Genomic DNA, 54908 nt, shown 5'->3' on the forward strand with positions numbered 1-54908 from the left:
TCCCGGAGCGCAGCGTCGCCAGCGTCGACGGCGTCGCGTTGACCCGGTAGCCGACGCCGGCGGCCTCGATCACCGCGTGGTCGAGCGCCACCTCGAGCACCTCACCGCGCACCGAGGCGATCATCGCGCGGCCTTCAGCTTGGCCAGGTACGCGTGCCGCTGTTGCGCGGCCAGCGCTTCGGCCGCGGCCATCCGGGCCAGCATCGGCGCCCGCCAGCAGTGGCAGATGGCCAACGCCAGCGCGTCCGCGGCGTCCGCGGGAGTCGGCTTCGCTTGCAGCGCAAGGATTTTCGTGACCATCGCGGTCACCTGGGCCTTGTCCGCGGCACCGTTGCCCGTGACCGCGGCCTTGACCTCGCTCGGCGTGTGGAAGTGCACGTCGATGCCGCGCTTGGCCGCCGCCAGCGCGATCACCCCGCCGGCCTGCGCGGTGCCCATCACCGTCGACACGTTCAGCTGGGAGAACACCCGCTCGATGGCGACGACGTCCGGTTGGTGGGTGGCCAGCCAGTGCTCGACGGCATCGCTGATGGCCAGCAGCCTCTCGGCCAGCGGCGCGTCCGACGGGGTCCGCACCACGTCCACGTCCAGCGCGACCACGTTTCGTCCGCGCCCGCTTTCGACCACCGACAGCCCGCATCGGGTCAGCCCGGGGTCGACGCCCATCACGCGCATTGCCCGCTCCCACCTGTAGAACAGCTGTTCGATACCCTAGCGGCCGGGACCGACGGCTCCGCGGAGGACACGCGGCGGTACCGCCGATTCCGGCGCGCGACGTTACAGCGCCGAACTCGCGGAAAAGCTGTTAGCTTTACCCCACGTTCGCTCAAGACAGGTGGCAACGGAAGGGCTCGCGTGGGATCACTGCTGGTCGTTATCGCGATCGTGCTGTTCATCGCGTCCATCGTCGTACTCGTCATCGCTTTGCGACGCCCCAAGCAACCGAGTCCCCCACGCGGCCGCCAGGATCCGCTCTCGTTCAACGCGATGCCGGAATTCGGTCCGCGGCAACTCGGCCCCGGCGCGATCGTCAGCTACGGCGGCGTCGACTACGTCGTGCGCGGATCGGTGACCTACCGCGAGGGCCCCTTCGTGTGGTGGGAGCACCTGCTGGAGGGCGGCGACCAGCCGATCTGGTTCAGCGTCGAGGAGGACGACGGACGCCTCGAGCTGGCGATGTGGGTCAGCCGCAAGGACCTCACGCTGCAGCCGGGCGGCCAGTACGTCGTCGACGGGGTGACGTTTCATGAATCCGAACGCGGGCGCGCCTCGTTCACCACCGAGGGCACCACCGGGCTGCCTGCGGGCGGCGAGATGGAGTTCATCGACTGCGCCAACTCCGATGAGTCCCTACTGCTCTCGTTCGAGCGCTGGGCGCCGGGCATGCCGTGGGAGGTCTCGACCGGCAAACCGGTGCTGACCGGCGAGCTGACCGTGTATCCGGCGCCCCCGCCCCCGTCCTCCTAGGAACGCGCCGGTGCCGCTTCATCAGCTCGCCGTAACTCCTTCGGACGTGTCCGGACAGAAGCTCGGACTCGCGCTCAACGCGCCCGCGCCGCCACCGCTGGCGACCAGCCTGCTGCACCACCCCGACGGCGGTGCGCTGCTGCTCGGGGTCCTCGGCGCGTCGCACGTCGTCACGGTCGAGCACGCCACGGGCCGCTTCTCCGAAGAGGTTTCGTGCACGGCGCGCGGCCTGGGCGTCGACCTGCCGGAACGCACGGCCGCGCCCGGCTACTCCCTGGAGTCGCGCACCGACACCTATGACGAGGGCGCCTTCCGCCGCCTGGCGCGCGACCTTCGTGACCGATGCGCGCGCGAAAAGGGTTGGCTCGGCGGCTCTTTCCCCGGAGACGACGCCGCGCTCACCGCGCTGGCCGCCGAACCCGACGCCGCGGGCTGGCGTTGGCGGACCTGGCACCTGTACCCGCGCAGCCTGGTCGGGTCCGGCGGACAGGTGGTCCACACGACCAGCCGGTGGCACCCGTGAGCCGCAACCGTCTGTTCGTGATAGCCGGCGTGCTCGCCGTCGCCGCCATCGTCTGCCTGGTCTTCGGAATCATCTTGTCGCAGAAGAACATTGCCTCCTACATCGCCGGCCACTATCACGAGTACGCCCACGACGCTAACGGGACGCGCTACGAATGCAGCGGCTCCGCCGACGACGTGGCCGACACGCTCGCCGAGTATCAGGCCCCCGAGGCGCGCGCCGCCAACGGCGACAACGAATACCTGCGCTACAGCAACAACATCGTGACCGTCGGCCCCGACGGCAACCACCCGTGCAGCATCCGCCTGGAAAGCCTGAACGCCGGATACAGCCACGGCGCCTTCATCTTTTTGGGCCCCGGCTTCACGCCCGGCTCCCCCTCGGGCGGCGCCGGCGGCAGCCCGGGTGGCCCGGGCGGAACCAAGTGACCTCTAGCCGGAAACGCAAAGGAGACAAACCATGTACCTCGCGATCGATTTCGGATCCACCAACCTCGGCACGATCACCCAGGGCGTGGTCGCCGTCGTCCTGTACTTCGCGGTCGGCGTCGTCGTCCTGATCGCCGGCTTCCTGATGGTGGACGTCCTCACCCCCGGCAACCTGCGTCAACTGGTGTTCATCGACAAGCGCCCGAACGCCGTCGTCCTCGCCTCGGCCATGTACATCGCGCTGGCCATCGTCATCATCAGCGCCATCGCCAGCAGCTACAGCCAGCTGGGGCAGGGACTCGTCGGCGTGGCGGTGTACGGGTTGGTGGGAGTCGTGCTGCAGGGCGGGGCGCTGCTGATCCTGCAGATCGCGGTGCCCGGTAAGTTTCGCGAGCACGTCGACGAGCCCGAGCTGCATCCGGCCGCTTTCGCCACGGCCACCATGCTGGTGGCCGTGGGAGGAGTGATCGCCGCCGCCATCTCATGACCTCGACGGAGAGCCGGCCACAGCCGTCGGTCGCCTCGACGCCGCTGCCCGGGCGGTGGCGGGCCGTCCTGCTGGCCGCCGTCGCGGCGTGCGCGGCGTCCGGCATCATCTACGAACTCGCTCTGCTGACGCTGGCGGCGAGCCTGAACGGCGGCGGCATCGTTGCCACCTCGTTGATCGTCGCGGGCTACATCGCCGCGCTCGGCGTGGGCGCCCTAGTGGTCAAGCCGCTCCTGGCGCACGCGGCGATCGCGTTCGTCGCGGTCGAGGTGCTGCTGAGCATCGTCGGCGGCCTGTCCGCCGCGGCGCTCTACACGGTGTTCGCGTTCATCGACGACGAGTCGATGTGGATGCTGGCGCTGGGCACGGCCCTGATCGGTGGGCTGGTCGGAGCCGAGGTGCCGCTGTTGATGACCATGCTGCAACGCGGCCGCAGCGGCGAGGCGCCCGACACCGGCCGGACGCTGGCCAACCTCAACGCGGCCGACTATCTCGGTGCGCTGCTCGGCGGCCTGGTGTGGCCGTTCCTGCTGCTGCCGCAGCTGGGCATGATCCGCGGCGCGGCGGCCACCGGCATCGTCAACCTGCTGGCCGCGGCCGTCGTGGCGATTTTCGTTCTGCGCCGGGTGGTTTCGGCCCGGCAGCTGGCGATGGCGCTGTGCGCGCTCGCCGCGGCGCTCGCGCTGCTGGCCACGCTGCTGGCGCGTTCGGCCGACATCGAGACGACGAGCAGACAACGGCTCTACGCCGACCCGATCATCGCCTACCAGCACTCGGCCTACCAGGAGATCGTGGTCACCCAACGCGGCAACGACATGCGGCTCTACCTGGACGGCGGCCTGCAGTTCTCCACCCGGGACGAGTACCGCTACACCGAAAGCCTGGTCTACCCCGCCCTGGGGGGAGGCGCCCGATCAGTCCTCGTGCTCGGCGGCGGCGACGGGTTGGTGGCCCGCGAACTGCTGCGGCAGCCGGGCATCACCAAGATCGTGCAGGTCGAGCTCGACCCCGCGGTGATCCAACTGGCGCGCACCACCATGCGCAGGGCCAACGGCGGCTCGCTGGACAGCCCGCGCGTCAAGGTGGTGATCGACGACGCGATGCGCTGGCTGCGCTCGCCGCACCCGGACGTCGTACCGCCCGGGGGTTTCGACGCGATCATCGTCGACCTTCCCGACCCGGACACCCCGGTTTTGGGCCGGCTCTATTCGACGGAGTTCTACGCGCTGGTCGGCCACGCGCTCGCCGCCGACGGGCTCATGGTCGTGCAGGCCGGCAGCCCGTTCTCGACGCAGACGGCGTTCTGGCGCACCACCTCGTCGATCCGCACGGCCGGCTATGCCGTGACGCCGTACCACGTCTATGTTCCGACGTTCGGCGACTGGGGATTCACGCTGGCGCGCCGCGGGTCCACGCCGCCGGCACCCACCGTGCCGCCCAACGCTCCCCCGCTGCGCTACCTCAATCAGCACGTGCTGGACGCCGCCACGGTGTTCCCCGACGACACCCGCCCACGCGCTTTGGACCCGTCAACGCTGGACAATCCGCGCATCGTCGAGGACATGCGGCACGGATACGACTAGGCCCGAGGGCGACGACCTGTGCCGGCCGGTCAGTCCTCGTCGAGCGCGGCCAGAACCTCGTCGGACAAGTCGACGTTGGTCCAGACGTTCTGCACGTCGTCGCTGTCCTCCAGGGCGTCGACGAGCTTGAACACCTTCCGGGCGCCGTCGACGTCCACCGGCACGCTGACCGAAGGTTGGAAGCTGGCCTCCGCGGACTCGTAGTCGATGCCGGCATCCTGCAGGGCGGTCCGCACGGCGACCAAATCTGTTGGCTCCGAGATGATTTCGAAGCTCTCACCCAGGTCGTTGACGTCCTCGGCGCCCGCGTCCAGCACGGCGGCCAGCAGGTCGTCCTCGGTCAGGCCGTTCTTCTCCAGCGTGACGACGCCCTTGCGGGTGAAGAGATAGGACACCGAGCCGGGGTCGGCCATCGTGCCGCCGTTGCGGGTCACCGCCACCCGGACCTCGCCGGCCGCGCGGTTCCGGTTGTCGGTCAGGCATTCGATCAGCACCGCCACGCCATTGGGCCCATAGCCCTCGTACATGATCGTCTGGTAGTCGGCGCCGCCGGCTTCCTCGCCGGCGCCGCGCTTGCGGGCGCGCTCGATGTTGTCGTTGGGCACCGACGTCTTCTTCGCCTTCTGGATGGCGTCATACAGCGTCGGGTTGCCCGCCGGGTCCCCGCCGCCGGTACGGGCGGCGACCTCAATGTTCTTGATCAGCCGGGCAAACTCCTTGCCCCGGCGCGCGTCCTTGACGGCCTTTTGGTGCTTGGTGGTGGCCCACTTGGAATGGCCGCTCATCGGTGTCTCTTACCTCTTCTGTGTTCGAAAGTTCGCCAGACGAGTCTACGTGCACGCTTGCTCGCGCCCGACCGGCCGCTGCCCTTGCGGCTCAGCCGCCCCAGCAGTCACAGGAACCCGGGCATATCCGCCTCCGCGAATGTGATATCGCCCGCGCTATCGATTTTTGGGGACCACCTCATCCCCGGGGAACCGCATCGGGTGTGCGCTCACGGCGCCAATCCCGCCGATTTCCCACCCTGGACGCACGCTGAGAGCCCTCGGCGCACACCCGACCCGCAATAGCGGCGACGGCCCGGTGCGTCAGGCGTGCCCGTTGACGACGTCCACGAAGAGCTGGTGGACGCGGCGATCGCCGGTCATCTCGGGGTGAAACGCCGTCGCCAGGTTTCTGCCCTGCCGCACCGCGACCGGGTGCCCCGACGCTTCGGCCAGCACCTGCACGCCCTCCCCGGCCCGCTCGACCCATGGGGCGCGGATGAACACCGCGCGCACCGGGCCGTCCAGACCGGCGAACGGTATGTCGCCCTCGAACGAATCGACCTGGCGGCCAAAAGCGTTGCGCCGCACGGTCATATCGATCGCCCGCAGTGGCAGCGCCTCGCGCCCGCCCGCGCCGGCGTCCAGGATCTCGCTGGCCAGCAGGATCATGCCCGCGCACGCGCCGTAAGCGGGCAGCCCGTCGGCCAGCAGCCCGCGCAGCGGTTCGAGCAGGTCCAGGTCGAGCAGCAGGTGGCTCATCGTGGTGGACTCCCCGCCGGGAATGACCAGGCCGTCGACCTTCTCCAGCTCGGCGCGGCGCCGCACCGGCATCGAATCCGCCCCGGCCTCGCCCAGCGCGGCCAGGTGCTCGCGGGTGTCGCCCTGCAGCGCCAGTACGCCGATGCGCGGCGCGTTCACTGCGCGGTCGGCTGAAACCCGCGCTGGAAGCGAGTCAGCCCCTCCTGCATGACCGCCGCCACCATCTCACCGGATTGGGTGAAGATCTTGCCTTGGCACAGCGAGCGCCCCCCGCTGGCCGACGGAGACGACTGGTCGTAGAGCAGCCACTCGTCGGCCCGGAACGCCCGCATGAACCACATCGCGTGGTCCAGGGACGCGACCTGCAGATGCTCGCGGACGTCGAGGTGGTTGACCTGCGCCGATCCCAGCAAGGTGAGGTCGCTCATGTAGGCCAGCGCGCAGATGTGCAGCACCGGGTCGTCGGGCAGCGGGTCGCGGTGGCGGAACCACACCTGCTGCTGGGAGGCCTTGCCGGGCAACAGCTGCAATTGGTCGCGCGGCACGATGCAGACGTCCCACTCCTCGAACTGCTTGAAGCCGGCGTCGTCGAACACCTTGATCGAGTCCAGGCCGGGCAGCCCGTCGGGAGGCGGCGCGGCCGGCATGACGTCCTGGTGGTGGATGCCCTCCTGGTCGGTCTGGAAGGACGCCCCCATGCTGAAGATGATTTCGCCGTGCTGAATGGCGTTGACGCGCCGGGTGGCGAACGAACCGCCGTCGCGTGTGCGTTCCACGATGAAGACCGTGGGCTCGTTGGCGTCCCCGGGCCGCAGGAAATAGCCGTGCAGCGAGTGCACCTGGTAGCGCGGGTCTACGGTGCGCACCGCCGAGACGAGCGACTGCCCGGCGACGTGGCCGCCGAACGTGCGCTGGAAATATCCCGACTCGGGGCTGAACACCCGGCCGCGGTAGATGTTGACCTCGAGTTGCTCCAGATCAAGGATCTCTTCGATCGCCACCAACAGCCCCCGGCTTACCAGCCGCGTTCGGCCAGCCGATGGGGCTGCGCGATCTGCTCGACGTTGATGCCCACCATGGCCTCGCCCAGCCCGCGCGACACCTTGGCCAGCACGTCCGGGTCGTCGTAGAAGGTGGTCGCCTTGACGATGGCGGCCGCGCGCTGCGCGGGATCCCCGGACTTGAAGATCCCAGAGCCGACGAACACCCCCTCGGCCCCGAGTTGCATCATCATCGCCGCGTCGGCCGGCGTGGCGATGCCGCCGGCGGTGAACAGGGTGACCGGCAGCTTGCCGGCCCGGGCCACCTCGACCACCAGCTCGTAGGGCGCCCGCAATTCCTTTGCGGCGACGAACAATTCGTCTTCCGACATCGAGGTCAGCCGGCGGATCTCGCCGCCGATGGCCCGCATGTGTGTGGTGGCGTTGGAGACGTCCCCGGTGCCGGCCTCGCCCTTGGACCGGATCATCGCCGCGCCCTCGCTGATGCGCCGCAGCGCCTCGCCCAGGTTGGTCGCGCCGCACACGAACGGCACGGTGAACTTCCACTTGTCGATGTGGTGGGTGTAGTCCGCGGGGGTGAGCACCTCGGATTCGTCGACGTAATCCACGCCGAGGCTCTGCAGGATCTGCGCCTCGACGAAGTGGCCGATGCGCGCCTTGGCCATCACCGGGATGGTCACCGCGGCGATGATGCCCTCGATCATGTCGGGGTCGCTCATCCGCGACACCCCGCCCTGGGCGCGGATGTCGGCGGGCACCCGTTCGAGCGCCATCACGGCGACGGCGCCGGCGGCCTCCGCGATGCGGGCCTGCTCCGGGGTGACGACGTCCATGATGACGCCGCCCTTGAGCATCTCGGCCATGCCGCGTTTGACCCGCGCCGTTCCCGTCTGATTGGCCTGGCTGGACTGTCCGCCGCTCTCCACTAGTTCCCGCTCTCCTTGAACCATCGGGCTTCCACTCTAGTGGTGGGAACAAACCGGTTTTGCCGCCGCTTCCATCAGTCACGCCAAGCGCCTGCGACGCGCGTCACATTGTGTTAAAAATTGCGTCAGCTATTTGCACAACCGCTGCTGCTGGTGCGAATCCCTGGGCGGGCAACCAAGGTCCCACCGGCCGAGGCGGTTGGCCGAGAAGAGGTCTCGGGTGTTGCCGGATTACGTGCTGTTGCCGCCGGAAATCAATTCGGCGCGGATGTACGCGGGGCCCCGCTCGGGGACGATGTGGGCGGCGGCGGCCGCCTGGGACGCGTTGTCCGCCCAGCTGGCGTCGGCCGCGAGTTCCTTCGAATTGACGGTCTCGACCCTGACCGGCGGCCCATGGCAGGGCCCCGCGTCGATGACGATGGCCACGGCCGCCGCCCCGTACGTGCAGTGGCTGACCGCGACGTCGGGGCAGGCCGAGCTGGTGGCCAACCAGACCCGGTTGTCGGCCGCGGCGTTCGAGGTGGCGTTCACCGCGACGGTGCCGCCGGAGGTCATTGCGGCCAACCGGGCGCTGCTGATGTCGCTGATCGCGACCAACATCCTGGGCCAGAACACCGCGGCGATCGCGGCGACCGAAGCGCAGTACGCCGAGATGTGGGCCCAGGACGTGGCCGCGATGACCGCCTACGACGCCAGCATCAAGTCGGCCGAGGCGACGTGGACGCCGTTCAGCAGCCCGCCCCTCACCCTGACCAGCCTGCCCACCCCGACGTTCACCTCCTTCGGCCAGGAACTCCTCCAGACGCTCAGCCAGTCGCTGACCCAGCAACTGATGAACCCGATGACGCAGCTGCAGATGCTTTCCACACCCGCCCAGTTCGCGATGGAACCGATGAACACGGTGATGGGCCAGCTGATGTCCAGCACCAATCCGCTGCTGGGCGGCGCCGGCAGTCTCCCCGCGATGGATCCGGTCCTGGCGTCCACGGCAAGTCCGGGCGCCGGCGGCCCCAGCCCCATCGCCGCCCAGCTCGCCGGGCGCCTCGTCTCGGTGAACGCGGGCCGGGCCGGCTCGATCGGGGCGCTGTCCGTGCCGTCGAGCTGGGCCGGCGCCGCGGCGCCGGCGACCGTCCCGACTCCGGCCGCCGTGGCTCCCGGCACCCCGATCACCCCCATTTCGGCGAGCCCGGCCACCGCGCCGCACCTGCCCTCCCCCGGCATTCCCGGGCGGGCGACGGCCGCCGTCACCCAGTCGATCGCCGGACCGCGCGAAAGTATCGCCGCGCGCCCGGCGCTGAGTTAGCAAGGCGGAGCGACCATGTCGTTCGTGATCACCGACCCCGACGCGATGGCGACGGCCGCCGACGAGTTGCAAGGGCTCGGCTCGTCCCTGCAGGCGACGAACGCGGCCGTGGCCGGACCGACGACGTCGGTGCTGCCGCCGGCCACGGATTCGGTGTCGGTGCGCGTGGCGACGATGCTCGACGCGCACGCCCAGCAGTACCAGGCGTTCAGCGCCCAGGCGGAGTTGTTCCACAACCAGTTCGTACAGACGCTGATCACCGCGAAGGACGCCTACGCCGAAACGGAAGCCACCAACGCCGCCGCCATGCAGTCGACGACGGGGACGCAGAAAATCGCGCTGATCATGGGCGGCACCGGGAATCCGTCGCCGGACCTGAAGTACATGACGTCCATCCAGCAGGCGTATCTCGCCACCAATTACTCCGACTACACCCTGGTGAGTTTGCGCACCCCCGAACAGTTTTGGCCGATCACCGGGCTCGGCAGCGAGACCTTCGGCAAGTCGGTCTATCAGGGCGTGGCGACGCTGAACTCCGCGATCCTGACTCAAACCGCGGCCGGCAATCACGTTGTGGTCGTTGGGTATTCGCAGAGCGCGACGATCGCCAGCCTGGAGATGCGGTACCTGCAGGCCCTGCCTGCCGCCCTACGTCCGAGTCAGGATCTGCTGAACTTCGTCCTGCTCGCCGACCCGAACAATCCGATGGGTGGCATTCTGACGCACTTCATTCCGGGCTTCGGCGCGTTCCACTTCGCCACCCCGCTCACCACGTCGTATGCGACGTCCATCTTCACGCTGCAATACGACGCGATCGCCAACTTCCCGGCGAACTGGTTGTGGCTTCCGTCGGACCTCAACGCCCTGTTCGGCTTCTTCGACCTGCACCACACGATGCCCTTCGTGTCCGCAGCGCAGGTCGCCGGCGCCATCCAGCAACACGTCGGCAACATGAGCTTCTACTTCATGCAGACCGCGCAGTTGCCGCTGCTGGATCCCATCCGGTGGGTCCCCATCCTCGGCAATCCGCTGGCTGATCTGCTGCAGCCGTTCATCAAACCGATCGTCGATTTCGGCTACTACGCGCCCGGGATTCTGCCCGGCCCGGTGAGCATCGCCGGATCCGTCGGCCAGGGCGTCACCTCCGGAATCGCCAGCCCGCTGGTGCTGGGGTTCCCCCCGCTGGCCTCCAACGGCTTGGCGAGCGGCTTTTAGCCGGGTCAGCGAATCGACACCAGCGGGCCCGGCGCCCGGCCACCGGCCAGCGCGGCCGCGTCGACGAGCAGCTCGCCCAGCTGCCTCGGATACACCGTCTCCCCGGCGGCGGCCAGCCGGGCGATGTCAGCCGCGTCGCACCAGCGGTGGCCGTGAATGTAGCTGCGTTCCAAGTCGGTTCGGCCCGCACCGGACGGTTCGAACCGGTGGGTGCGGTAGACGAAGTAGAACTCTTCGCTGTCGATCAGCGAGCCGTTGAACTCGAAGACCTCGTCGCGCCGCCAGACCGGGCCCACCAGCTCTCCCGGTGCGGCCCTGAGTCCGGTCTCTTCGGCCAGCTCGCGGGCGGCCGCCTCGGCCAACCGCTCACCCCGCTGCACCTCCCCGCCGACGGTGATCCACCACTTCGGCGCGCTGCCGCGGCCGATCGCCGGATCGGAGCCGCGCAGCAGCAGCACCGCACCCGTCTCGTCGAGCAGCACCACGCGCGCCGACGTGCGGTGGCTGACCACCCCGTTGAAGGAGCCGACGTCGCCGTGGGCCAGCGCGTGGGGACGCTCGACGATCTCGAAATAGCTTGGCAGCGCGGCTGTCCCGCCGAGACGAAGGGTCCGCACCAAGAATCGCTCGCGCAGGGCAAGGGTGTCCCGGACCGCGTCGTTGTGGAAGCGGCGGGCCAGTAGCACCCGGGCCTCGGCATCGGCCGACTCGGCGATCAGCCCGGCCGGCAACGAGGCCGGGTCGACGATCGCCAGCGCGGCCGACAGCTCGTTCTCGCGCGACTCGCGCTCCTGCCGCGGCGCGGCCTCGGCGGCGTCGGCCAGCGCGGCCAACCGCCTGCCCTCCGAGGCACCGCCGTAGGCGTCGATGGCGACCGCACGGGCCACGACCGCGCGGCGCGCCAGAGCCCCGTCGAGCGCCTGCCATGACAGGTCGTAGCGGACGTGCAACCGGTCCAGGCGGTTGGCCGTCTGGTAGGCCCAGGCGCCCAGGACCGCCAGCAGCCCGACCAATACCGCGACGGCGACGGCGAGCCACGTCATCAGCTCGCCACCTGAACTTTGGCGCCGGTCGCCGCGACCGTCTCGTAGACGCGCATGATCTGGCTGGCCACCACCGACCAGTCGTAGCGCTTTACGGCGGCCGAACCGGCCGCCACATAGCGTTCGCGCAGCACATCGTTTTCTAGCACCGAGATGAGGGCGTCCGCCAGCGCAGCGCCGTCGCCGACCGGCACCAGGCACCCGACTTCGCCGTCGCGCAGCACCCGGCGGAAGGCGTCCAGGTCGCTGGCCACCACCGCGGTGCCCGCGGCCATGGCCTCGACCAGGACGATGCCGAAGCTCTCACCCCCCACGTGGGGCGCGCAGTACACATCGGCGCTGCGCATCGCCGACGCCTTCCCGGCGTCGTCGACCTGGCCGAGAAACCTTATGTGTTTCACCAATTCGCCCGCCTGCCCGCGCAATTCGGCCTCGTCGCCGCGGCCGACGATGAGCAGCTGGACGTCCGGAAAGTGCTGCACCACGCCGGGCAGCGCGTCGAGTAGGACCGACATGCCCTTGCGGGACTCGTCGTAGCGCCCCAGGAACAGCACCGTCTTGCCCGGCCGCGGGTAGCCGTCCAGCGGACGCGCCGAGGCGAAGGAGTCGACGTCGACGCCGTTGGGGATCTCGACCGCGTCGGTGCCCAGCGCCTCCATCTGCCAGCGACGGGCCAAGTCCGACACCGCGATCCGGCCGACGATCTTTTCGTGCATCGGTCGCAGGATGCCCTGAAAGACCGTCAGGGTCAGCGATTTGGTGGTCGAGGTGTGGAACGTCGCGACGATCGGCCCCTCGGCGATGTTCAGGGCCAGCATCGACAGGCTCGGCGCGTTGGGCTCGTGCAGGTGCAGCACGTCGAAATCGCCTTCGGCGAGCCATTTTTTGACCTTGCGATGGGTTGCCGGGCCGAACCGCAGCCGGGCCACCGACCCGTTGTAGGGAATCGGGACGGCCTTGCCGGCGGAGACGACGTAGTCGGGCAGGGCCGCGTGCGGCGAGGCCGGCGCGAGGACGCTCACCTGTTGCCCGCGCTGACGCATCACCTCCGCCAGCTGCAAGACGTGCGACTGGACCCCGCCCGGGACGTCGAACGAGTAGGGGCAGACCATCCCGATGCGCATCAGGTCTCCCTGAGCCGCGCCTGCTTGGCTTCGGACAGGTCGGCCAGCCACTGCGGTTGCAGCATGTGCCAGTCCTCGGGGTGCGCGGCGATGTTCGCTGCGAAACGGTCGGCCAGCGCCTGGGTGATGGCGCCGACGTCGCCGCTGCTGCAGTCCAGTGGCGGGAACACGTGAAACCCCCACCCGTCGCCGTCGAACCAGCAGTGCACCGGAAGCAAGGCCGCCCCGGTCGCGACCGCCAGCTTCGCCGGTCCGGCCGGCATCCGGGTGGCCTCGCCGAAGAAGTCGACCTGCACACCGGTGCGGGTGAGGTCGCGATCGGCCATCAGGCAGACCAGTTGGTTCTCTCGCAGCCGATCGCACAGTACATCGAACGGCGGCCGCTCGCCTCCGGACAGCGGCAGCACCTCGAAGCCGAGGCTCTCGCGATAGCGGAGGAAACGCCGGTACAACGACTCCGGTTCCAGTCTCTCCGCGACGGTGATGAAGGTGCCGCGGGTCTGGGTGAACCACACCCCGGCCATGTCCCAGTTCCCGCTGTGCGGCAACGCGCAGATCGCGCCGCGGCCCGCGGCCAGCGCCGCGTCCAGGTTGCCGGCCCCCCGGAACGCGGCATCGAGTTCGCCGGACAGGGCGCGCAGGTCCATCGACGGCAGGCGAAACGCCTCCCTCCAGTAGCGGGCGTAGGAGGCCAGCGACGCCCGCATCAGGTCGTCGGGCACCTCTGCCGGCGCGACGCCGGTGACGCGGGCCAGGTTCTTGCGCAGCTGCGCCGGGCCGCCACGGCGCGCCGCGTAACGCGCCCCGGTCTCGAACACGGAGCGCGCCGCGAATTCCGGCATCGCCCGCACGGCCATCCAGCCGGCCGCGTACGTCCAATCGCTCGCGGTGCCGGACACCAGCCGCCGCGGCGCGGTGATCAAACCCATCCCCGGGATCACGGCATGCGCTCCGTCGCTCCGGGCGAGGTCCACACCGTGCGCAGCCGCTGCACGCAGGTCACCACGCTGGCCACCGCCAGCAGCCACATGGCCACCGGCAGGGCGGGCGGCCAGGCCACGAACGGGAAGTCCGCCACGCCGGCGCCGACCAGGACGATGATCAACCGTTCCGGGCGTTCGATGATGCCGCCGTCTCCGCGCAACCCGCTGGCCTCGGCCCGCGCCTTGATGTACGAGATGACCTGCGAGGTGACCAGGCAGATCATGGTCGCCACCGCGAGCGGCTTGTCGTGCATGCCGAAGGCCACCCACCACAGCAGGCCGCAGAACACCGCGCCGTCGCTGACGCGGTCGCAGGTGGCGTCCAGCACGGCGCCGAACCGGGTGCCGCCACCGCGCTCGCGGGCCATGGCGCCGTCGAGCATGTCGAACAGCACGAAGAACCACACCACGCAGGCACCGGCGAACAACCTGCCCATCGGGAACAGCGCGAGCGCCCCGGCCACGGACCCCGCGGTGCCCAGCACCGTCACCACGTCCGGGGTCAATCCCATCCGCAGGCACGCTTTGGCGGTCGGCGTGGTGAGCCGCGCGAACGCCGCCCGCGAGAGGAACGGCACCTTGCTCATGACTGGTTAGCCCACTCCGCGGCCAGCAGCCGGCGGGTTTCGCGCAGCAGCTGAGGGATCACCTTCGAGCCGCCGATGATGGTGATGAAGTTCGCGTCGCCGCCCCAACGCGGCACGACGTGCACATGCAGGTGCTCGGCCAGCGACCCACCCGCCGACGTGCCGAGGTTGAGGCCGACGTTGAAGCCGTGCGGCCGCGACACGTTCTTGATCACGCGAATGGCCTTCTGCATGAAGGCCATCAACTCCGCGCTCTCCTCGTCGGTGAGGTCCTCGAGCTCGGACACCCGTCGATACGGCACCACCATCAGGTGCCCCGGGTTGTACGGATAGAGGTTGAGGACCGCGTAGACGAGTTCACCGCGCGCGACCACCAGGCCTTCCTCGTCGGAGAGTTGCGGGATGTCGGTGAACGGCTGCTCGGTCTTGCCCGAAGAGTCGGGGTCGCGCTTCATCGGCGCTTCGGCCAGATACGTCATCCGGTAGGGCGTCCACAGCCGCTGCAGGTGGTCACTCTCGCCGACGCCGGTGTCCAGGATGGTGTCCTCGGCGCGTTCCTTGGGCTCACTCACCGCCGGTCACCTTCACCAGTTCGGCTGTGGGGGCGGCATTCTCGCGTTCGGCGATCCAGGCCACGATGGCGTCGACGGCACTCTCGCGGGGCACACCGTTGATCTGCGTGCGGTCGCCGAAGCGGAAGCTCACCGCCTTCGCCTGGACGTCGCGGTCACCCGCCAGCAACATGAACGGCACCTTCTGGCCCGTGTGGTGCACGATCTTCTTGGCCATCCGGTCGTCGCTGCTGTCCACCTCCACCCGCACGCCGTGCGACTTCAGTTGCGCCGCAATACTTTCCAGGTAGGCAACGTGTTCGTCGGCGACGGGAATCCCGACCACCTGAACCGGCGCGAGCCACGCCGGGAACGCCCCCGCGTAGTGCTCGGTGAGGATGCCGAAGAACCGCTCGATCGACCCGAACAGGGCGCGGTGGATCATCACCGGCCGCTGACGGGTCCCGTCCGGGGCCGTGTACTCCAGCTCGAAGCGCTCCGGGAAGTTGAAATCCACCTGGATGGTCGACATCTGCCAGCTGCGGCCCAGCGCGTCGCGGGCCTGCACGGAAATCTTCGGGCCGTAGAACGCCGCGCCGCCCGGGTCGGGAACCAGTTCCAGGCCCGACTCGGCCGCCACCTCCGCCAGTGAGTTGGTGGCCTGCTCCCACATCTCGTCGGAACCGACGAACTTCTCCGGGTCCTTGGTGGACAGTTCCAGATAGAAGTCCTCCAGGCCGTAGTCGCCCAGCAGCTCGAGCACGAACCGCAGCAGCGACGCCAGTTCACCGTGCAACTGGTCGCGCGTGCAGAAGATGTGCGAGTCGTCCATGGTGAATCCGCGCGCCCGGGTCAGCCCGTGCACCACGCCGGACTTCTCATAGCGGTAGACGGTGCCGAACTCGAAGAGCCGCAACGGGAGTTCGCGATACGACCGGCCCCGGGACCGGAAGATCAGCGTGTGCATCGGGCAGTTCATCGGCTTGAGGTAGTAGTCCTGCCCGGGCTTGCGCACCGTTCCGTCGTCGTTCAATTCGGCGTCGAGGTGCATGGGCGGGAACATCCCGTCGGCGTACCAGTCCAGGTGGCCCGAGGTGTGGAACAGCTGCGCCTTGGTGATGTGCGGGGTGTTGACGAATTCGTACCCGGCCTCGATGTGCTTGCGTCGCGAGTACTCCTCCAGCTCCCTGCGCACCACCCCGCCTTTGGGGTGGAAAACCGCCAGCCCCGAACCGATTTCGTCGGGGAAGCTGAACAGATCCAGCTCGGTCCCCAGCTTGCGGTGGTCGCGCCGCTGGGCTTCGGCGAGCAGCTCGAGGTGGCGGTCCAGCGCCTCCTGCGACTCCCACGCGGTGCCGTAGATGCGCTGCAGGCTCGCGTTCTTCTGGTCCCCGCGCCAATACGCGGCGGAGCTGCGGGTCAGCTTGAACGCCGGGATGTGCTTGGTGGTCGGGATGTGCGGCCCCCGGCACAGGTCGCCCCAAACCCGTTCCCGGCTGCGGGGATTGAGGTTGTCATAGGCGGTGAGCTCGTCGCCGCCGACCTCCATGATGTCGGGATCGCCGGACTTGTCGTCGACCAGTTCCAGCTTGTAGGGCTCGTTGGCCAACTCGGAGCGTGCCTGGTCCTTGGACTCGTAGACGCGCCGCTCGAACAGCTGCCCCTCCTTGACGATCTGGCGCATCCGCTTTTCCAGCGCCGCCAGATCCTCCGGCGTGAACGGCTCGGCCACGTCGAAGTCGTAGTAGAAGCCGTCGGTGATGGGCGGCCCGATTCCGAGCTTCGCGTGCGGGAACATGCCCTGAACCGCCTGGGCGAGCACGTGCGCGGCCGAATGCCGGATGACGCTGCGCCCCTCGTCGGTGTCGGCCGCCACCGGCACCACCTCGGTATCGGAGTCGGGCACCCAGCTCAGGTCGCGCAGCTTTCCGTCCGCGTCGCGGACCACGACGATCGCGTCGGGCGCCCCGCGGCCCGGCAGCCCCGCCTCCCGCACCGCGGCCGCGGCGGTGGTCCCGGCGGGCACCCGGATCGGGGCTGCTGGGGACGGGTTTGCGGGGGCGCTCATCGCGTGGGTTCTCCTAGGTCGGTGGGTCGACGACCATGCTATCGGGGCGCCCCGCGGCCAAGCAGGGCCGTCGAGCAGTGCGGCAACGTCGCGCGGCGACGACGCCCGCAGCAAATTGTCGGCAGAATGGGACCGTGGGGGCGCAGACGGCTTTGGCATTGCTGCTCGCCGCCGTCGGCGCCATCGTGGTGATGAACTGGGTCAGCGACCGCACCGGACTCCCCAGCGCGGGCCTGCTCACCCTCGTCGGCATCGGTTACGGGTTGCTGCCCGGGCCGAATGTCGGCCTGCGGCCCGACATCGTGATGACCTGCATATTGCCGCCTTTGCTCTACAACGCGGCGCTGGAGTCGTCGCTGGTCGGGATACGCCGCAACTTGCGCACGGTCATCAGCCTGTCGGTCATCCTCGTTCTGCTGACCGCGGCATCGGTCGGCGCCGCCTTCGCCCTGCTGGTCACCGGTGCGACGCTCGCGGCGGGTGCGGTGCTGGGCGCGGCGGTGGCACCCACCGACCCCGTGGCCGCGCTCGCGGTCGCCCGCAAGGTCGGCCTGCCGCTCAACATCGTCACCCTCATCGAAGGTGAGGGGCTGCTCAACGACGCGACGGCCCTCACCACCTTGTCGGTGGCCATCACCGTGGCCAGGGGTGCGGACTTCTCGTTCCCGTTCGCGATCCGGGAGTTCGCCCTGGCCGCCGTGGGAGGCCTGGCGATCGGGCTGGTGTTCGCTTGGTGCCGCCGCCTGTTGCGGCGGTTGCCGCACGATGTGATGACGGCCAACGCGATCTCGCTGGCCACACCGTTCCTGGCCTATCTGGCGGCCGAGAAGGTGCACGCGTCGGGTGTGCTGGCGGTTGTGGTGTGCGGGTTGGTCGTCGGACACGACTCGCCCCGGTCGGAGTCCGGGGCGAGCCGGTTGCAGACCCGGGCCGTGTGGCGGTTGGCCAACTTCCTCCTCGAGGGCCTCGTTTTCCTGCTGATCGGTCAGCAGTTCCCGGCCATCCTCGACGGCCTGCGCGGCTACCCGGTGTCGACCATCGTCGTGGCGACCACGGTGACCACCGCGGCGGTGCTGCTGGTGCGGCCGCTGTGGCTGATGCTCACGCAGTCACTGCCCCGGTCACTGCACACCAGGCTCGGGAACGTCACGGGGACCGCCGACGATGACGACGACCATGACGAGCCGGCCCAAGCCCCTCCCCGGCGCGACCGCAACGCCGAGAGACTCAGTGGCCGTGAGATTTTCGTACTGAGCTGGGCCGGCACCCGAGGCGTCGTCAGCCTCGCCGCGATCTTCGCCGTGCCCTTCGCGACCGACAGCGGCGCACGGTTTCCCGTCCGGGATCTGTTGCTGTTCTGCACGTTGGTGGTCGTGCTGGTGACGCTGATCGGGCAGGGCAGCACTTTCGGGCCGGTCGTGCGTGCCCTCGGCGTTCACGCGAAGGCCGTGGACGAAGTGCGCCTGCGTAATCGGGCGCGCACGGCCGCCGTCCGCGCCGCCCTCGAGACCCTCGACGAGCTGGGTCACAAAAGCGAAGCGGACGCCAGGGCGATCGACGTTGTGCGAAGGCAGTTGCGTGCCCGGCTCGAGCGGTATCAACGTCGGCTCGATCTGCTGTCGGATTCCGACGACGTACCGAACTATCCCGAATACGAGGCGGCCGTCGCGATCCGGCGGGTGGCCATCGATGCCGAGCGCGACGAACTCGTGCGCTGGCGTGACGCGGGCATGCTGCCCGATCGGAGCCTTCGGGTGCTCGAACGCGAACTCGATCACGAAGAGGTGACGTTGCCGACCACCCGGCTCTGAGACCGGCGGGGCCGATGAAGATCCCAATGCGGTTGCCGCCCAACGGTTATGACGGCGCAAGCCAAACCAGCGCGGCGACCGTCAGCGCCTGGGTCCCGGTGTCGAGGGTGGGCTGGATAACCGGCGCGAACGCGGGCGAATGGTTGACCGGGATGTCCTCGCTGGCGCGACCCGCGCTCACCGCCTGGTGATAGGTGTCGGGATCGGCGCCGCCGATACCCCAATAGCAGTAGGGCGTCCCCAGCGCCGTCGGAATGTCACTGAAGTCCTCGCTCGCGGCCTGCAGCGGCAGCTCGCATGATCGCTCGCGGAAGAAATCGTCGAACGCGGCCCGCACCCGCTCGGTGACCGTGGAATCGTTGACCGTCGCCGGATAGTGATCGAAAAGCTCGAAGTCGGGATCCATCGGGGATCCGGACGCCTGGCATTCGGCGGTCACGATGCGCCGGATCGCATCCAGGACCCTGCCGCGGGTCTGCTCGCTGAAGGCGCGCAGGTTCAGCTCCAGCACGGCGTGGTCGCCGATGATGTTGCTCTTGGTTCCCGCCTCGATCCGGCCGATGGTCAGCACGGCCGAATCGGTCGGCGCGACCTCGCGGGAGACTACGGTCTGCAGCCGGATCACGATCATGGCGGCGAGCACCACCGGATCGACGGTGGCCTGGGGCATCGAGCCGTGGCCGCCGCGGCCATACACGGTGATCCGCATGCTGTCCGCGGTGGAGAGGACGGGCCCGGGTCGTGTGCCCACCCGACCGGCCGGAAAAGGCAGGACGTGCTGGGCGAGGGCGACGTCGACACGGCCGACCAGCGTTACGAGATCGTCGTCGAGCATGGCGCGGGCGCCGTCACCGACCTCCTCGGCGGGCTGGAACAAGGCGATCACGGTGCCCTTCCACTCACCGCGGGCACCGGCCAGCAGCGCGGCCGCCCCGAGCAGGCAGGTCACGTGCACGTCGTGGCCGCAGGCGTGCATCACCGATACCCGGTTGCCGTCCGCATCGGTGGCGGTGGCGTTGCTGGCATACGGGAGGCCGGTGTCTTCCTTGACGGGCAGCGCATCCATGTCGGCCCGCAACAACACGGCCGGGCCGTCGCCATTGCGCAGAATCCCGACGACGCCGGTGCCGCCGATGCCGTCGTGCACGTCGTAGCCGAAGCCACCCAGCCGCCGGGCCACGGCCGCAGCGGTCTCGCGTTCCTGGTGTGACAGCTCCGGGTGTTGGTGCAGATTGCGGTAGAACTCCTCCTGCCAGGCACGGGCGTCACGCAGCCCCGCGAGCACCCGCGTGAACACCGAGTTAGCGGCTGTCCCCATCGTTGAGGCCCTCCTCCGTCTGGTGGTCCCGGGGCGCCGGCGGGCGGGAGCGCCGCCGCGAGAAAAGCGTCGGCGGCGACCAGGCACCCACGGCGGGCAACATCCAGCCACGCCACTGAGCAAGCCAGCACAGCACCGTCCCGGTCAGTGTGCCCACCAACAGCCCGGGGGTTGGGTGGTCGCGGTAGTTGAAGAGCACGAGCACGCCGCTCGCCGCGAGGGCGCAGGTGGCGTACAGGGTGTTTCCGCCGAAGATCCCCGGGACGCGACGCATCACGATGTCCCGCGTCGCTCCGCCGCCGACCGCGGAGATCGTGCCCAGCAGCAGCGCCGCCAGCCAGCCGAGCCCCACGGCCAGCGTCTTGTGCGCACCGGTTGCCGCCCAACATCCCAATGCCAGCGCGTCCACGATCGGCCATACCCAGTTCCACACCCGGCCCTCGACCCGGAAGGCGAACGCGAACGCCGCCCCGGCGAGGGCGGTCAGCAGATAGGCGTAGTCGGTGAGCGCGACCGGGGTGCCACGCTGCAGCAGAGTGTCGCGGAGCATGCCACCCCCCAGACCCGACAACACGGCGAGGGCCGCGAACCCGACGGGGTCCAGCTTCTCCTTCCGCGCGATCACGCCGGCCAGCAGGGCGTTGCCGAACACCCCGGTCAGGTCGACCGCACGGAACAGGTCCGCCATTGTCAGGCCGGCGGGCGTCACACCGAAACCCCTTTCCCCGGCCGGGCCGGGTATCCGCGCAGACCGGGCCGACGCGCCTGGGCGCACGACCACCGGGTCTCACCGAAATTGCTGCGGTGCAACGGTGTTCGATGCAACATCGCGCTAGGGTTGGCCGGGTTTGAGCCGCACGAACAGGGCGTCGGCTTCGGTCAGCAGCGTGTCGCCGTCGGTCAGCCGGCCGGAGACGAAGATCTTGCGCCCGTCCACCCGGTCGACGCCGGCGTCAAACTGCAGCTCCTTTTCGATGGGCACGATGTTGCGGTAGTCGATCTTGAGGTAGGCCGTGCGCTGGCGCCGGCTCCCGGTGAGCAGAACCGCCGTCAGGCCGAGGACGGTGTCGAACAGCATGCCGAGCGAACCGCCGTGCACCGCGCCGTTGCGCCCCAGATGGAACCGGGCGAAACGCGCCCAGCCGTGCACGCGGCCGTCGTCACCCCTGCGGGCGGACATGGGAACCGTCAGGACGTTGCCGCGCATCGGCAGGTCCATGCGGCGGCCCGAGGGCGCCGCCCACTCGTCGGCGTCGTACGGGGCGAGCAACTCCGAGAGCTTCTCCAGCTGGTTCGCCGCCTCGGTGATCACCTGGTCGGGGGCGTCGACGGCGCGAGCGTGGTCCTGCAGCTTGCGCACGGCCTCGATGAACCGGCCGTAGTCGGGACCGCCCTTGGTCGTCGGTTCGGGCGGGTTGAACCCGCCGCCAGAGTGCCTGGCCTGTCCGCTACTCACCCGGACACCGTATCCGGTGGTCAGACGGTGTTCTGACCTCCGGCGGTCGACAGCGCCTCGAACTCGTCGTCGCTCAGCTCGATCTGGGCGGCGGCGACGTTCTCCTCCAGGTGCGCCACCTTGGACGTGCCCGGGATCGGCAGCATCACTGGCGACCGTTTCAGCAGCCAGGCCAGCGCCAGTTGGGACGCGCTCGCGTGGTGCTCGCCGGCGATGCGTTGCAGCGGGCCGTCGGGGGCGGCCAGCGGCCCGGCCGCCAGCGGGAACCACGGGATGAAGCCGATGCCCTGGCTGGTCGCGGCGTCCAGCAGCGGTTCGGCCCCGCGGGCGGACAGGTTGTACATGTTCTGCACCGAGACGATCTCGGTGATCCGCTGGGCCTCGGTGAGCTGATCGACGTTGACCTCGGACAGGCCGATGTGGCGGATCTTGCCCTCGTTCTTCAGCGCCAGCAGCTCGCCCACCTGGTCGGCCAGCGGGAAGTCACGGTCGATGCGGTGCAGCTGGAACAGGTCGATCGTGTCGACGCCCAGGCGGCGCAGGCTCATCTCGCATTCCTGGCGCAGATAGCTCGGGTTGCCCAGTGGGATCCAGACGTCGGGGCCGGTGCGCAGCAGACCCGCCTTGGTCGCGATGACCAAGCCGTCGTAGGGATGCAGCGCCTCGCGAATGATCTCCTCGGCGATGTACGGGCCATACGAGTCGGCGGTGTCGATGAAGTTCACGCCGAGTTCGACGGCGCGCCGCAGCACGCGGACCGCTTCGTCGCGGTCGGCGGGCGGGCCCCAGACGCCCTTGCCGGTCAGGCGCATGGCACCGAAGCCGAGCCGGTTGATGGTCAGGTCGCCGCCGAGTGTGAACGTTCCGGACGCTTGGCTTTTTGGTGCAACGGTTTCGGAGTTTTGTGCGGTCACTTTTACGACCGTACGCCGTAAATGTGGCCCCATCTCGGCGTGGCAAGCTGGACGGGTGGACTTGGGAGCGCTCGAGGAACTGCCGTTGACCTACCCCGAGGTGGGGGCGACCGCATCCGGCAATTTGCCCGCCGGATACGGCCACCTGCACACGGAGAAGCAGATCGGCACCGGGCAGCAGCGCTTCGAACGCGCCGCCGACGCCGTCATGCGCTGGGGCATGCAGCACGGCGCCGGCCTGCGGGTGCGGGCCAGCTCTGAGGTTGCCGAGGTCGGCACGGTCGTGGTGGTGCGCATGGGTTTTCTGCCCGCGCCATGCCGGGTGGTGTACGTCATCGACGAGCCCGACATCCGCGGATTCGCCTACGGCACACTGCCCGGACATCCGGAGTCAGGCGAGGAACGGTTCGTCGTCCGGCGGGACCCCGCGACCTCCGCGGTGTTCGCGGAGGTGACGGCGTTCTCGCGGCCGGCGACCTGGTGGAGCAAGGCCGCCAGGCCCGTGGTGTCGGTGGCTCAGCGCCTCATCGCCAAACGCTATCTGCGCGGGGTCTGAGCCGGCAGCGCCGGCGTCCGCCGCCGAGTGTCACGCGAGCGTGTCTCCCGCCGCCGAGCGTCAGGCCAGCGTGGCTCCCGCCGTCGAGCCGGGGCTCCGCCCGCTTGCGGGGGACACGCCAGCGTCGCGGGTGGACGCTAGGAACCCCAGCGAGCCAGCAAACACTCTGCGCCCGAACACATTTCGTCGATCACCTCGGCCACCGACGCGTCGTCGCGGATCATCCCGACGCCCTGACCGGCGTCCACCGGGGCGACCCGGCGGTCGTCGGCGGCGATCGAGGCCTCGAGTTCGTCGCAGGCCTGCGGGTTGAGCGCGTCCTCCTTGCCGGTCCAGCGCTCGACGAAGTCGTTGGTCAACACCCGCGACGGGAACCGCGCGGGCCACGGCCGCGCCTGGGCGACGTCGAAGGCCCGGGTGACCGCGGTGTCGGTGGCCCGGGCCGCGATCAGCGCACGGCGGCTGCCGTCACCGGAGAGCGCCTCCGGACACGCGGCCAGGCGGGTGCCCACCCACGCCCCGCTCGCCCCGGCGGCCAGCACGGCGGCCAGGCTGCGCGCCGACGCCACGCCGCCCCCCGCGAGGACAGGCACCGAGACGGCGTCCAACACGGTGTCCAGCAACGGCAGCGTCGCCAGCGTCGTCTCACCGTGCCCGCCGCCCTCCGATCCGCGGGCCACCAGGATGTCGACGCCCGCGTCGGCCGCCTGGAGAGCGCCGAGGCCGTCGTAAACCTGTGTGGCGGTGGGGATTCCGGCGTCGTGCGCCTTCGCGACCCACGACCAGTCGGTCCCGAAACTGACCGACAGCAGGGCCGGACGCGCCGCCAGGGCATCCTCGAACAGGCCCGCCTCGGTACGCATCACCCAATCGACCAGGCCGATGCCGAACGTCCCACGCACGTGCTGCAGCTGGGTTTTCAGCAGTTCCCTCGTCGCCACGCTGCCCATGCCGACCATGCCCAGGCCGCCGGCCGCCGTGACCGCCGCGGCCAGCCGGCCCCCGGCGACCCCGCCCATCGGCGCGTTGACGATCGGTACCCGCAGCCCGAATTCCCTTGACCAGGGCGTCGAAAGCATGCGGCTAGTGAGCCGACGGCAGGGTCTTGAGCACCGTCAGCATGACCACCGAATCCTCGACCGCGCGCAGGGCGTGCCGCTCCGCCGGGATCGCGACGTAGTCGCCGGTTTTGCCTTCCCAAGCGTCATCACCGGCGGTCAGGCGCACGTGGCCCTGCAGCACCTGCAGCGTCGCCTCGCCGGGGCTGTCGTGTTCGGAAAGTTCATGCCCGCCAAGCAAAGCCAGCACAGTCTGCCGGAGCTCGTGGGTGTGGCCCCCATGGATGGTGTGGGCGGCCCGGCCGCTGTGGGTTTCCTTGGCCTCGGCCAGCTTTTCGGACGCGAGGCTGGTCAACGAAATCGATTCCATAGCTGAGTCCTTTGTGGTTGAGCGGACGCGATCACCCCGTCAGTAGCAGTATCCCCGCCGCGACAAGCGCGGCCACCTTGACCACCTCGAAGCCGACGTAGCCGTAGTGGGCCCGCGAGCGCGGCCCTTCGGACCCGGCGAGCACGCTGTCGGAGCGGCGCGTCAAACGGGGGCGCACGGCGATCAGCTGCAGGGCAAGCGCTCCCACCGCGACGAAAGCCGCCGCGGCGACACCCGCCGGCGTCGGGCCCGCGACCACGATCGCCGACAGCACAAGCGCGAAACAGACCTCGACGGTATTGAGGGCACGAAACACCAGCCGCCCGATGCCGAGCCCGACCTGCAACGTCACATTCGGTGCGCGGAACTTCAGCGGGGCCTCCAGGAACGAGATCGCCAGCACCATGCCGAGCCACACGAAGGTCACCGCGACGGCCACCGCGTGGCCGGTGCTCACTTGGCGGCCTTCTGCGGCTTCAGGTGCGCCAGGCAGAGATCGGGCTCGACGAACGCCTCGAGCCGGTCGACCGAGACGGGCGCACCCCAGGTCTCCATGGCGCCCTGCATGAGGCCGAGGTGCACCGGACAGACGACGGTCGTCCGGTTCTCGGCCAGTTCCAGGAACGGGCAGTGCCGCAGCCCGACCTGTTGCTCCCCGTCGGCCGCCCGGCGCTCGGGCGCGAAGCCGAGTTCGTCGAGCATGTTGACCAGGTGGTCGATCGCGTCGTCGGCGCTGGGGGAATTCATCGGAACCGACTGCAGGCTGGCATCGAGCTTTCTCCCCCAGGCCCGCCCCGCGGCCACCGCCTTGGCGCCGGCGTCGGGCTCACCGGCGAACGCCGTGGCAAGCACCTCGGCGAGCAGGCGATAGTGCCGCGTCCCGCCGCGGTCCATCTGGCGGACCGCACGGAACATCAACGGTGGGCGGCCCGGCCCCTTGCGGTCCAGCTCGACGTGCTCGACCTGCCCGTCGCCGACAAGGCTGTCCAGGTGGAATCGGACGGTATTGGGGTGCACGCCCAGCACGTCGGCGATAGCGGCGATGCTCATCGGGTCGGGCGACGTCCGCAGCACCCGCAGCACCTCGCGGCGGCGGCTGGCGGACTCCCCGACCGACGTGCGCGGCACATTCACGGGTCCCTCACGCTCCTTCCGCTTGGTCGGCCCTCGGGTGAGCGGCCACCAAAGGCGTGTCTACACCGAGCGGACCCAACTTGGCCGCCCCACCCGGTGACCCGAGGGGGGCGTCTCGCCCCGGCAGCGTTTCGGTGAAGAACGCTTCATTGTCGGCCAGGTGCGGTTTGAGCTCGCCAGGCAGGTCGTCTTCGTAGTAAATGGCGTCCACGGGGCACACCGGCTCGCACGCTCCGCAATCCACGCATTCGTCGGGATGAATGTAGAGCGCCCGGCCACCTTCGTAGATACAGTCAACGGGGCACTCGTCCACACAGGCGCGGTCCAACACATCGATGCACGGGTTTCCGATCACGTACGTCATGCCCGACAGTTTACACAATAGTACTTGTAAAAACGAGGCAATCGGGAGCACCGGCCGGGGCTCATTTGGAAGACCCTGTGCGACAGGCTTTCTGATGGTCAGGCCGCCGACCGTCGCTCGGCTTCCCGCGGCGGACCGCGGCGGCGACCCGGTGGCGCGCATCTGGCCGCGGGCCCGGCCCGGCGAAGGCCACCGGCGCCCATAAACCCCGATGTCGAGCGCCTTCGTTTAAATGCTCTGAGCCGAAGCGGGTTTCGCGCCTTCCGGGTGGGCGAGCCGGTAGACCTCGATGAGCCGGGCCACATCGGTCGGTGTCACGATGCCGACGACCTGGCCGGCGTCGAAAACCAGGGCGCGGCTGCGCGGGCCGGCGGGGGCCATCCGCTCCAGCAGGGTGGTCAGCGGCTCCTGCGGTGCGCCGGAGGGCACCTCCTGCAGCGGCTGCGCGATCTCCGCCACGGTGGCGGTGGCGCGCCGCTCGGGTGCGACATCACGCAACTGCCGCAAGGTGATCAGACCCGAAATGGTCCCGCTCTGGTCGACGACGGGGTACGCGGAGTGCCGGTCGCCGAGCACATAGCGCTGGACGAAATCGTCGACGGTGATCCACCCGGGAGCGGTGTGCGGGCGGGCGGTCATCGCGTCGGCGACGCGCACTCCGGCAAACATCTGCTGGGTCGCAATCCGCGTCTCCTCTTCGCGGCTGGCTGCGAAGATGAACCAGCCGATGAACGCGAGCCAGACCCCACCCACCACACCGCCGAGCAGAAATTCGGCCAGCCCCAGCCCGATCAGGATGAAGGCGACCACCCGCCCGGCGTGGGCGGCGCCGATGCTGGCGCGGACGCTGTCGCCGTGGCGGCGCCAGAGGACGGCCCGCAAAACCCGGCCACCGTCCAACGGTGCGCCGGGCAACAGATTGAACAGGCCCAGCAGCAGGTTGATGCCGGCCAACCAGGAGGCGACGCCGACCGCGATCGGCGCGGCGCCCACCTCCGGCAGGACAGCGACCAGGCCGCCGAAGACGGCGGCCAGCGCGAGGCTGGTGGCCGGCCCGGCGATCGCGATCCGGAACGCCGCCGTCGGCGTCTTCGCCTCACCGCCAAGGGTGGTGACTCCGCCGAACAGCCAGAGCGTCACGCTGCCCACGGGGACCCCCGCGCGGCGGGCGACGACGGCATGCGCGAGCTCGTGCGCCACCAGCGACGCCAACAGCACCAGCGCGCCGCACGCCCCGGCAACCCAGTAGGCGACGGGCGAATACCCTTTGACGCTGCCGGGCAGCATGCTGGCCAGGCTCCAGGTGAACAACCACAGGATCACCAGCACGCTCCAGTGGACCTTCACCGGGAAGCCGGCGATCCGCCCGATTGGGATCGCGTCGCGCACCTCGAACCTCCAAAGTCGTTGAGGGAAGCGGCCCGACTGCCGCCTCGTGTCCGAAGGTAGTGCGACGCGACTGTTACCACTAGGGCCGTTGGACCCCGGCGAACGTCGATCAAGCCGCCGGACGGCGGGGGCGGTGATGACTTTGGGCCCGATCCGCAATCTCCGCGTGACGGACTACCGGCGCCGTGTCACGTAATTTGGCATGCGGTTCCGGCTGAACAAAGGAGCATCGCGGGTATGGGTGGTATCCCACCGTTGTTGTTGACGGACTCTGACGTGGACGCCCTGGCTTGCGAGTTCCTTCAGTCGCGGTATCTCGGCCCGATCTACGCCGACTGGTCCCCCGATCGACGCCTCGACACGTTCCTGCGCCGCCGCGGCCTGTCTCGCGTAGCCGACGACGGCGACCTGTCCAACGCCGTCTTGGAGCGCATCCTGGGCCAGGTCGGTCGGGCCCCCCGGCTGGCGCGCCATTAAACTTGCGGCGCAAGCAAATCGGGACGATTCGGACCACATCGACGCTCCGCCGATTCCCGCCACGACGGTCACACCGTTGCTCCCGCTCACGTCCCGCGGTCAGCCCACCGCGAGAGCGTCCTCCAGCTCGGCCAGGCACTCCTCGGTCAGCGGGATGAAGTTCTCGATGTCGGGTACGACGTCACGACCCGCGGCGTAGCCGAATCCGACCCGGTCGGCGTACAAGCACGTCGTGATGTTGAGTGCGTGACCGTCGTAGACCGTCGACACCGGATACATCTCCTCGATTCGCGCGCCGTTCCAATACATTTCGGCCGCCGGCCCGCGGACATGCGAGATCGGCAGATTGTATCCGGTGCGGATTTTCGGCGTGAACGGGAGCAGCGGACCGATCGCCGTCGCGGCGATGCTCCCCGCGTTGGTGAGAAGTGACGCCGCCGCGCCGCGCTTGCCCACCCAGCGCTTGCCCTCGGACATCGATCGATGGATCGCATCCAGCCGGGCCAGCGGGTCGTCCAGGTTGGTGCCCAACGGGCACATCCAAAGACCAAACTTGTTGCCATGCTGGTCATCTGCCGAATCGTGCTCGTGATCGCGCACCGTGATCGGGCAGGCGGCCACCAGTGGCCGATCGGGCAGTTCCCCGTGATCGCCCAACCACCGCCGCACCACCCCGGCCGCCATCGCGGTCAGCACGTCGTTGCCGGTCACGCCGGCCGCCTGACGCACGGCGTGGATGCGCTCCTTGGCCCAACTGCCGGCGGCGACCGCGCGTTCGGGGCCGGGGCGCCCGTTGAACCGCGTGTAGGGCGCCCCGAGCGGCAACGCGGTGGTGTGCCCCACCAGGGCGTCGAGCACGGTGGCGATCTCGCCGGTGGCCACCTTGCCGATCAGCCCCGCACCCGACGCCGCCGCGCCCGTCAGCGACCGCAGCGGCGCGACCAGGCGGGACACCAGCCCGCCGGACGACGGGGGCGCGGGCTCGGGACGGCAGTCGGCGTAAAACGGTGGCATCGAGCGGCGGCTGGGATCAGCGCTCAGCGCGTCGGTGATCATCTGGAAACCCGCCACCCCGTCGGTCACGGTGTGGTGCACCTTGATGTAGAAGGCGAAGCGGCCGTCGTCGAGGCCGTCGATCAGATAGGACATCCACATCGGCCGGGTCCAGTCCAGCCGCAGGGCGTCCAGTTCCCCGATCAGCCGCCAGAATCCGTCACCGGACACCGTGCGACGCTGGCAATGTTGGCTCACGTCAACGGGATCCATGTGTCGCCACACCCACATGCCGCCGGTGTCCACACCGCGGTGCGGGTACTTGCGCAGCCTGGGATCGATCGGATCGTTGCCCGCGAGCGTCCTCCGATGCAGGTCGTCGACGTAGTCGGGCCCGGCGTCGTCGGGCGGCGACAGGATCAGCACGGCACCGACGTGCATCGGGCTGGACACCCACTCCGCGGTCATCATCGCCGCGTCCAGCGGATCCAGCGGATTCATCTCGGCCTCCGCGACTTAAGCGGGGCGGTCGCGCTCGGTCATGGCCCCATTCAGCAGGCCCGACTGTTGCAGCGCCGCCTCGACGAACCGCTGTACCGGTCGCGCGCGGAAGAATCCGGTGTGACCGCCGCGGTACCAGACGATTTCGGGTTTGCCCCAGTGCTCCCAGAGGCGGACCACCTGCTCGCGCGGGTGCACCACCTGATCGGCGACACCGGCGTAGATGAAACGCCCCGGCTTTCCGACCAGCGGTGCGAGCGACAGCGGCGACGTCATCCGCCCGATGGGCTCCGCGAGTTCGAAGGTCTGACGCCGGGGATCGTCGGGGCCCAGCCCGGAGTGCCGGCTCAGCAAGCCGACCAGGTCGGCGACCGGGACACCGAGGATCGCGCAGGTCAGACCCGCCTCGAGGCTGGCTACCAACGCGGTGATGTAGCCGCCGAGCGACAGCCCGTTCAAGCCGATCTGGGATTCCGGCTCTTGCCGGCGTATCCAGGACAGCAACCGCCGGATGTCCCACACCGCCTGCGCCGTCGCGTGCACGTCGTCGAAGATGTCCTCCCCCGGAAACACCGCCCCCTTCGGCAGGCCCCGGGCCCGGGGCCCGTGCATCGGCAGGACCGGCATGACGACGTTCAGTCCGAGTTCGGCGTGTAACCGCCAGGCCCGGAACAGCGCGAGATCCAATGCGGCCCTGCCCATTTCCGTGCCGTGTATACAGACCAGCCACGGCCGCGGTTGCGGATGGCGGAGCAACAGGGCGTACTCGCGGTTGTTCGCGGTGTAGCTCATCCACCGATCCGCGCCGGGCTCCCCCGGCCGCGGGCGGTACCCGCTGTCGAAAGACATGCGGTAGAAGGATCGCCTGCCCTTCTTGACCTCGTGCACCGTGAGGTCCGAAAGCGGCGGGGGTGCACCGAAGAATCTCTTCGGATGGTCGAGCCATCCGCGCTCGCCGTAGAACGTCAGCCCGGCGACGACCTCGTCCGTGATGCGCGCGAACTCCTCGGGGCGGCTGACCGGGCGTCGCGCCTTGAGGCCCATCAGGACGACTTCGTCGCGAAACGCCTGCGCCGCCAGGGCCAGGGTGGGCCGCGCGATCGGAAGCTCGTCGGGCGCTTGGCCGAGGTAGTCGCGCCACGACTCGGCCAGGTAGCGACCGGTGCTCGTGAACGGCTTGACGGCGCTGCTCAAGCCGACACCGGCGGGTGGGCTCAACGGCAACGCGCCCCCCGAGCGTCGGGAAACGCCGTCGTCGTCGGTCGGTACGGCCATGGTGGCAAACTAGCAGGCGCTGAAATCGGCGGGTTAGGGACTTACGGCCCGGTCGCCCCCGCGAAAGTCCTTGCCCGACAAGCCGACGTTGCGGAACCGGCCCGGGCCCTATGACCAGGCGCGAAGGGTCTTTCGTCACTCGCGCCGCTCGCCGGGCGGTCGTAACGTCGGAGCCGCCACAAGCACCTCAGACGCTCCCTAGGAGTCCGATCATGACCGAGGCACCGCAAAAGACCGAACCGCGCTGGGCCGAACTGTCCGATGACGTGCTGGAATCCGTCGAAACCGGCCGCAAGCAAGCCATCGATGCGGTCCGCAAATTCGTCGACCAGATCAGCCCCGTGCTCCCCGAGCAGTCGCGCCGCAAGACCGTCGTCGACGCCGCCCTGGACCTGGCCGACGAGTTGGTCACCGCCCGCATGGAGTTCTTCCGCAGCGTGGTCCGCAGCGCCGGCCACGCCGTGAGCAAACACGGCGAGTAGACAACCCGCCCAGGCGGGCCGCCCTAGTCGAACGCGTGGATCACCTGGCGGGCCACTTGCCGGATCTGTTGATACACAACGCGATCGAGGGGTAGATCCCGATATCGCGGGATCTCCCCCGTCGTGGTGACCACGCCCGGCTCCTCGTGCGCCCAATGCGCGTTCACCTTGTCCCCCAACGCGCGCGCGGGCGGATTGTCGGACAGCACGCGGGCGTGGAAGCGCTTGATGCCGTCGACGCGCGCCGCGACCGCGAGTGCGCCGAGGAGCAGCGTGCCTATCCCCCGACCCTGGTAGCCGTCCGCCACGGTGAGCGCGACCTCCGCCGAGGCGGGGTCGTCCTGATCCCGGACGAAGCGGGCGTCCGCCACGACCGGGCCTGCGGCGCCGTCGGTGACCACCCAAACGAAGTGGTCGACGTAGTCGACCTCGAAGAGATAGGTCAGGCGCGCATCGGTGGGCGCGCCGCCCTGGTACCGCCGGTACAGCGTCTCCCGGGAGAACGAGCCGCTGCTCTTGAACCGCTCGGCGTCACCGGGCAGGACCGGACGCAGCGAGAGCACCGCGCCGTCCTTGATCGTCACCGGGATCGGGGCGACGTATGCGGCCAGCCGCTGCCGCGCGGTGCGCAGCATGCGGTCGGCGATGACCGGCATCGCCAGCATGCGGTCGAAGGCGGCGCCGTATCCGATGTACCCGCGCACGTCCTGGACCGCCGTCACGGTTGCGGTCCTGGTGGCGTGCCGCAGCAACGCGATCTCCCCGACGATCGTCGCGGAGGACAGCTCGGTGAGCGTGACACGGCCCTTTGATCCGACGTGCCGCACCCCGATGCGGCCGGACGCGATGATCGCGAAAGACTCCGCCCGTTCCCCCTGCCGCATCAGGACCTCGCCGGCTACCGCGTGCAGGGGCTCGAGAAGGTGGGCCAACGCCTTGAGGTCCTCGGCCGGGATATCGGCGAACACGGGCAGCGCCGCGAGTTCTTCGGCGCGGACAGCCCTCACATCGGTCCACCTGTCAGCTCGGATCTCCCGCCCGAATCACACCCCGATTGCGAATCCATTGCTAAAGCGGTCATCTCGCCAATTTCGTAATTTTGCGGTCCCGGAACGGGTAACGTGGCGATGCGTCCTCCCCGATGTACGGTACGCGAGCCGCACCGCCATCGCCGGAGAAGGAAGTAGGTGACCGCTGTGACAAAAGACCCTGTCGGACTGGGACTTCGGCAGATCGGAACCGAGACCAAAGCCTTTCGGTGAACGTGCTCTTGGCCTCTACGGCCGGGCCCTCGAGGCTGGTCGGATGGATCGAGAAGGCGAACGGGGAGGGGAACATGAATACAGCGAAGTGGCGGCAGCATTGGCCACAGCGCCGGCCGGCGGCCCGTATCTATCAGCTGACCGATCGCCTCCACGAGGGACATGTTGCCCGAGTGCCCGCCCACCAGATACCCGCCACCGTGTCCGCTTGGTTGGAGGAGCTCGGTGCGCACAGCCCGCTGGTTGACGACCTCGAGCGCGCGGTTCGAGGGGAAGACTGGTCCGCGGCGCACGCCCTCGGTGAGTGCCTGTCCATCGAGATCGCCCTGGCCGACTGACCGGTCGGATCGGATGTAGCGCGGCGGGGACGTTTGCCGCCCCCCACGTGACTTTCGTCACTACCGCATAGCCGCCACGCTCCGCAGGATCGACGTTATACCGGTGCACCACGTCATCGGTATCCGTTCCGGCAGCAATGGATTCGCGCTATGAATGCACCACTGGCCTCGATGGAGAGGCCCGACTTCCGCAAGATCGAGAACCGCGCACCGTCGGTGGCACAGATGTTTGTCAACCGCGTCGCGGCGACCCCCGACGCGGAGGCCTTCCGCTATCCGCAGGACCACACCTGGGCCAGCGTGACCTGGCAGCAGGTCGGCGAACGGGTCAACAACCTGGCCGCCGGGCTGATCGCGTTGGGAATCGCACCGGAGGACCGGGTCGCGCTCGCCTCCGCGACGCGCTACGAGTGGGTCCTCGCCGACTTCGCGATCATGTGTGCGGGCGCCGCGACCACCACCGTCTACCCCACGACGAACGCCACAGATGTCGCCTACATCGTCGCCAATTCCGGGAGCCGGGTGGTGGTCGCCGAGAACCAGAGCCAGCTCGACAAGCTGATCGAGCATCGGGCCGAACTGCCCGACGTCCGCAAGGTCGTCATGATCGACGGCAACGGCGACGGCGACTGGGTGATCTCCCTCGCCGACCTCGACCTGTTGGGCAAGCAACTGCTCGCGGACACGCCCGATGCCGTCAACGACAGGATCGCGGCCGTCGGTCCCGACCACCTGGCGAGCCTCATCTACACCTCCGGCACCACAGGTCGGCCCAAGGGCGTGCGACTGACGCACGGGGCATGGACGTACACCGCCGCGGCCATCGATTCGCTGGGCATCCTCGGCCCCGACGACCTGAACTTCCTGTGGCTGCCGCTGGCGCACGCGTTCGGCAAGGTGATGCTGGCGCTGCCCTTGCAGATCGGCTTCCCCACCGCCATCGACGGCCGCGTGGAGCGGATCATCGACAATCTCGCGGCCCTGCGACCGACCATCATGGGCGCGGCTCCGCGCATCTTCGAGAAGGCGCATGCCCGCATTCAGGACATGGCCGCCGAACGCGGCAGGCTCAGGAAGATCATCTTCGATTGGGCGATCGGGGTCGGCAAGAAGGTGTCGGAGGCGCGACAGTCCGGGAGGAAGCCTTCGCTGGCGTCGTCACTGGCCTACAGGCTCGCCGACCGGCTGGTGTTCACCACCATCCGCGAACGGTTCGGTGGGCGCTTGCGGTTCTTCGTTTCCGCGGCCGCCGCGCTGGACCGCGACGTCGCGCAGTGGTTCGACGCCGTCGGCATCATCGTGCTGGAGGGCTACGGGCTGACCGAGACCGCTGCCGCGTCATTCATCAACCGCCCCAACGCGTATCGGTTCGGGACGGTCGGCTGGCCGTTCCCCGCCACCGATGTGAAGATCGCCGACGACGGCGAGATCCTGCTCAGGGGTCCGGGTCTGATGACCGCCTACCACGACCTGCCGGACGCCACCGCCGAGGCGCTCGACGGGGACGGGTGGTTCCACACCGGCGACATCGGCGAATTGGATGACGACGGATTCCTGCGGATCACCGACCGCAAGAAGGACATGTTCAAGACCTCGCAAGGCAAATACGTCGCGCCGTCCGCGATCGACGCGCGCTTCAAGGGCTGCTGCCCGTACGTGAGCGAGATCGTGGTCTACGGCGAGGGCAAGCCGTACTGTGTCGCGCTGGTCAGTCTCGACAGCGAGGCGATCACCGACTGGGCCAACAAGAACGGCCTGGCGGGCAAGTCTTTCGCCGACATCGCGCGCGACGACAAGACGCAGCAGCTGATCGCCGGTTACATCGACGCGTTGAACACCGAACTCAATCGCTGGGAACAGATCAAGAAGTTCACGATCGCCGATCGCGAATTCACCGTCGAGTCCGGCGATCTGACGCCGAGCATGAAGCTGAAGCGCAAAGTGGTCATCGACAAATTCGCCGACCGTCTGCAGGCTCTCTACGAATCCTGACGCCCCAATACCGGCCTGTTCGCCTTGCGGTAGAGCGAAGTTTGGGGCGGCGGTCCCGGACGGGGGGATGCCGGGACCGCCGCGGATTCAGTTGGTCTCTTGGTGTTTCACGTCGCCGGTGTGATGAGCCCGTAGTGTCCGTCGTAGCGGTGATACAGCACGTTGCCACGGTCGCGGGCGGTGTCAACGAAGAACAGGAACGGCAGGCCGAGCAACCCCATCCGCTCGATGGCCTGATCGATATCCAGGCGCGGGGCCGGCTGGGGGCTGATGGTCAGCGGCAACCGGAACGGCGCCAAATCGTCCGCGGTCACCGGATTGATCTGTGCCAGGCGGTATTCGGCCGGACCCTCGCGGTATAGCACGCTGTCCTGCCGCGTGGCCTTCTCCGTGAACAGGTGGAAGTCGTAGTCGAGCTGCTCCATCTCCAGCGCGGCCTCCTCCACCGTGCAGGCGGGCAGGCTGTAGGACTTGTGCCGCATGATTCGGCGTTCGCTGTCCGGCCGCGGGAAGTACTTCGGTCGGTGCGTCGGCTCGGTCTCGTGCCGCCATTCGTGCGAGCCGCCCCGTGGCATGCCACCGCGCTTGGCTTCCCAGTGTTCGGCGGCGCGCTCGAGCTGGCGGCGCAGCCGCGCCTCGAGTCGGTCGATCGCTTCCCGCGCGGTGACGCCTTCGACCTGCGCGCGCACCGGCCGGCCGTTGACATCGAGGTTGGCCTGGGCGATCACCCGGCGGGCCACCGCGGGGTCACCGTGCTCGCTCAACTTGACGTGGGCGTACAGCACCGGTTCGTGGGTCAGGTGGCCGAGCTCGCCGATCTTCGTCCGCGCGTACTCGTCGGCCCCGGGCAGCTGACCGCGCGTCGTCACCTGGACGTCGAGGGCAGCCGGGAGATCGGGTCGTTGTCTCATGGTGTCTCCCGGTCAGTGATGCAGGCCCGTGACGGGCTCGTGCGTGCTGGCTTGGATGTCGGTCGATGTCGCGGCGAACAGCTGGTTCGCCAGGTCGGAGAGCGCGCGGGCGATCGCGAGCTCGTCGCCGATCGTGGCCACGGGCTCGTCGGCCGGGTCGAGTCGCGCCAGGCCGACGCCGACCAACGTCTTGCCTTGCCAGGACAGTCGCGCCTTGGCCCGGGTCTTCTCGTCGCGCTCTTCGACCAGCACGTCGATGCGGCACGCCTTGGTGGCGTCGTCGTTCTTCGTCATCACCCGATGCGACCATTGCGCGCCGGGGCGGCAGTAGGGGCGGAAGTCCCGAATCGCGGGGCAGTTCGTCGGCCCGGCCTTGGGCCCCCCACGGCGATGAAAGGGCCAGCAAATGCGCGGACGCCCGCGAAGAAAACGTCGAACTTAATCGACATTATTGCTGGGCTTAATCAACAGTTTCGTTCGCGTATATCGGGGTGCCCAACAGTAGCGGGCGTGTCCAACCTCCCGACACAGACCAAGTACCTGCATGCCTCGCGGGGCCGCCGGTCGTCGCCGCACTCAGGTGACGACCGCGAACAGGCGATACTGGCCACCGCGGAGCGGCTGCTGCAGGAACGTCCGCTCGCCGATTTCTCCGTGGACGACCTAGCAAAAGGCGCCGGGATTTCGCGTCCCACCTTCTACTTCTATTTCCGATCGAAGAACGCGGTGTTGCTGTCGCTGCTGGACCAGATGAACGGAAAGGCGCAGGCGGCCCTCCGGTCGCTCGGGGGAATCTCGTCCGGTGATCCCGCGGAGCTGTGGCGGGCGCGCATCGAGGCGTTCTTCGAGGTATCGGGCTCTCACCCGGCGGTCGCCGTGGCGGGCGCCTCGGCGAAGGCCACCAACCCCGAGGTCCGGCAGTTGTGGTCCACGCTCATGCAGAGGTGGATCTCGCTGACCACGGCCGCCATCAAGGCCGAGCGCGGCCGGGGCGCCGCCCCCGACACCGTCCCGGCCGAGCAGCTCTCGCTCGCCCTCAACATGTTGAGTGAGCGGGTGATGGCCGCGACGTTCACCGCCGAGGACGAGGCGATGCCCGAGGACCGGGCGGTCGACACGCTGCTGCACATCTGGCTGGCCAGCATCTATCAGCGCTGACCGAGCGCCCGCCGGGCCCGGTCCAGGCTCTCGTCGATCAGCCGGTCCACTGCGCCGAAATAAGCGGGCGACGGTGGTTTCCCCGCCAGTTCGGCGATCGCCTCTTGCTCCCCGAAAACGTCTGCGTGGTCGAGGTTTTCGGACATCCGGTCGGCGTGCACGGTCAGTCCGGCCAGCAACTCGCCGCATTGGGAGCCGGCGGCGACGGCCCGCCGGGCCAACGTGCGCAGCGTGTCCCATTCGGCGTGCCAGGCGCCGTCGGGTCGCTCGTCGTTGGCCAGCGCCGCCGCGGTGTGCAGGGTCGACGCCAACGGCGGTGCGGACAGGGCGGTCCGTCGGATCAGGATGGACAGCACGGGATTTCGCTTGTGCGGCATCGACGAGGAGCCCCCGCGGTTCTCGCCGCCGGATTCGGTCAGTTCGCCGATTTCTGGGCGGGCCAGGGTGACGACGTCCGAGGCGATCCGCCCCCAGGAGTCGGTGCAGCCGACGAAGGCATCGGCGGCCGCGGTGACCGGCGCCCGCGCCGTGTGCCACGGCATTCGGATGGCCAATCCCAAAGCCGTTGCGGTGCTGCGCGCCAGGCTTGCGGACACCGCGGCGGGGTCGGCGGAGTCGGTAAGCAGCGCTGCCAGCTCGGTGCTGGCGGCCAATGTGCCTGCGGCCCCGCCGATCTGGATGGGGATGACCAGTGCGGACAGCGCCTCGAAGGCATCGACGACGCCGTTCAGCCAGCCGGCCGCCTTCGCCCCGAACGTCGTGGGCGCCGCGTGCTGGGTCAGGGTGCGCGCGACCATGGGCGTCAAGCGGTGCAGGGTGGCGAGTTCGGACAGCGTCGAGACCTGACCTCTGAGCTGTGCGGCGAGCTCCCCCACGGCCTCGCGCACGCCGAGCATCAGGGCGGTGTCCAGGACGTCCTGGCTGGTGAGACCGCGATGGATCCACGGCGCGACTTTCGGCGCGGCACGCTGCCGCAGCAGGCCGACGAGCCCGATGACGGGGTTGCCGCCGTCCTCGGCGGCAACCGCCACGGATTCGCAATCGTTGGCGGTCAACAGCATTGGCAGGTCCGCCCCCGCGCACTCGGGCGGGGCCAGGCGTTCGGCGACGAGGGCGTCCAGCCAGGCGGCTTCCACCGCGGCCATCGATTCCAGCAGGGCCCGATCCGTCATGTGGTCTCGGGCGCGGTGGTCGCCGGGCCACAACAGGTTGGTCATCGCCCACCGTCTCGGTACGCCAGGAAGACGGTCTCGAGCGGACCCTGCAGGTGGATGTCGAAACGGTAATCCCGGCAATCGCTTTCGGGGACGCACAGCAGGGTGGCGCGACGATCGGCACCCAGACCCGCCAGCAGCGGGTCGGCGCCGAGGTCGCCGTCGGGCAGGTAGGCGCGGGTGAACAATCGGTCCAGCAGTCCGCGCGCGAACACGGTGAGGGCGAAGAACGGCGGCCGCCCGGGGGCGGTGGGACCGGGCGCCACCGTGGTGAAGGCATACCGGCCGCCGGCGTCGGTCGCGCACCGGCCCCAGCCCGTGAACGCGCCGTGGTCGTCTTGCCGGCGGCGCAGCGAACCGGCCTGCCGCGGGACGCGCCCGGCGCCGTCGGGCTGCCACAGCTCGACCAGGGCGTCGGGCACGCCGTCGCCTGCGCCGTCGTACACCGCGCCGTGCAGCCGGACCGCGTGCGCGTGCCGGTCGCCGACCAGCGCGCCGCCACCGGGATAGGGCAACCCGAGGCCCAGGAAGGGGCCCACCGTCTGCCCTGGGGTGCAAGCACATTCAGTCATGGCGGCCCTCGACGGGCGTGCGGCCGCCGCCCGTCAGCACGATGTCCCACCGATATCCGGTGGCATATTCCGGCTCGGTGAGGTCGTGGTCGTAGCGGGCGATCAGCCGTCGGCGCGCGGCGGGGTCGAGGACCGACTGGAAGATCGGGTCCAGGTCGAACAGCGGGTCGCCCGGGAAGTACATCTGGGTGACCAGGCGCTGGCCGAACGCGGTCCCGAACACCGAGAAGTGGATGTGTGCGGGGCGCCAGGCGTTGTGGTGATTGCGCCACGGATACGGGCCCGGCTTGACGGTCAGGAAGCGGTAGGAGCCGTCCGGGCCGGTCAGGCACCGGCCCGCGCCGGTGAAGTTGGGGTCGAGCGGGGCCGGATGCTGGTCGCGCTGATGACGGTAGCGGCCGCCGGCGTTGGCCTGCCAGATCTCGATCAGCTGGCCGGCCGCCGGTCTGCCGGACCCGTCGACCACACGCCCGGCCACGATGACGCGTTCGCCCAGGGGTTCGCCAGGATGCCCGGCCGTCAGGTCGGCGTCGACCGCGTCGACGTCCTGGTGGCCGAAGCATGGCGCCCATAGTTCGACCCCCTCGGGATCGACCGGCACCAGGGCTTGTTTGGGATGCCGCAGTGCGGTGCCGCGGTACGGCGGGTAGTCGAGGCGGGGCTGAGCTTCCGGCCCGCGGTATTCGGCTGCGATGGCGGCGATCTCGGCCGTAATGTCACCCTGAGACGCGAGACACTCGGGCTTCATGAGCCGTGACGCTACTCTCCATGGCCCCGCACACCGCGGAAATCGGCGGCGGCGCCGGAGTTAGAGTGAGCGCACCAGCGCCGCCCGCCCCTTGGTGCGCATCTTGTAGAGCGCGGACCCGCGGTATTGCTCCATTTTCGCCGCCATCTTGTTGCCCAACTCCTCGAGCTCGGCGTCGGTGATCTTGACCTCGGGAGGTGCCGGAATCATGTCGCGCTCCTCCTCGTCGGCGTGGGCCTCAAGCACCGTCTTGAAAGAGTTCCATTCGTCCTCGTAGCCCGGCGCGCTCTGCGGCGTTCTCAGCAGCACCGAGAGCTGGTCGACCACTTGACGGTGCTCGGCGTGGGCGACGGCGATCAGCTTGGTGGCGTCCTTGAGGGCCGGGTAGTACAGGTCGTCCTCGATGCGGAAGTGGATGTCGAGCTCGATCAGCATGTCGTCGAAAAGGGCATGCCGCTCTTCGCTGTTCACCGGGGCCTCGCTGACCTTGCGGCCGAGGCCCTTGATGACGATGTGGTGTTCTTTCAGCACGTCGTAGGCGTTCACTGCGGTCTCCCTTCTCCGCTTCCCACCGCGGCACCGAGCCCGGGCCCGGGTTCGCCGCGAACTTCGACCATTCCGTTGACCAACCTCGCCTCATAGCACGGCAGCGGGGCCGCCGCCGGTCCACGCAGAACGTCGCCCGATTCGGCCGCGAACCATGAACCGTGCCAAGGACATACGAGCCGGCCACGGTCGATCCAGCCGTCGGCCATGGGGGCCGCCAGGTGCGGACACAACTCGCCGAACGCCGCAACCTCCCCGGGCCTGGTCTGGCACACCACCAGGCCCACCCCGTCGACCTCGACCCGCACCGGTTTTCCGTTCAGCGAGCTCGCCGGCAGCACCGGCGTCCATTCCGCTTTGCGCAGCCGCGCGCCCGACTGGTCGATCCCGATGCCGGACTCGAACACCAGCGCCCCGCCGAGGTAGCTGCCGGCGACGGTGATGCCGTAACCCAATGCGGTGAGGGCGATCCCGCGGCCGTGCCGACCCCGCCGGCGATCCCACCACGACCGCGCATACAGCCCGGTGGCCACCAAGTTCACCACGCCGTGCACGGCACCGACCCGGCGATCGGATTCGTGGGTGTGCTGCCAATCGGTGACACCGGTGACGGCCGACCCGATGCTGGCCAGGATCCCCAACCCGAGCGCGCGGGACGCGAACCTCGACGCGTCGCGGACTTCCGTGGCGGGCCGGCCCGGAAGCAGGCTCAGGGCGTCCAGCGCGACGGTGGTACCCAGCGCGCCGCTCGTCAGCGACGCCAGCGGCGGGTGAACCGGGTGGCCGAGCCATACCCCGTGGAGCGCATTGGTGACGCTGTCGCGGGCGCCGCCCAGGCCGTTGAAGGCGAAGCTCAGCAGGTGTTCGAACCGATAGCTCGGGCGATCCAGCCACTCTTGACGCCCGATGGCCGCCACCACGCGCGATCCGAGTTTCTGCAATCGACCGTCCAGTGACCGATCAGCCATTGCACCAGCCCTTCCTCAGATGCGTCGCCAAATTAAGGTAACGCACGCAAAATCCAACCGTTTACCCGTTGATTACCGCACGCTCACATGCGCGGTGGAGCTGACGTGACCACCGTAGCCCGGGCGCCCGGCGACGTGATTGTTCGCCGCCTGTGAGTTACCAGAAAGCATTCTGGTAAACGCCTGGCCGCGGATCGCGCCCGCTAATCGGGCGATTGACCGACGGCGGGTCGATGCGGGATTCTTGAGAGCGGAACATTTCTCTGTCTATCAGATAATCGAAGCGTCGGCCGGGGGTTACCGTGACAGTCCATCGCGACGCCTGCGCCGGCCTCGAGACCGTGTTCGCCGGCGTCCGCGAGGGGATGATTCCGGCCCACATCTACAACGACGCCGATCTGTTCGCGCTGGAGAAGGAGCGGCTGTTTTCACGGGCGTGGACGTTCGTGGCGCACGAGTCCGAGATCCCGCAGGACGGCGACTACGTGGTGCGCCGGGTCCTCGACGATTCCTTCATCATCACCCGCGACTCCTCCGGCGATGTGCGCGCCCTATTCAATATGTGCCTGCATCGCGGCATGCAGGTGTGTCGCGCGGAGATGGGCAACGCCTCCAACTTCCGCTGCCCGTACCACGGCTGGACCTACCGCAACGACGGCAAGCTCACCGGTCTGCCGTTCCACCGGGAGGCGTACGGCGGCGAGGACGGGTTCGCCCGAAGCTCCCAGACCCTGCTCCCCGCACCGAACTTCGCGAGTTACAACGGCCTGCTGTTCATCAACTTGGACCCAGGGGCCGAACCGCTCGAGGACTTCCTCGGCGACTTCAAGTTCTATCTGGACTTCTACACCAAGCAGAGCGCCGGCGGCGTGGAAGTGCGGGGGCCGCAGCGCTGGCGCATCAAGGCGAACTGGAAGATCGGCGCCGAGAATTTCGCCGGCGACATGTACCACACGCCGCACACCCACGCCTCGATCGTGGACATCGGCCTGTTCCGCGAGCCGAAAGCGCAGAAGCGCAAGGACGGCGCGACCTACTGGGCGCACCGGGGCGGCGGCACCACCTACAAACTTCCGCCGGGCGGCTTCGAGGAGCGGATGCGCTACGTCGGCTATCCCGACGACATGATCGGCCGAATCAAAGGCGTGTGGACGCCGCGACAACAGCGACTGGTCGGCGAGGACGGGTTCATGATCTCGGCCGCCACCTGTTTCCCGAACCTGAGCTTCGTGCACAACTGGCCCAAGGTGCGCGACGGCCACGACGACGAAACGCTGCCGTTCATTTCGATCCGGCTGTGGCAGCCGGTCAGCGAGCACGAAACCGAGGTGTGTTCGTGGTTCGCGGTGGACTCGGCGGCTCCCCCTCAGTACAAACAGGATTCGTACAAGGCCTATCTGATGTGCTTCGGTTCGACCGGCATGTTCGAGCAGGACGACGTGGAAAATTGGGTGTCGCTGACCACCACGGCCGGCGGTTCGATGGCCCGTCGGCTGTTGCTGAACAGCCGGATGGGCCTTTTGTCCGACGGCAGCCCCGTCGTCGAACCGCTGGCCGCCGACGCGTTCCACGGGCCGGGCCGCGCGCAGGTCGGCTACAACGAATACAACCAGCGCGCGCTGCTCAACATGTGGGCCGACTACCTGCAGGGAAACGGCTCGTGAGAAAGCCATTGCCGTTCAACGATGTTCGGCACTTGCAGGCGCACCAGTTCCTGGTGGAGGAGGCCTACCTGCTGGACGCCCAGCAGTACGAGGCGTGGCTCGAGACGCTGACCGACGACGTCCGCTACGTGATGCCCGTGCGGGTGACCACCGCGCGCGGCGCGGGGTTCGACGCAGCACCGGCACGGGGGCCCGGCATGGCGCATTTCGACGAGGACAAATACTCGCTGAGTCAGCGGGTCGCGCGGATGGGCACCGAGCATGCCTGGGCCGAGGATCCGCCGTCGCGGCTACGTCATTTCATCACCAACGTGCGCACGTTCGAGGCCGACGACCCGGCGCATCTGGTGGTCGAATCGGCCGAGCTGCTGTTCCGCAGCCGGGGCGACGTGAACGAAAGCGCCTTGTTGTCGTGCGGCCGCCAGGACCTGCTGCGCTGGTGCGGCGGTCCCGAAAGGACACTGAAGCTGGCCCGGCGCAATATCATCGCCGACGAGTCGGTGTTACGGATGCAGAATCTGGCGGTGTTCCTGTGAATGACGAACTGCAGCGGCTGCTGGACGGGGCGGTCGGCGAACCCCTTGTCGTGGCAAACGAATTCACCGAGGTGGTGGTGCGCCGGGTCGACACCCGAAACGGCTCGCGGTTGCTGATCAGCGCGCCGCGGTCCGGGCAATGGATCACCCTGGACGCCCTCGAGGTCGAGGCCCTGACTTGGCAGAACGGCCGCACCCTGGCCGCGATGGTGGGCAATTCCCACGCGCCGCTGCTGCCCGATGAGGCCGGGGAGGGCGATGACCGGCTGGCTTGAGGGTAAGCGCGCCCTGGTCGTCGGCGCCGGATCGGGCATCGGCCGGGCGGTGATCGACGCATTTCTCGCCGAGGGCGCGAAAGTTGCCGCGCTGGAACGTGATCAGCGCAAGTGCGCGGCCCTGAGCCGGCAGTTGCCCGGCGTTCCGGTCGTCGAGGGCGACGCGATCACTCGCGACGCCAACGAACGAGCGGTCGACGCCGCCGTGGACGCCTTCGGCGGGCTGGACACGCTGGTCAACTGCGTCGGAATCTTCGACTTTTACCGGGGCATCGCCGACATCGACGCCGATGCCCTTCCCGACGCGTTCGACGAGACGTTCCACACCAACGTGCTGAGCCACCTGCAGTCCGTCAAGGCCGCCCTCCCCCGGTTGCGGGCCGGGGCGGGACCCTCGATCGTCCTGACCGAGTCCGCGTCGTCGTTCTACCCCGGGCGCGGCGGTGCCCTGTACGTGTCGTCGAAGTTCGCCGTCCGCGGCTTGGTGGCCGCCCTGGCTCATGAGCTGGCGCCGCGGATCCGGGTCAACGGGGTGGCGCCGGGCGGCACGCTCGGCACCGATCTGCGCGGGCTCGCCAGCCTGGGACTGGACGGCGTCCGCCTCGACGACACCCCGGACCGGGCGCAGGAGTTGGCCGCGCGCACGCCGCTGAACGTCGCCCTGTCCGGCGAGGACCACGCGTGGAGCTTCGTGTTCCTGGCCTCCGACCGCGCCCGCGGCATCACCGGCGAAACCGTCCGCCCCGACGGCGGATTCGGGCTGGGCGCACCGCATTGACCCCCCTCGACGAGCAACGCGCGCTGGTGGCACAGGGCTGCCGGGTGGCCGCCGCCCGCGGCCTGGTCGACGGCATCCTCGGCCACCTGAGCCTGCGAGTGGACGACGAGCGGCTGCTCATCCGCTGTCGAAGCGACGCCGACACCGGGGTGGCGTTCACCCGGCCCAGCGACATTCGGCTGATCACCTTCGACGGCGGCGCCGGCGCCGAAGGTGAACTCGGCGGCTATCGCGTGCCCAACGAGCTGCCGATCCACGTGGAGACCATGCTGGCCGATCCGGGGCACCGCGCCGTCGCGCATCTGCACCCACCCGCAGTCGTCGCCGCCGACCTGGCCGGCATCGCGATCCGCCCGATCTACGGGGCATTCGACATTCCCGGCGCGTGGCTCGCGCGCGGCGGCGTGCCCGTCTACGAGCGCGCCGTGCTGATCCGCACCCCGGCGCTGGGCAAGGAGATGGTGGCCGCCATGCGCGGCCGGCCGGTCGTGATCTGCCGCGGGCACGGGATCACCAGCGCCGCCGCCACGGTGCAGGAGGCGGTGCTGCAGGCGATCAGCCTCGACGCGCTGGCCCGAATGTCGTTGCGGGTGAGAGCCACCGGCGGCGCCCTGCGCGATATCGACGACGCGGACTGGGACGACCTGCCGGACCTGGGGTCGTCTTTCACCGCGGAGGCCGCCTGGCGTCATGAAGTGGCTCGATTACCGGCCTGCTGAGGTTAACGACGCGCCGATCTTCCCGACCGTCATCGGGCCCCACATTTATGCTGGCCACGATGGCGAAAAACAGCCTTGATCCCACCACGCCGTTGTGGCGTGCGGCGCAGGTGTTCCGGCTGCTGAGCTGCGTCTACGCGACCGGGTTCCAAATCGCCATCAACCCGGATCTGCGCCGCCCCGCGCTGGGCTGGGTGCTGTTCGCGGTGCTCATCGGCTGGAGCGCGGCCTGCGCGGTGGCTTACCTGCGCGGCTTGGGCCGCCGACCGGCATGGGTGCTCGCCGAGATCGTGATCGTCGTGCTGCTCATGTCGTCGAATCCCCTCGTGACCGACCCACACTGGGCGGCTGACAATCAGACCTGGCCGACGACGCTGTGGGCCAGCAACCCCACCATCTCGGCGGCCATCCAGTTCGGCCCCGCCGGCGGCATGCTCACGGGCCTGGTGGTGATGGCCACCAATTTCACGGTCAAGAACTATTTCGCCCTCAACCTGGGGCATAACGCGACCGCCATCATCGAGCTTGCGATCGGCATGGCGATCGGCATGGCCGCCCAAACCGCGCGCCGCGCCCACGATGAGCTTCAACGGGCGGCCCGGTTGACGGCCGCGGTGCAAGAACGGGAACGCCTGTCCCGCCAGGTCCATGACGGAGCCATCCAGGTGCTGGCGCTGGTGGCCAAGAGGGGCCACGAAATCGGTGGCGCCACAGCAGAACTCGCCGACCTGGCCAGCGAGCAGGAACGCGCGCTGCGGCGATGGCTGGCCAGCACGGACGCCGACCACGACGCCGACGGGGCCACCGTCGACCTGCGCACCCTGCTGCGGTGCAGGGAATCCGACCGAGTGTCCCTCAGCCTGCCCCCGGCACCGGTGCCCCTGGGCCGCCGGGTGGGCACCGAGCTCGACGCCGCGGTGGGCAACGCTTTGGACAACGTGGGCGCGCACGCCGGACCCGGCGCCCACGCCTTCGTGCTCGTCGAAGACCTCGGCGATTCCGTCCTCGTGAGCATCCGCGACGACGGCGTCGGAATCGCCGCCGGCCGGCTCGAGGAGGCGGTCAGGCAGGGCCGCCTGGGCATCTCCCAGTCGATCGTCGGGCGGCTGGCTTCGCTGGGCGGCAGCGCCCACCTGCGCAGCGAACCCGGCGAAGGCGCCGAGTGGGAATTGTGCGTGCCACGCGGAGAGGCGTTCCATGACCGATGAGACCCCCACGACGGTGATGGTCGTTGACGACCATCCCATCTGGCGCGACGCGGTCGCCCGCGACCTGGCCGACGACGGGTTCACCGTGGTCGCCACCGCCGACAGCGTCGCCGCGGCGCGGCGCCGCGCGGCCGTGGTCAAGCCCGACGTGGTGGTGATGGATATGCAACTGCCCGACGGCGACGGGACGCAGGCGACCGCGGCAGTGCTCGCGGTCTCCCCCTCGTCTCGGGTACTGGTGCTCTCGGCGTCCGACGAGCGCGACGACGTGTTGGAAGCCGTCAAAGCCGGCGCGATCGGCTATCTGGTCAAGAGCGCATCCAAATCCGAACTGGCGCAAGCCGTGACGGCCACGGCCGAGGGCCGCGCCGTGTTCACCCCGAGCCTGGCCGGGTTGGTGCTGGGCGAATACCGCCGCATGGCACAGAGCAAGGACGACGGTCCCGCCCGGCCGAGCCTCACCGAACGCGAAACCGAGGTGCTGCGCTACGTGGCAAAGGGCTTGTCCGCCAAACAGATCGCTCAGAAGCTGTCACTGAGCCACCGCACCGTGGAGAATCACGTGCAGGCGACCTTTCGCAAACTTCAGGTCGCCAATCGGGTGGAGTTGGCGCGCTACGCCATCGAGCACGGCCTCGACGAGGAGCCGTGACCCGCGGCGCAGCCGACCGACCGCGCCGCGGGTCGTGGAATCATCGAGCTACCTGCGCGCCGCGGTGAGGCGCTTCGCCGGTGCGGTGGCCATGACGCGGGCGCCGACCAACGCGGTGACCATCACCGCCATGCACACCAGGCCGTCGTCCTTGAGTCCCCACCTGATGGCGGCCAGGATCGCCACGCCCGCAACACACAACAGGCTGCCGACGGCCGCTCCCCGACCGGGCCCCGTCACCGTCGGGGCGCCGTCCCAGCCCGGCAGCGGGTTGTTCTCCAGCGGGCGCAACGCGACGAAAAGCACGGCCATGGCGCCGATCACGATGAGCAGTTGCGCGAGGCTGACGGCGAGGAAGTCCCGCGCGCCCGGGTACCGGGGGCAGCCGAGGTAGTCGAAGACCAGGTGCGCGCCCAGCAGCACGGGCATGTGCCACAAGTACAGGGTCATGGCCCCGGAGTTACCGATCGCCGTCCACCACCACACCCGAGGCCGCCAGGCCCAGCGCGCGATCGCCGGCGCGGCGGCGATCGCCAACGCGCTCAGGACGATTGCGTGGCCGGCCAGCAGCAGCGAGGGCGGGCTGGTGTTGGACAGGCGGTGATCACCGGTGCCGACCATGCTGATCTGATACGGACCCCAGGCCACCAGTGCGACGTCGACGGCGAACGCGGTCGCCGCGACGGCCAGTGCGGCACGCCCGGTGAGCAGCCGGCGACGGTAGGCGATGCCGAACATGGCGGGGATGAGCCAGACGGCCAGGTTGAGGTAACCCAGGGGCATCATGGCCGGCCAGTGCAGCCTGATGGCGTCGATCACCGCGATGGTCCCATAGACGCAGGCCACAGCGGCGGCGAGACGCCCCGCGGTGGTGATGCGGTACAGCACCGGCATGGCGGCCAGCACCAGCACGTAGGCCCCCAAGAACCACAGCAGCTGCGTGCTGACACCGGCCACCGGCTCGTAAATGTGTTGCGGCAGAGCTCGATACAGCACCGTCAGCACCACAACCCAAAACGCCAGGTAGTAGAACACCGGCCGGAACAGTCTGGTGCAGCGTTTCATCAGCCAGTCACCCCAGTTCGTGCCGGCGGACCACGACGACAGGCAGGCCGCGGCGCCGGCGAAGAAGAACAGCGGCATGATCTGCAGGAGCCAGGTCGCAGCCTGGAACACCGCCGAGGTGGTCAGCAGGTTGTCCCAGATCAACACGTGGTTTTTGATGATGCTGATGGCCATCACGGTGTGGCCGAGCACCACACCGATCAGCGACGTGATGCGGATGACGTCCAGGACGCGGTCGCGGTCGGCGGGAGTGGCCGCCGCCACCTCGGCGACGCCGGGGAATCTCGTGAGAGTTGCCATGGGATGTTATCGGACCTTTCGGGAAAGCTGTTGCGGGATAACGTGATTAGGCGATACGACTTAGGTGAAGTGCTGTCTCGGATGCCATGGACCAAGCATTGCCGGTCGGGCGGGCCCGCGCCCGCGCAGTTCTACGCGTCGGGCCTGAGTAGTACTACTCAGTTCGCGGCGGCGTTGAGCGGGTCGTAGTCGGCCAGCAGTCTCTCGATGCGCGCTTCGTCAAGGCGCACCCGCACCGTCGCGGCCTCCTGCTGGTCGCGAATCACCTTGGCCAGGGTGAACGCGCTCGACACCAAGAACAGGAAGGTGATGCCGAGGAAGCCTCGCTGCCACGCGTCGAGCGGAAGCAGGTAGATCCCGCCCAGCGCGGTCACGAAGCTGATCGCGAACGCGGCGGCGGCCTGAACGAAAAACGCGGCGGTGGTCTTGGACATGCTGTTGGGAACGGTCATGCCAAACAGCCTGCGGCAGAGCGCTGCCCGCCGGATCCGTAAGACTACTCAAGTTTGTGGTTGCCGGTTGACTGAGCTTGCGTCACAGGTTCGTATCGGTCGGCGGACACTCGCCTTACCTGGCCGGACCCAACTACCTGTGCACCTAGTCTGTCCCGCGAGCTGACCCGAATTTCGCGGTGCCCGAAAGGCGCCGACGGCCGAGGAGTATGGACGTGGCCGAACTGGACCGGCGCCGGTTCCTGGCCGCGCTGGCCGCGACGGTGGCCGTCGCCGCCGGCGGGCCTGACGAGTGCGTGGCGCTGGGTGATGTTGCCGGACCCGCGCCGTTGTCGCCCCCGCCGGACCCTCGATCGCGCGTCGCGCTACCCGGTGGCGGTGTGCTGAACAGGCTTCCGGGCAACGGCAACCTCCTGGCCTGGACGGTCGACGACGGCGCCGACACCGACGTGGTGCGGCTGTACACGCAATTCGCCCGGGACACCGGGGTGCGGCTCACGTATTTCGTTACCGGCGCCTACCACTCGTGGACCGACAACGCGGGCCTGCTTCGACCCCTGGTCGACTCCGGGCAGATCCAGCTGGCCAATCACACGTGGACACATCCCGACCTGACTCGGCTCTCGAAGGCCCAAATCGCCGACGAACTCGCTCGCACCGACGCGTTCCTGCGGAACACGTACGGCGTTGACGCCACCCCGTACTTCCGGCCCCCGTACGGCCATCACGACGCCGCGGTCGCCGCCGTGGCCGCCGGGCTGGGCTATGAGGTGACCACCTTGTGGTCCGGCGACTTACGGGATTCCGCGCTGGTTTCCGAGGACCAGATCGTCCGGATGGCCTACCAGTCGTTCCTCCCGCAGAACATCGTGATCGGCCACCTCAACCATCCACCGGCCACCCATGTGTACGGGCAGCTCGTCGATATCATCCGAGCCCGCGGGCTGCGCACGGTGACGCTCGACGATGTGTTCCTGCGACCGGGGCACCGGCGGTAACCGGAGGCGGACTCAGCCGAGCTGGTCGCCAATCTCCTTGGCCGCCTTGACAAGTGCGGCGGCGACCGTGGCATAGCGGGCGGCGTCGAGCCGGTTCTGGGGTGCGGCGGCATTGAGCGCCAGCCGCAGGCCCGGCGCCCGGGTGGGTATCGGCACCGCGACCGAAGCGACGCCTTCCTCGCTCTCCTCCCGGTTGATGGCGTAGCCGCGCTCGCGGATGGCGGCGAGCTCGGCCTCCAGTTCGGTCCGGCTGCCGATCGACGACGAGGTGATGCGCTGCAACCGTTCTCGCGGCAGCAGCTGACGCAACTCCGCCTCGGGCAGCTGCGCCAGCATGACCTTGCCCGTCGAGGTGCAATGCGCCGGCATGCTGCGGCCCAGCCGGGACGCCACCCGGACCGCGGCCGGGCCCTCGACAGCGGCGACGAACCGGACGTTGGCCCCGTCCAACATCCCGACGTGAATCGTCTCGCGCAGCTGTTCGCCGAGGCTGCGCATGACCGGGGTGGCCGCTCGCTGGATGTCGATGCGGCCGAAGATGGCGAACGCGACGCCGGTCAGCGACGGGCCGGGCAGGTAGGCCCTGGACACCGGGTCCTGCCGGACGAACCCGCGATAGGCCAGCATCGCCAGCAACCGATGCGCGGTGGACGACGCCACGCCCAGGTAGCGGGTGGCTTCGCTCAACCGGATCTGGGGTTGCTCGCCCAGCAGCAGAAGCAGCTTGAGCGCGTTGTCGACCGACTCGATCGGATACTGCGGCGCAAGCGAATCGGCGGCCGGGGCTTCGGCGGCCCGCTCGCCCTTTCTCGCCATGACAGTGAAGGTACTCGCGCCGGTTGCGAGTCACAGCAAGCTGAGCACCACAGCGCCGAGGATTCCCGCAGCGACAACGATGCCGGTCGCGGTCGCGGTGGCCTTCCACCCGAAGCTGCGGGCGACCATCGCCGCGCCCGGAACGCTCACCGCCGGCAGGGTGATCAGCAGCGCACCGATCGTCCCCGACGACGCGCCCAGCAGGGCCAGCCCTTGCAGGATCGGGATCTCCCCCGCCGTCGGGATGACCATGAGCGTGCCGGCGATCGCGACGACCACGACGAGCAGCAGGCCCAGCAGCAGCCCGCGGTGCGCCGGTTGCCCCAACGTGAGCAGGAGACCGCGGAACGCCCCGACCACGAGCACCAGGACCGCGTACTCGGGCAGCAAAAACAGCACCAACCACAGCAGCGCCCGCACGAACAGGCGCGGCCTGCCCCCGCTCTCGTCGTCGGCCGAAGGCGCGGCCGCGCGCGCCGGCGCCGGGACTCCGCCGTCCGGCCGGGACAGCAATCCCACCGCGGCCCCGACCCCGAGCACCGTCGCGATGCCGACGACCACGCGCGTCAGGCTCCATTGCCAGGGAGCGACGAAGAGCAGGAAAACGAGCACCGCCGGGTTGAGCAGCGGGTTCCCCAGCCAGTAGGCGATGGCCGCCGCCGGTGTGACGCCGTTGCGCCGCAGGGTGACGGCGACCGGGGCGGCGCAACACGTGCACATCATCGACGGCATGCCGGCGACCCCGCCGGCCAGCGCACTGGACAGCGGAGCGCGACGGTTCAGCACGCGCGGCAGCCACGGGCGCGGGAGCAACGCCTGCACCGAGGCGCTGATCAGCAGCGCGGCCACCAACGCCGGCCAGATCGACGCCACGTAGGCGTGGAAGAAGGTCGCCGCGGCGTGCCAGGCCGGTCGATCGCCGGGGTGGACGCCGCCCACCGTGAGAACGCTCGATCCCGACCAGTGGTGGGTGCGACGGGCCGTGGCGGCCTTACCGGCGTAAGGCAGCCACTTCGCCCACAGCAGCCCCGCCACGAACAGGGCCACGGCGACGAGAACACCGATCGCGACGTTTCCCCGCCGACCCGCGTGAATTGCATTGCCCTTCAAAGGCATCGCCATGCCCACCGACGCTAGTCGACGGGCGGTGACCCGCGTCGGGCGCGTGGGTGGCCGCGCTTCCCGCACCGGGGATGCGATGGCTATTATTCTCGGCTTCGTGTACGGGGCTATGCCTTGCGGATATCGCCGTTACGTCGCCATCGGGGACAGCCAGACCGAGGGTTTATGGGACGGCGACGACGTCGTGGGTCTCCTCGGCTTTGCCGACCGGCTCGCCGCCATGGTGGATGCGCACTACCCCGGCCTGCATTACGCCAACCTGGCGATCCGCGGCAAGCGGATCGCCGACGTCTTGGACGAGCAGGTTCCGCAGGCCCTGGCGATGCAGCCGGACCTGATCACGGTGTGCGCCGGGATGAACGACGTCATCCAGCCGGGCCGGTCGTTCGGCCCGGCCCTGGCCGACCTCGAACACGTCTACGCCGCGCTGGCCGGGTCCGGGGCCACGGTGGTGACGACGACCTTCCCGAACGTCGCGCAATTCCTCCCACTCGGACGGCTGGTGTCGGGCCGTCTCGCCCGCATCAACGCGGCGATCACGGCGGCCGCCGACCGCTACGGGTTCGGGCTCGTCGACCTGTACAACGCGCCGTCGATGCGCGAGCTGGACACCTGGGCCATCGACCGGGTGCACGCCTCCAGCAAAGGACACATGCTGTTCGCCGCGGCGGCCGCCGAGGCACTGAATCTGCCTGGCAGCAACCATGATTGGGCCCACGCAACTCCCGACGCCCGGCGCCGCTCGCGCACCACCGGCGCGTACGAGCAGCTGCGCTGGACGCAGGACAGCTTCTTCCCGTGGATCTGGCGCCGGCTGCGCGGCCTGTCGTCGGCCGACGGTCGGGAGCCCAAGCGCCCACAGCTGGAGAGCCTCGGCACGCCGAGCAGGCCGGCCGACGCGAACCGGAGGGTTTAGGGCGCGTATCGCCGGACGGTCAGGCATCCTGGACGCATGGACGTCGAGGCTTTGCTGCACGCGATCCCACCGCTCGCGATCTACCTGGTGGTCGGCGGTGTGGTCGGGCTCGAAAGCCTGGGCATCCCCCTTCCCGGCGAGATCATCCTGGTCAGCGCGGCCCTGATGTCCTCGCACGACGACCTGCCCGTCAACCCGATCGGCGTGGGCGTCGCCGCGGTGATCGGCGCCGTGGTCGGCGACTCGATCGGTTACACGATCGGACGCAAATTCGGCATGCCGCTCTTCGACCGCCTGGGCCGGCGGTTCCCCAAACATTTCGGTCCCGGACACGTCGCGTTGGCCGAAAAGTTGTTCAACCGCTGGGGAGTTCGGGCGGTTTTCTTCGGCCGCTTCATCGCGCTCTTGCGGATTTTCGCCGGGCCACTCGCCGGGGCGCTGAAGATGCACTACCCGCGCTTCCTGGCGGCCAACGTCTCGGGCGCCATCTGCTGGGCCGGCGGCACCACCGCGGTGGTGTACTTCGCCGGGATGGCCGCCGAGCGCTGGCTGGAGCGGTTCTCCTGGATCGCACTCGTCATCGCTATCGTCTGCGGCTTGATCGCCGCCTTCGCGCTGCGGGAACGCACCTCGCGGGCCATCGCGGAACTCGAGGAAGAGCACTACCGCAAGGCCGAGAACACCGCGGCCTGACCCCAGCGGCTCAGCTGGCCGCCTCGCCGAGATCCCCGGGCACCACCGGCCGGTGCTCTTCGATCAGACCGACCGCCATCCGGCGGGCGCGCAGAGCCGCGTCGGTGTCGCCGACGGCCGCCAACACGATGGCGCCCTTCATCAGGATGTGCCAGGACGAGGCGAAGTCCTCGACGTCGATCAGCCCCGCCGCGACGGCGCGCTGGCGCACGATGTCGCGGACGTGGTCGATGTGGACGATGCAGGCCTGCCCGGCCGGGGAGTCGGGACCGAGCTCCAGCAGCACGTTGATGAACGAGCAGCCCTCGTAGCCGTCGCGCAGCTGGATCCAGTCGTGCATGACGTCGAAGATCGCGAGCAACTGCTCCTCGGGCGTGTCGGCGCGCTGGCGGGACTGCTCCTCGATCAGGCCGTGGGTCCACACCTCCTCGCGCCGCTGCAGCACGGCCAGCACGAGGTCGTTTTTGGTGGCGAAATGGCGGTACAGCGTGGCCTTGGCGACGCCGGCCCTCTCGATCACCTCCTCCGTGCCGACAGCACGGATTCCACGGCGGCTGAACAGGTCATATGCGGCGGTCAAGATGCGTTGACGAGCCGACGCGGGAGGCGTTCCGACATCGGAAGTTGTCATAACAACGCACAACATACTCTTAGCCAGGACATGTAGACAGACCGACCTGTCTTGTTATAGAAATGAGATTCGCACTCCGCGAATAGTCTGTCTTCAGACGGCAGGACGGGCATCCATCGCAGCGTCGCGAGACGCGAGTCGATTAGGAGGCCACGATGAGCTCGGCCATTGCAGAACCTATGACAACTACCCACCTCATGCTGAGCACCAAGCTGGTCTATGAGTTGGGCGATCCGAACAGCACGCTGCGCGCGACAGCCGATCGCAGCGGACCGGCGGTGCTGATCTACGCGGGCGGGGAGGTCGACGCCTGCAATGAGCACACCTGGCGCCAGCTGATCAGCGAGGTCGCCGGCATCGTCGCCGCGCCGGGGCCCTTGGTCATTGACGTCACGGGGCTCGAATTCATGGGCTGCTGCGCCTTCGCGGTGCTGGCCGACGAGGCGAAGCGCTGCAAGAACCGCGGCGTCGAGCTGCGCCTGGTCAGCCGCGAGCCGATCGTCGCCCGCATCGTCGACGCGTGCGGTCTGTCCGCGTTGCTGCCCATCTATCCGACCGCTGACTCCGCGCTGGCGTCCGCGGCCCGTTGGTGACGGGGCAGCGCCGCCACTGATCGGCCCGCCCCCGACGGGATGAGCGTCCCTCCCACCTTCGGAGCGGAAGAGGAATTTCTCCTCGTCGACCCGCGAACGGGCGAACCGGCTCCGCGAAACGGCGATGTGGCCGCCGCGGCCCAACGCCGGGGCGTCGAGTTGCAGCTGGAACTGAGCAGCTGCCAGGTGGAGACCACCTCCAGTGTCGTGGCGACCAGCTCGGAACTCGGCGAGGAACTGTCCCGGTTGCGGCGCACGGCCGCCGAGGCGGCCGAGTCGGTGGGGCTGCGGCTGCTCGCGGCCGGGCTTCCGCCCGCCACGCCCCACGAGTTTCCCGTCACCGACACCCCGCGTTATCGGCGGATCGGCGCCGAGTACGGGATGGTCGCCCACGAGCAAGGCATCTGCGGCTGCCATGTGCACGTGCAGGTTCCCGATCGTGCAGCCGCCATTCACGTCAGTAACTGGCTGCGGCCGTGGCTGCCGTCATTGCTTGCGCTGTCGGCGAATTCGGCGATCTACCGCAGCGCCGACAGCGGCTACGCCAGCTGGCGCAGCGTACTGTGGCGACGCTGGCCGGTGGCCGGGCCCCCGCCCTTCTTCCCCTCCCCCGACGACTACGACCGCACGGTGCGGATGCTGATCGACAGCGAGGTCATCCTGGACCGCAAGATGGTCTATTGGGACGTGCGCCCGTCGGAGAATTTCCCGACGATCGAGGTGCGGGTCGCCGACGTGCCGGCGACGGTTGCCGAGACGGTGTTGCTCGCGACGCTGGTCCGGGCCGCGGTGATGACGGCACTCGAGGACGACCAGCCCGGGCGGCTTCCCCCGGCGGCCCTGCGCGCGGCCTACTGGAAGGCCGCCC

General features: G+C 69.1%; 63 protein-coding genes (1 of these 63 running past the window's edge). 26 read left to right on the plus strand and 37 right to left on the minus strand.

Translation table 11 applies throughout. The features are described 5' to 3' along the window. The coding region (locus tag A5691_RS02845) for an OB-fold domain-containing protein (RefSeq protein WP_304528222.1) at positions 1–124 on the minus strand (124 nt) is incomplete at its 3' end. Beyond that, complete coding sequence (ruvC, locus tag A5691_RS02850) at positions 121–675, minus strand: crossover junction endodeoxyribonuclease RuvC (protein ID WP_067890135.1); 555 nt, start codon at positions 673–675, stop codon at positions 121–123. The genes ruvC and A5691_RS02845, both read right to left, overlap by 4 nt. Positions 676–855: 180 nt before the next feature. On the opposite strand from ruvC, the gene A5691_RS02855 reads away from it, so the two are divergent. The 5 genes from A5691_RS02855 to A5691_RS02875 are packed head-to-tail and all read left to right on the plus strand — an operon-like array spanning position 856 to position 4488. After that, positions 856–1467, plus strand: coding sequence for a DUF4178 domain-containing protein (locus tag A5691_RS02855; protein ID WP_067784857.1), 612 nt, complete (start codon positions 856–858; stop codon positions 1465–1467). Between the two features lie 10 nt (positions 1468–1477). Then, positions 1478–1990, plus strand: a complete 513-nt coding sequence (locus A5691_RS02860; protein WP_067751766.1) for a DUF2617 family protein — start codon at positions 1478–1480, stop codon at positions 1988–1990. After that, entirely contained in the window at positions 1987–2418 is a 432-nt protein-coding gene (locus tag A5691_RS02865) for a DUF4247 domain-containing protein (protein ID WP_067784859.1), read from the plus strand. The genes A5691_RS02860 and A5691_RS02865 overlap by 4 nt, the downstream gene beginning before the upstream one ends. Positions 2419–2449: 31 nt before the next feature. After that, positions 2450–2905: a DUF350 domain-containing protein gene (locus A5691_RS02870; protein ID WP_067751764.1), complete on the plus strand. Its 456-nt coding sequence runs from the start codon at positions 2450–2452 to the stop codon at positions 2903–2905. Next, positions 2902–4488 (plus strand): polyamine aminopropyltransferase, encoded by a 1587-nt coding sequence (locus A5691_RS02875; protein ID WP_067783956.1) that lies wholly within the window; start codon positions 2902–2904, stop codon positions 4486–4488. The genes A5691_RS02870 and A5691_RS02875 overlap by 4 nt, the downstream gene beginning before the upstream one ends. A 29-nt stretch (positions 4489–4517) precedes the next feature. On the opposite strand, the gene A5691_RS02880 is transcribed toward A5691_RS02875, so the two are convergent. From A5691_RS02880 to pdxS, 4 genes are all read right to left on the minus strand, one after another. Then, positions 4518–5273, minus strand: coding sequence for a YebC/PmpR family DNA-binding transcriptional regulator (locus A5691_RS02880; protein ID WP_067751758.1), 756 nt, complete (start codon positions 5271–5273; stop codon positions 4518–4520). 303 nt (positions 5274–5576) lie between these two features. After that, entirely contained in the window at positions 5577–6173 is a 597-nt protein-coding gene (gene pdxT, locus A5691_RS02885) for a pyridoxal 5'-phosphate synthase glutaminase subunit PdxT (RefSeq protein ID WP_067751755.1), read from the minus strand. Continuing rightward, entirely contained in the window at positions 6170–7015 is an 846-nt protein-coding gene (gene tesB / locus A5691_RS02890) for an acyl-CoA thioesterase II (protein WP_067783960.1), read from the minus strand. The genes pdxT and tesB overlap by 4 nt, the downstream gene beginning before the upstream one ends. Positions 7016–7029: 14 nt before the next feature. Next, positions 7030–7941: a pyridoxal 5'-phosphate synthase lyase subunit PdxS gene (gene pdxS / locus A5691_RS02895; RefSeq protein ID WP_156670025.1), complete on the minus strand. Its 912-nt coding sequence runs from the start codon at positions 7939–7941 to the stop codon at positions 7030–7032. A 220-nt stretch (positions 7942–8161) separates the two neighbouring features. Here pdxS and A5691_RS02905 point away from each other — a divergent pair, with 220 nt between their 5' ends. Then, the gene (locus tag A5691_RS02905) at positions 8162–9244 is read left to right on the plus strand and encodes a PPE family protein (RefSeq protein WP_082950104.1); all 1083 of its coding nucleotides are present in this window, start codon (positions 8162–8164) and stop codon (positions 9242–9244) included. A gap of 15 nt (positions 9245–9259) precedes the next feature. After that, on the plus strand, positions 9260–10459 hold the full coding sequence (locus A5691_RS02910) for a PE-PPE domain-containing protein (protein ID WP_068018719.1): 1200 nt from the start codon (positions 9260–9262) through the stop codon (positions 10457–10459). Positions 10460–10464: 5 nt separating this feature from the next. Here A5691_RS02910 and A5691_RS02915 read toward each other — a convergent pair whose 3' ends face one another. The 6 genes from A5691_RS02915 to thrS are packed head-to-tail and all read right to left on the minus strand — an operon-like array spanning position 10465 to position 16815. Then, complete coding sequence (locus A5691_RS02915) at positions 10465–11502, minus strand: NUDIX hydrolase (RefSeq protein ID WP_068018722.1); 1038 nt, start codon at positions 11500–11502, stop codon at positions 10465–10467. Continuing rightward, a complete protein-coding gene (locus tag A5691_RS02920; protein WP_067751739.1) occupies positions 11502–12626 on the minus strand; it encodes a glycosyltransferase family 4 protein in 1125 nt (374 codons plus the stop codon). Before A5691_RS02920 ends, A5691_RS02915 begins: the two co-directional genes overlap by 1 nt. Further along, positions 12626–13555, minus strand: coding sequence for a phosphatidylinositol mannoside acyltransferase (locus A5691_RS02925; RefSeq protein WP_067751792.1), 930 nt, complete (start codon positions 13553–13555; stop codon positions 12626–12628). The genes A5691_RS02920 and A5691_RS02925 overlap by 1 nt, the downstream gene beginning before the upstream one ends. A gap of 8 nt (positions 13556–13563) precedes the next feature. Continuing rightward, positions 13564–14196, minus strand: a complete 633-nt coding sequence (pgsA, locus tag A5691_RS02930; protein ID WP_068018726.1) for a phosphatidylinositol phosphate synthase — start codon at positions 14194–14196, stop codon at positions 13564–13566. Beyond that, positions 14193–14768 carry an HIT domain-containing protein gene (locus A5691_RS02935; RefSeq protein ID WP_067751732.1) on the minus strand — a complete coding sequence of 192 codons (576 nt, stop codon included), beginning with the start codon at positions 14766–14768 and terminating at the stop codon, positions 14193–14195. Before A5691_RS02935 ends, pgsA begins: the two co-directional genes overlap by 4 nt. Beyond that, positions 14761–16815: a threonine--tRNA ligase gene (gene thrS, locus A5691_RS02940; RefSeq protein WP_067751729.1), complete on the minus strand. Its 2055-nt coding sequence runs from the start codon at positions 16813–16815 to the stop codon at positions 14761–14763. Before thrS ends, A5691_RS02935 begins: the two co-directional genes overlap by 8 nt. Before the next feature lie 35 nt (positions 16816–16850). Here thrS and A5691_RS02945 point away from each other — a divergent pair, with 35 nt between their 5' ends. Continuing rightward, the gene (locus A5691_RS02945; protein WP_068018731.1) at positions 16851–18626 is read left to right on the plus strand and encodes a sodium:proton antiporter; all 1776 of its coding nucleotides are present in this window, start codon (positions 16851–16853) and stop codon (positions 18624–18626) included. Positions 18627–18672: 46 nt separating this feature from the next. Here A5691_RS02945 and A5691_RS02950 read toward each other — a convergent pair whose 3' ends face one another. The 4 genes from A5691_RS02950 to A5691_RS02965 all read right to left on the minus strand — a co-directional run bounded on the left by A5691_RS02950 (position 18673) and on the right by A5691_RS02965 (position 22314). Next, complete coding sequence (locus A5691_RS02950) at positions 18673–19911, minus strand: amidohydrolase (RefSeq protein ID WP_197694456.1); 1239 nt, start codon at positions 19909–19911, stop codon at positions 18673–18675. Between the two features lie 16 nt (positions 19912–19927). Continuing rightward, entirely contained in the window at positions 19928–20653 is a 726-nt protein-coding gene (locus tag A5691_RS02955) for a trimeric intracellular cation channel family protein (protein WP_156670024.1), read from the minus strand. A 123-nt stretch (positions 20654–20776) separates the two neighbouring features. Continuing rightward, complete coding sequence (locus A5691_RS02960; protein ID WP_067751720.1) at positions 20777–21400, minus strand: PaaI family thioesterase; 624 nt, start codon at positions 21398–21400, stop codon at positions 20777–20779. Between the two features lie 20 nt (positions 21401–21420). Beyond that, positions 21421–22314: an aldo/keto reductase gene (locus A5691_RS02965; protein WP_067751717.1), complete on the minus strand. Its 894-nt coding sequence runs from the start codon at positions 22312–22314 to the stop codon at positions 21421–21423. A 55-nt stretch (positions 22315–22369) separates the two neighbouring features. Between A5691_RS02965 and A5691_RS02970 the strand changes: the two genes are divergently transcribed. Next, positions 22370–22870, plus strand: coding sequence for a DUF1990 family protein (locus tag A5691_RS02970; RefSeq protein WP_067751713.1), 501 nt, complete (start codon positions 22370–22372; stop codon positions 22868–22870). 137 nt (positions 22871–23007) lie between these two features. Here A5691_RS02970 and A5691_RS02975 read toward each other — a convergent pair whose 3' ends face one another. The 6 genes from A5691_RS02975 to A5691_RS03000 all read right to left on the minus strand — a co-directional run bounded on the left by A5691_RS02975 (position 23008) and on the right by A5691_RS03000 (position 27185). Next, entirely contained in the window at positions 23008–23949 is a 942-nt protein-coding gene (locus A5691_RS02975; RefSeq protein ID WP_067751710.1) for a nitronate monooxygenase family protein, read from the minus strand. Positions 23950–23953: 4 nt separating this feature from the next. Beyond that, positions 23954–24298: a cupin domain-containing protein gene (locus tag A5691_RS02980; protein ID WP_067751707.1), complete on the minus strand. Its 345-nt coding sequence runs from the start codon at positions 24296–24298 to the stop codon at positions 23954–23956. 31 nt (positions 24299–24329) lie between these two features. Further along, on the minus strand, positions 24330–24755 hold the full coding sequence (locus tag A5691_RS02985) for a hypothetical protein (RefSeq protein ID WP_067751704.1): 426 nt from the start codon (positions 24753–24755) through the stop codon (positions 24330–24332). Further along, positions 24752–25432, minus strand: coding sequence for a metalloregulator ArsR/SmtB family transcription factor (locus A5691_RS02990; RefSeq protein ID WP_067890127.1), 681 nt, complete (start codon positions 25430–25432; stop codon positions 24752–24754). The genes A5691_RS02985 and A5691_RS02990 overlap by 4 nt, the downstream gene beginning before the upstream one ends. A 7-nt stretch (positions 25433–25439) precedes the next feature. Next, positions 25440–25796, minus strand: coding sequence for a ferredoxin (gene fdxA, locus A5691_RS02995; RefSeq protein WP_067751698.1), 357 nt, complete (start codon positions 25794–25796; stop codon positions 25440–25442). Between the two features lie 228 nt (positions 25797–26024). Beyond that, positions 26025–27185, minus strand: coding sequence for a site-2 protease family protein (locus A5691_RS03000; protein WP_067751695.1), 1161 nt, complete (start codon positions 27183–27185; stop codon positions 26025–26027). Between the two features lie 261 nt (positions 27186–27446). Between A5691_RS03000 and A5691_RS03005 the strand changes: the two genes are divergently transcribed. Further along, a complete protein-coding gene (locus tag A5691_RS03005) occupies positions 27447–27662 on the plus strand; it encodes a hypothetical protein (protein WP_197508501.1) in 216 nt (71 codons plus the stop codon). Between the two features lie 99 nt (positions 27663–27761). Here A5691_RS03005 and A5691_RS03010 read toward each other — a convergent pair whose 3' ends face one another. Beyond that, positions 27762–29156, minus strand: a complete 1395-nt coding sequence (locus A5691_RS03010) for a wax ester/triacylglycerol synthase family O-acyltransferase (RefSeq protein WP_067751689.1) — start codon at positions 29154–29156, stop codon at positions 27762–27764. Between the two features lie 15 nt (positions 29157–29171). After that, a complete protein-coding gene (locus A5691_RS03015; protein WP_068018736.1) occupies positions 29172–30431 on the minus strand; it encodes a S9 family peptidase in 1260 nt (419 codons plus the stop codon). A 212-nt stretch (positions 30432–30643) separates the two neighbouring features. On the opposite strand from A5691_RS03015, the gene A5691_RS03020 reads away from it, so the two are divergent. Further along, positions 30644–30913 carry a hypothetical protein gene (locus A5691_RS03020; RefSeq protein ID WP_067751683.1) on the plus strand — a complete coding sequence of 90 codons (270 nt, stop codon included), beginning with the start codon at positions 30644–30646 and terminating at the stop codon, positions 30911–30913. A gap of 23 nt (positions 30914–30936) precedes the next feature. Here A5691_RS03020 and A5691_RS03025 read toward each other — a convergent pair whose 3' ends face one another. Then, positions 30937–31920 (minus strand): GNAT family N-acetyltransferase, encoded by a 984-nt coding sequence (locus A5691_RS03025; protein WP_068018743.1) that lies wholly within the window; start codon positions 31918–31920, stop codon positions 30937–30939. Between the two features lie 329 nt (positions 31921–32249). Here A5691_RS03025 and A5691_RS03030 point away from each other — a divergent pair, with 329 nt between their 5' ends. Together A5691_RS03030 and A5691_RS03035 are read left to right on the plus strand one after the other, a co-directional pair. Beyond that, positions 32250–32513, plus strand: coding sequence for a hypothetical protein (locus tag A5691_RS03030; RefSeq protein WP_067751785.1), 264 nt, complete (start codon positions 32250–32252; stop codon positions 32511–32513). A gap of 150 nt (positions 32514–32663) precedes the next feature. Next, complete coding sequence (locus tag A5691_RS03035) at positions 32664–34505, plus strand: long-chain fatty acid--CoA ligase (protein ID WP_067780584.1); 1842 nt, start codon at positions 32664–32666, stop codon at positions 34503–34505. A gap of 107 nt (positions 34506–34612) precedes the next feature. On the opposite strand, the gene A5691_RS03040 is transcribed toward A5691_RS03035, so the two are convergent. Both A5691_RS03040 and A5691_RS03045 read right to left on the minus strand, forming a co-directional pair. After that, complete coding sequence (locus A5691_RS03040; RefSeq protein WP_068018748.1) at positions 34613–35416, minus strand: HPF/RaiA family ribosome-associated protein; 804 nt, start codon at positions 35414–35416, stop codon at positions 34613–34615. A 12-nt stretch (positions 35417–35428) separates the two neighbouring features. After that, positions 35429–35710 carry a DUF1876 domain-containing protein gene (locus A5691_RS03045; RefSeq protein ID WP_067751671.1) on the minus strand — a complete coding sequence of 94 codons (282 nt, stop codon included), beginning with the start codon at positions 35708–35710 and terminating at the stop codon, positions 35429–35431. 216 nt (positions 35711–35926) lie between these two features. Between A5691_RS03045 and A5691_RS03050 the strand changes: the two genes are divergently transcribed. After that, entirely contained in the window at positions 35927–36574 is a 648-nt protein-coding gene (locus A5691_RS03050; protein ID WP_067751668.1) for a TetR/AcrR family transcriptional regulator, read from the plus strand. Here A5691_RS03050 and A5691_RS03055 read toward each other — a convergent pair. The 5 genes from A5691_RS03055 to A5691_RS03075 are packed head-to-tail and all read right to left on the minus strand — an operon-like array spanning position 36565 to position 40622. Then, the gene (locus A5691_RS03055; protein WP_068019275.1) at positions 36565–37791 is read right to left on the minus strand and encodes a lyase family protein; all 1227 of its coding nucleotides are present in this window, start codon (positions 37789–37791) and stop codon (positions 36565–36567) included. The genes A5691_RS03050 and A5691_RS03055 overlap by 10 nt on opposite strands. Continuing rightward, a complete protein-coding gene (gene pcaG / locus A5691_RS03060) occupies positions 37788–38360 on the minus strand; it encodes a protocatechuate 3,4-dioxygenase subunit alpha (protein WP_068019272.1) in 573 nt (190 codons plus the stop codon). Before pcaG ends, A5691_RS03055 begins: the two co-directional genes overlap by 4 nt. Then, complete coding sequence (pcaH, locus tag A5691_RS03065; protein WP_067780578.1) at positions 38353–39108, minus strand: protocatechuate 3,4-dioxygenase subunit beta; 756 nt, start codon at positions 39106–39108, stop codon at positions 38353–38355. The genes pcaG and pcaH overlap by 8 nt, the downstream gene beginning before the upstream one ends. A gap of 60 nt (positions 39109–39168) precedes the next feature. After that, positions 39169–39654: a hemerythrin domain-containing protein gene (locus A5691_RS03070; RefSeq protein ID WP_066950130.1), complete on the minus strand. Its 486-nt coding sequence runs from the start codon at positions 39652–39654 to the stop codon at positions 39169–39171. Continuing rightward, positions 39651–40622 carry a Rieske 2Fe-2S domain-containing protein gene (locus A5691_RS03075; protein WP_067751656.1) on the minus strand — a complete coding sequence of 324 codons (972 nt, stop codon included), beginning with the start codon at positions 40620–40622 and terminating at the stop codon, positions 39651–39653. The genes A5691_RS03070 and A5691_RS03075 overlap by 4 nt, the downstream gene beginning before the upstream one ends. Before the next feature lie 365 nt (positions 40623–40987). Here A5691_RS03075 and A5691_RS03080 point away from each other — a divergent pair, with 365 nt between their 5' ends. Genes A5691_RS03080 through A5691_RS03110 form a run of 7 tightly spaced genes read left to right on the plus strand, consistent with a single transcriptional unit; the run spans position 40988 to position 46454 of the window. Further along, complete coding sequence (locus A5691_RS03080) at positions 40988–42286, plus strand: Rieske 2Fe-2S domain-containing protein (protein WP_068019277.1); 1299 nt, start codon at positions 40988–40990, stop codon at positions 42284–42286. Beyond that, positions 42283–42822, plus strand: a complete 540-nt coding sequence (locus tag A5691_RS03085) for a 3-phenylpropionate/cinnamic acid dioxygenase subunit beta (RefSeq protein ID WP_067751652.1) — start codon at positions 42283–42285, stop codon at positions 42820–42822. The genes A5691_RS03080 and A5691_RS03085 overlap by 4 nt, the downstream gene beginning before the upstream one ends. Then, on the plus strand, positions 42819–43097 hold the full coding sequence (locus A5691_RS03090; protein ID WP_067751649.1) for a dihydrodiol dehydrogenase: 279 nt from the start codon (positions 42819–42821) through the stop codon (positions 43095–43097). The genes A5691_RS03085 and A5691_RS03090 overlap by 4 nt, the downstream gene beginning before the upstream one ends. Then, a complete protein-coding gene (gene hcaB, locus A5691_RS03095) occupies positions 43081–43875 on the plus strand; it encodes a 3-(cis-5,6-dihydroxycyclohexa-1,3-dien-1-yl)propanoate dehydrogenase (RefSeq protein ID WP_067779281.1) in 795 nt (264 codons plus the stop codon). Before A5691_RS03090 ends, hcaB begins: the two co-directional genes overlap by 17 nt. After that, complete coding sequence (locus tag A5691_RS03100) at positions 43872–44594, plus strand: class II aldolase/adducin family protein (protein ID WP_082950105.1); 723 nt, start codon at positions 43872–43874, stop codon at positions 44592–44594. The genes hcaB and A5691_RS03100 overlap by 4 nt, the downstream gene beginning before the upstream one ends. A gap of 47 nt (positions 44595–44641) precedes the next feature. Further along, a complete protein-coding gene (gene macS / locus A5691_RS03105) occupies positions 44642–45802 on the plus strand; it encodes a MacS family sensor histidine kinase (protein WP_068014916.1) in 1161 nt (386 codons plus the stop codon). Next, the gene (locus A5691_RS03110) at positions 45792–46454 is read left to right on the plus strand and encodes a response regulator transcription factor (protein WP_068014920.1); all 663 of its coding nucleotides are present in this window, start codon (positions 45792–45794) and stop codon (positions 46452–46454) included. Before macS ends, A5691_RS03110 begins: the two co-directional genes overlap by 11 nt. A gap of 48 nt (positions 46455–46502) precedes the next feature. On the opposite strand, the gene A5691_RS03115 is transcribed toward A5691_RS03110, so the two are convergent. Together A5691_RS03115 and A5691_RS03120 are read right to left on the minus strand one after the other, a co-directional pair. Continuing rightward, positions 46503–47819: an acyltransferase gene (locus A5691_RS03115; RefSeq protein WP_068014923.1), complete on the minus strand. Its 1317-nt coding sequence runs from the start codon at positions 47817–47819 to the stop codon at positions 46503–46505. Between the two features lie 158 nt (positions 47820–47977). Then, on the minus strand, positions 47978–48271 hold the full coding sequence (locus A5691_RS03120) for a YiaA/YiaB family inner membrane protein (protein WP_067751635.1): 294 nt from the start codon (positions 48269–48271) through the stop codon (positions 47978–47980). A 224-nt stretch (positions 48272–48495) separates the two neighbouring features. On the opposite strand from A5691_RS03120, the gene A5691_RS03125 reads away from it, so the two are divergent. After that, positions 48496–49269, plus strand: coding sequence for a polysaccharide deacetylase family protein (locus A5691_RS03125; RefSeq protein WP_082950112.1), 774 nt, complete (start codon positions 48496–48498; stop codon positions 49267–49269). Positions 49270–49281: 12 nt separating this feature from the next. Here the strand turns inward: A5691_RS03125 and A5691_RS03130 are convergent, their stop codons facing one another. Both A5691_RS03130 and A5691_RS03135 read right to left on the minus strand, forming a co-directional pair. Further along, positions 49282–50085 carry an IclR family transcriptional regulator gene (locus tag A5691_RS03130; protein WP_067751629.1) on the minus strand — a complete coding sequence of 268 codons (804 nt, stop codon included), beginning with the start codon at positions 50083–50085 and terminating at the stop codon, positions 49282–49284. 30 nt (positions 50086–50115) lie between these two features. After that, on the minus strand, positions 50116–51207 hold the full coding sequence (locus tag A5691_RS03135; RefSeq protein ID WP_067751626.1) for a permease: 1092 nt from the start codon (positions 51205–51207) through the stop codon (positions 50116–50118). 76 nt (positions 51208–51283) lie between these two features. Between A5691_RS03135 and A5691_RS03140 the strand changes: the two genes are divergently transcribed. Beyond that, the gene (locus tag A5691_RS03140) at positions 51284–52123 is read left to right on the plus strand and encodes an SGNH/GDSL hydrolase family protein (RefSeq protein WP_369807403.1); all 840 of its coding nucleotides are present in this window, start codon (positions 51284–51286) and stop codon (positions 52121–52123) included. A 36-nt stretch (positions 52124–52159) separates the two neighbouring features. Continuing rightward, the gene (locus A5691_RS03145) at positions 52160–52816 is read left to right on the plus strand and encodes a DedA family protein (protein ID WP_067751620.1); all 657 of its coding nucleotides are present in this window, start codon (positions 52160–52162) and stop codon (positions 52814–52816) included. A gap of 10 nt (positions 52817–52826) precedes the next feature. On the opposite strand, the gene A5691_RS03150 is transcribed toward A5691_RS03145, so the two are convergent. Further along, a complete protein-coding gene (locus A5691_RS03150) occupies positions 52827–53447 on the minus strand; it encodes a TetR/AcrR family transcriptional regulator (protein WP_067751617.1) in 621 nt (206 codons plus the stop codon). A gap of 155 nt (positions 53448–53602) precedes the next feature. Between A5691_RS03150 and A5691_RS03155 the strand changes: the two genes are divergently transcribed. Next, positions 53603–54040: an anti-sigma factor antagonist gene (locus A5691_RS03155; protein WP_067751614.1), complete on the plus strand. Its 438-nt coding sequence runs from the start codon at positions 53603–53605 to the stop codon at positions 54038–54040. A gap of 39 nt (positions 54041–54079) precedes the next feature. Continuing rightward, positions 54080–54908: the 5' portion of a glutamate--cysteine ligase gene (locus A5691_RS03160; protein WP_068014926.1), read on the plus strand. 254 nt of this gene lie beyond the right edge of the window; 829 of the gene's 1083 nt are visible here — the first part of the coding sequence; the start codon lies at positions 54080–54082; the stop codon falls past the right edge of the window.

The sequence above is a fragment of the Mycobacterium sp. E183 genome, from assembly GCF_001667735.1.
Classification (GTDB): domain Bacteria; phylum Actinomycetota; class Actinomycetes; order Mycobacteriales; family Mycobacteriaceae; genus Mycobacterium.

Bases quoted from the DNA above. Each gene is read 5' to 3' on its own strand.
- ruvC (WP_067890135.1), bottom strand. From the start codon at position 675: ATGCGCGTGATGGGCGTCGACCCCGGGCTGACCCGATGCGGGCTGTCG.
- A5691_RS02870 (WP_067751764.1), top strand. From the start codon at position 2,450: ATGTACCTCGCGATCGATTTCGGATCCACCAACCTCGGCACGATCACC.
- A5691_RS02875 (WP_067783956.1), top strand. From the start codon at position 2,902: ATGACCTCGACGGAGAGCCGGCCACAGCCGTCGGTCGCCTCGACGCCG.
- A5691_RS02880 (WP_067751758.1), bottom strand. From the start codon at position 5,273: ATGAGCGGCCATTCCAAGTGGGCCACCACCAAGCACCAAAAGGCCGTC.
- A5691_RS02910 (WP_068018719.1), top strand. From the start codon at position 9,260: ATGTCGTTCGTGATCACCGACCCCGACGCGATGGCGACGGCCGCCGAC.
- A5691_RS02915 (WP_068018722.1), bottom strand. From the start codon at position 11,502: ATGACGTGGCTCGCCGTCGCCGTCGCGGTATTGGTCGGGCTGCTGGCG.
- A5691_RS02920 (WP_067751739.1), bottom strand. From the start codon at position 12,626: ATGCGCATCGGGATGGTCTGCCCCTACTCGTTCGACGTCCCGGGCGGG.
- A5691_RS02925 (WP_067751792.1), bottom strand. From the start codon at position 13,555: ATGGGTTTGATCACCGCGCCGCGGCGGCTGGTGTCCGGCACCGCGAGC.
- pgsA (WP_068018726.1), bottom strand. From the start codon at position 14,196: ATGAGCAAGGTGCCGTTCCTCTCGCGGGCGGCGTTCGCGCGGCTCACC.
- thrS (WP_067751729.1), bottom strand. From the start codon at position 16,815: ATGAGCGCCCCCGCAAACCCGTCCCCAGCAGCCCCGATCCGGGTGCCC.
- A5691_RS02945 (WP_068018731.1), top strand. From the start codon at position 16,851: ATGCTATCGGGGCGCCCCGCGGCCAAGCAGGGCCGTCGAGCAGTGCGG.
- A5691_RS02975 (WP_067751710.1), bottom strand. From the start codon at position 23,949: ATGCTTTCGACGCCCTGGTCAAGGGAATTCGGGCTGCGGGTACCGATC.
- A5691_RS02980 (WP_067751707.1), bottom strand. From the start codon at position 24,298: ATGGAATCGATTTCGTTGACCAGCCTCGCGTCCGAAAAGCTGGCCGAG.
- fdxA (WP_067751698.1), bottom strand. From the start codon at position 25,796: ATGACGTACGTGATCGGAAACCCGTGCATCGATGTGTTGGACCGCGCC.
- A5691_RS03010 (WP_067751689.1), bottom strand. From the start codon at position 29,156: ATGAATCCGCTGGATCCGCTGGACGCGGCGATGATGACCGCGGAGTGG.
- A5691_RS03015 (WP_068018736.1), bottom strand. From the start codon at position 30,431: ATGGCCGTACCGACCGACGACGACGGCGTTTCCCGACGCTCGGGGGGC.
- A5691_RS03020 (WP_067751683.1), top strand. From the start codon at position 30,644: ATGACCGAGGCACCGCAAAAGACCGAACCGCGCTGGGCCGAACTGTCC.
- A5691_RS03030 (WP_067751785.1), top strand. From the start codon at position 32,250: ATGAATACAGCGAAGTGGCGGCAGCATTGGCCACAGCGCCGGCCGGCG.
- A5691_RS03035 (WP_067780584.1), top strand. From the start codon at position 32,664: ATGAATGCACCACTGGCCTCGATGGAGAGGCCCGACTTCCGCAAGATC.
- A5691_RS03040 (WP_068018748.1), bottom strand. From the start codon at position 35,416: ATGAGACAACGACCCGATCTCCCGGCTGCCCTCGACGTCCAGGTGACG.
- A5691_RS03045 (WP_067751671.1), bottom strand. From the start codon at position 35,710: ATGACGAAGAACGACGACGCCACCAAGGCGTGCCGCATCGACGTGCTG.
- A5691_RS03055 (WP_068019275.1), bottom strand. From the start codon at position 37,791: ATGACCAACCTGTTGTGGCCCGGCGACCACCGCGCCCGAGACCACATG.
- pcaG (WP_068019272.1), bottom strand. From the start codon at position 38,360: ATGACTGAATGTGCTTGCACCCCAGGGCAGACGGTGGGCCCCTTCCTG.
- pcaH (WP_067780578.1), bottom strand. From the start codon at position 39,108: ATGAAGCCCGAGTGTCTCGCGTCTCAGGGTGACATTACGGCCGAGATC.
- A5691_RS03075 (WP_067751656.1), bottom strand. From the start codon at position 40,622: ATGGCTGATCGGTCACTGGACGGTCGATTGCAGAAACTCGGATCGCGC.
- A5691_RS03080 (WP_068019277.1), top strand. From the start codon at position 40,988: ATGATTCCGGCCCACATCTACAACGACGCCGATCTGTTCGCGCTGGAG.
- hcaB (WP_067779281.1), top strand. From the start codon at position 43,081: ATGACCGGCTGGCTTGAGGGTAAGCGCGCCCTGGTCGTCGGCGCCGGA.
- macS (WP_068014916.1), top strand. From the start codon at position 44,642: ATGCTGGCCACGATGGCGAAAAACAGCCTTGATCCCACCACGCCGTTG.
- A5691_RS03110 (WP_068014920.1), top strand. From the start codon at position 45,792: ATGACCGATGAGACCCCCACGACGGTGATGGTCGTTGACGACCATCCC.
- A5691_RS03115 (WP_068014923.1), bottom strand. From the start codon at position 47,819: ATGGCAACTCTCACGAGATTCCCCGGCGTCGCCGAGGTGGCGGCGGCC.
- A5691_RS03120 (WP_067751635.1), bottom strand. From the start codon at position 48,271: ATGACCGTTCCCAACAGCATGTCCAAGACCACCGCCGCGTTTTTCGTT.
- A5691_RS03130 (WP_067751629.1), bottom strand. From the start codon at position 50,085: ATGGCGAGAAAGGGCGAGCGGGCCGCCGAAGCCCCGGCCGCCGATTCG.
- A5691_RS03135 (WP_067751626.1), bottom strand. From the start codon at position 51,207: ATGGCGATGCCTTTGAAGGGCAATGCAATTCACGCGGGTCGGCGGGGA.
- A5691_RS03140 (WP_369807403.1), top strand. From the start codon at position 51,284: ATGGCTATTATTCTCGGCTTCGTGTACGGGGCTATGCCTTGCGGATAT.
- A5691_RS03145 (WP_067751620.1), top strand. From the start codon at position 52,160: ATGGACGTCGAGGCTTTGCTGCACGCGATCCCACCGCTCGCGATCTAC.
- A5691_RS03150 (WP_067751617.1), bottom strand. From the start codon at position 53,447: ATGACAACTTCCGATGTCGGAACGCCTCCCGCGTCGGCTCGTCAACGC.
- A5691_RS03155 (WP_067751614.1), top strand. From the start codon at position 53,603: ATGAGCTCGGCCATTGCAGAACCTATGACAACTACCCACCTCATGCTG.